Below are 42,935 nucleotides of genomic sequence, written 5' to 3'. Positions count from 1 at the left end.
GCCCCGCCCCCCTCCCCCCCCCCGGCCCGCCGCGGCCCCCCGGCGCCGCCCCCCCCGCCGCGCCCCCCCGCGGCGGGGCCCGCGGGGGCGCCGCCGCCCCCCCACGACGGGGCTACGGCGGTCCGGGAGAACGGGTTACGGACCCCGCGGCAGCCTTAAGGAAGTCGTGAGCCGGTCGTAGGCGGAGCCAGCGAGAGTATCTCCAGAACGCGGCGAACAGTTGCCGCACAGGAGAACTCGAAGAGGTATCCGCAATGTCCGCACAGCACAACCGCAAGCTCACGATCGCCCGGATCGCCGGTGGCGCGCTGATCACCGCGGGGCTGCTCACCGCCGCCGCGGGACCCGCCTCGGCCCACCCCGGCCAGTGGGCCGCGATCGCTGTGTCGAACTCGGGCCTGGTCACCGGATGGGCACAGAACTACGACTCCCGGGAGGACGCCGAGGCCGCGGCGATCCGGTCCTGCGACCGATTCGACTGCCGGCCGTACGCCAGCAAGCTGGACGGCTGCGTGGCGGTCGCGCTCACCAACAACAACCGTTGGTGGACACGTGGATTCGGTGAGGACCGGATCGAGGCCATCAACGATGCCATGGGCCAGGCGCACCTCGCGCTGGCGCACATCGTCAGCACGGCGTGCGTCAGCTGACGGCGGCGAGCCCGTCCGGGGCAGCCGCCGTCGTCAGCGGCTCCCCCCGATCCGGGGCAGCCCGACGCTGCTACCCGCGCCCGCGGCGGCTCTTCTTGCGAGGCGGGGGCAGCAGGCCCTCGGCGCGCAGGTGGGCGGCGTGCTCGGCCAGGGCCTCGACCAGCGGGCCGACCTGCGCGATCTCGGGCTGCACATCCACGCGCAGGCCGAACTCGATGGCCGTCTCGGCGGTCTTGGGGCCGATGCACGCGACGATGGTGCGCGCGTGCGGCTTGCCCGCGATGCCGACCAGGTTCCGCACCGTCGAGGACGAGGTGAACAGCACCGCGTCGAACCCGCCCGTCTTGATCATCTCGCGGGTCTCCGCCGGCGGCGGCGAGGCGCGCACCGTGCGGTACGCGGTCACGTCGTCGATCTCCCAGCCGCGATCGCGCAGGCCCTCGGCCAGGGTCTCGGTGGCGATGTCCGCACGCGGCAGCAGGACCCGGTTGACCGGGTCGAAAACGTCGTCGTAGGGCGGGAAGTCGGCCAGGAGGCCCTCGGAGGACTGCTCCCCGCTGGGCACCAGCTCCGGGTTGATGCCGAACGAGCGCACCTTCTCGGCCGTGGCCTCGCCCACGCAGGCGATCTTCACGCCGGAGAAAGCCCGTGCGTCCAAACCGAATTCGGCGAACTTCTCCCACACCGCGCGCACCGCGTTGGTGGAGGTGAACACCACCCACTGGTAACGGCCGTCGACCAGGCCCTTGACCGCGCGCTCCATCTGCGCGGGGCTGCGCGGCGGCTCGACCGCGATGGTCGGCACCTCCATCGGGATGGCCCCGTGGGTCACCAGCTTCTCGCTCATCTCGCCGGCCTGCTCCTTGGTGCGCGGCACCAGCACGGTCCAGCCGTACAGCGCGCGCGACTCCCACCAGGACATCTTGGCGCGCTTCTCGACCTCCTTGCCGACCGTGACCACCAGCGGCCCGACCATCTCGGAGGCCGCGGAGTTCAGGGTCGCCAGCGTCGCCTCGATGGTGCGCTGCTGCCGGGTGGTGCCGCGCACGGTCACCGCGACCGGGGTCTGCGGGGCCAGCCCGTGCTCGGTGAGGGCGCTGGCGGTCTCGGCCAGATGGCCCGAGGTCGCGTGCAGCACCAGCGGTCCGGGCGCCGCGGCCACCGAGGCCCAGTCGACCTCGCCGCGGACGTCGACCTCGGTGTGGCTCGAGCCCAGCGCGATGCCCGCGTACGCGGGCACGGTGGACGCGGACGGCAGCCCGGGCAGCACCTCGAAGACCATGTGCGAGCGGGTCACCGCGTTGACCTCCGCGATCACCGAATCGGTGGTCAGCGGGTCACCGGACACCACGCGCACGACATCGTGGCCATTGCGCGCCTCCGCGACAAGGGTCTTGGCCACCTCGGTCGGCTCGCCCAGCGCCGGGCGCACGTCGACAGGCCGCTCGCCGTCGGCATTCGGTTCCACCGCGATGCCGACCAGGGCGAGCACACCCTTGTCCACATCGGGATCGGTGAACGCCAGCGTCGCCCGGCTCAGCACCTCGCGTGCACGGACGGTCAACAGGGCCGGGTCACCGGGGCCGGACCCAACAAAGAGGATCCGACCTGGATGCTTCTTAGCGGCTCGGCTCACGACTGCTCCTCGCTGGCGCTCGTCACAGCCGTGCCCGAAGGCGCTGTGCCGATGGTTCGCTCGCTCCGTTCGTTCACGACTGCTCCTCGCTAGCGCTCGTCACAGTCGTGCCCGAAGGCGCTGTGCCCTCGATTCGCTCGCTCCGCTCGCTCATGTAATCGTTCTCCAATGGGCTGGGATGGGGTGAAGTCTGTGCTGACGGATCGCCCGTCTGTTTATCGGCGGTGAGCAGGTCACGAGCCCCCAGCTCCAAGAGCTCACGCGCCAGTGTGCGGCCCAGTTGCTCGGCATCCGCGACCGAACCGACCGCCGAGGCCCGGATGACATCCGAGCCATCGATCGCCGCCGCGCAGGCGCGCAGCGACAGTTCCTCGACCACACGTCCGTCGTCGTCCAGGGATTCGACGACCTCGGCCAGCGCGCCGATCGGTGCGGTGCAGCCCGCCTCGAGTTCGGCCAGCAGCGACCGCTCGGCGCAGATCGCCGCGCGGGTGCCGGAATCGTCCAGGGCGGACAGGATGGTCACGAGATCCGGGTCGTCGGCGCGGCATTCCACCGCGAGCGCGCCCTGTGCCGGTGCGGACAGCATCTGCACCGGTTCGAGCGATTCGGTGATGGCGCCGAGCCTGTCGATGCGGGCCAGCCCGGCCCGCGCGACGACCACGGCGTCGAATTCACCCTCGGCGACCTTGCGAAGTCTGGTGTCGATATTGCCGCGCAGCGGCAGGATCTCGAGGCCGAGCCCCAGCGCGCGCAGCTGCGCCGCCCGGCGCGCCGCGGACGTGCCGACCCGGGAGCCGGGCGGCAGCTCGCCCAGGACCAGGCCGTCACGCGCGACGAGGGCATCGCGCGGATCCTCGCGCGGCGGGATGGCGGCGATGATGAAGCGCGGATCCGGCGCGGTCGGCAGATCCTTGTACGAGTGCACCGCGATATCGACTGTGCCCGCGGCCAATTCGTTGCGCAGCGCGGCGGTGAAAACACCGACGCCGATCTTCTCGACCGGCTCCATGGACTTGTCGCCGGCGGTCTTAACGACGACGAGCTCGGCATGCTGCCCGGCCGCGATCAGCGCGTCGCGCACGGTGCCGGACTGGGTGAGCGCCAGCAGGCTGCCGCGGGTACCGATGCGCCACGGGGCGTCGAGGGTACCCCGGCGAATCGTGTTGTGCTCCTGCAACATTGCATCGGCCTCGAAGTAGGTGTCCGTCACGAAACAGCTCCCCGTCCATCACCGGCAGGTCTGGTCAGATCCTCGATCGGAGCGACTTCGGACGGAGTCGTCACCGCCTGTGCCGCACCGGGTTTGAGCTCGAAGAGCTCGCGCAGCGCTTCGGCATAGCTGCCGCCGCCCGGCGCGGAGGCCAGCTGCTTGACCCGCACCGTCGGCGCGTGCAGCAGCTTGTCCACGACGCGGCGCACCGTGCGCGCCACCTCGTCGCGCTCGGGATCGGCTAGGCCCGGCAACCGGGACTCGAGCCGCATCAGCTCCGCCTCCACGACGTCCGCCGCGCGCTGGCGCAGCGCCGCGACCGTCGGGGTGACCTCGGCAACCCGTTGTCCGGCAAGATATTTCGTCAGTTCGTCCGCGACGATGGCCCGGGCGGCGGAGGTGTCGTCGGCTGCGGCGCCCGCGGCCGGATCCCGCTGCAGGGTCTCTATGTCGATCACCGTGACGTCGGGCAGCCCGGCGACCGCGGGATCCACATCGCGCGGCAGGCCCAGGTCGCAGATGACCATCCGGTGCCCCTCGCGCGAGACGTTCAGCGCGCGATGCGCATCGGCCAGGCTCACCACGGAGCCCACCGCGCCGGTGCTGGTGACGACGATATCGGCGTCGGCGATCGCGCCGACCAGGTCCGAGAGCTCCCGGGCGCTCGCGCTGGCCCCGTGCATGGTCTCGGCGGTGTGCGCCAGCCGCTGCGCGCGCTCCATCGTCCGGTTCACCACGACGATGTGCCCGACGCCGGCGCGCGCCAGATGCGCCACCGAGAGCCCGCCCATCGCGCCCGCGCCGATGACCACCGCGGTGCGGCCGGTCAGCTCGCCCAGCACCTGTCGCGCCCGGTCCAGCGCCACCGACACCACCGAGGCACCCGCCCGGTCGATCCCGGTCTCCGAATGCACCCGCTTGCCCACCCGCAGCGCGTTCTGGGCCAGCTCGTGCAGGGCGCGCCCGGCGGCCTGCTGGGCATCGGAGGCGGCATAGGCGGCACGGATCTGGCTCAGCACCTGCTGCTCGCCGACGACCATCGAATCCAGGCCGCTGGCCACCGCGAACAGATGTTCCGCGGCGGCCTCGCTGTAGCGCACGTAGGCGTGTTTGGTCAGTTCCGGCAGCGGCAGGCCCGAATGCGCGGCGAGCAGATCGCCGATCTCGGCCAGGCCGCCGTGGAAGGCGTCGACCACCGCGTAGACCTCGACGCGGTTACAGGTGGAGACGATCATCGCCTCGGACACGTGCTGGGACTCGAGCATGCGGTCGATCAGCTTGGGCCGGTCGTCCTCGGTGACGGCAACCTTCTCCAGTACCGCGACCGGGGCGCTGCGATGCGAAATGCCGACTAGAAGGATGCTCATTGCGCGACCACCGATCCTGTATCCACCGAAACCACGACCCCCGACGCCTTGTGATGCGCGGGCCCCGCCTTGTGTAGCGCCGCCGAAACCGGGCGGCGCACGTCCGGGCCCTGCGCCTCGACGCTGCGGGCCCGCTCGAACGACAGCATCTGCATCTCGACCGCCAGATCCACGCGCCGGACCTCCACGGCCGGTGGCGCGTCGAGTGCGACGGGAGAGAAGCTCAGAATGCACCGCATCCCGGCGGCGACCAGCTGATCGCAGACCGCCTGGGCGGCCGCGTCCGGAACGGTGATGACCGCGATGGTCGGCACCAGCTCGGCGACCGCGGCGCGCAGCTCGGCGGCATCCCGCACCGCCAGCCCGACGACCGTGTCGCCGACCACCTGCGGATCGGAGTCGAAGATGCCGACCATGGTGAATCCGCGCCGCCGGAAGCCGCCGTATCCAGCGAGCGCCCGACCCAGATTTCCGGCGCCGACCAGGATCACCCGGTGCCCCTGTGAGAGCCCGAGCACGTCCTCGATGCGGGCGTACAGCTTGGCCACGTCGTAGCCGACGCCGCGCACACCGTTGGGGCCCAGGAACGACAGATCCTTGCGTAGCTTCGCGGAACCGACACCCGCCGCGACAGCCAGTTCCTCACTCGATACGATGAGCACACCCTCGTCGGCGAGCACGGCGAGAACGCGGAGATAGGTCGCCAGCCGGGCGACCGTCGCCTGCGGAATGTCCTTGGTTTGGATATCCCGGGACGGGGCGTTCGACCGCAGAGCCCTGCCGGAGACGCCATCGGGCGTCTCATGGTGCTCTGTCACGTCGTTCGGCTCCTCGTCCGGCCGGGGGTAGGTATCCGGTATCGCTTGTCCGCCGTCTGCGCCGGGTACCAGCGCCATGGGGCGTTCATCGGGCTTATGAGTGCTTCCGCTGCCGGAAGCAGGCGGCTTGCGTGCCACCACCGTAACCGCTTGTGAAGCCCTGCACAAAGTCGGTGAATTCAGTCACTCTCACAGGGGCCGCGGATGCCATTCAACCCGCAACCGCCTGAGAGTTTCCACACAACGCGCCGAAGAACGTTCGTCCCACGGGTTCTCGATCGCGGCCCCGTTCCCCGGGGCGGCTTTAATGGGGATCATGAGTCAAGGACATGCCGTGACGCTACTCACTCGGGCGGGGTGCGGCCTGTGCACCGTCGCGCTGGAGCAGTTGCGGGTGATCTGCGCGGATTACGGCATCGAGCCGGGCACGGTGGATGTGGACCAGGCCGCGGCCACCGATCCGGGCCTGCGCGCGGAGTACGGCGATCGCCTGCCGGTGGTGCTGCTCGACGGGCGCGAGCACAGCTATTTCGACGTCGACGAGCCCCGGCTGCGCCAGGATCTCGGCCGCTGACGGGCCGATCCGGGTCGTCGACGAAACGCACGCATCGTCATACCCCTCGGTTACTGTTGGATTGTTCGCGCGAACGGGCGGAGGTTAGCGGTGCCGGAACGATCGAAAGATGCGAGGACGGGCTTCATCGCGGGCAGATTCGGCGAATTCCCGGCACGGTGGGGTCACGGCCTGTCCGACCAGCTCACTCGCATCACCCGCAGCCCCTTCGGGCCCAGCGAGGAGGAGCTGCGCGCCAACCTCGCGGGTGAGGCCAGCGCCGATGCCGCCCTCGCGCTGCACGATGCCGAATTGGCCGAATCCGATGCCGCACAGGAGGATTCGGATACCCCGCCACATGCTCGCCCGCCCCGCGACCTGACCGCGGCCGCCTTCTTCGACGTCGACAACACGATGGTGCAGGGCGCCTCGATCGTGCATTTCGCCCGCGGCCTGGCCGCGCGCAAATACTTCAAGACCTCGGATCTGATGGATATGGCCTGGAAACAGGTGAAATTCCGGGTCACCGGCAAGGAGAGCAAGGGCGATATGGCCAGCGGCAAGGAGAAGGCGCTGTCCTTCATCGCCGGCCGCTCCACCGCCGAGCTGGCCGAACTGGGCGAGGAGATCTACGACGAGATCATCGCCGACAAGATCTGGCCGGGCACCCGGGCGCTGGCGCAGATGCACCTGGACGCGGGCCAGCAGGTGTGGCTGGTCACCGCCACCCCGGTCGAGCTGGCGCAGGTGATCGCCAAGCGTCTCGGCCTCACCGGCGCGCTGGGCACGGTGGCCGAGAGCGAGGACGGCGTGTTCACCGGCCGCCTGGTCGGCGACGTGTTGCACGGCCTCGGCAAGGCGCACGCGGTCCGCACGCTGGCCATCCGCGAGGGCCTGAACCTCAAGCGCTGCACGGCCTATTCCGACAGCCACAACGACGTGCCGATGCTGTCGCTGACCGGTACGGCCGTGGCCATCAACCCCGATTCGGACCTGCGCGAGGTCGCCAAGAACCGCGGCTGGGAGATCCGCGACTTCCGCACCGGCCGCAAGGCCGCCAAGATCGGCGTGCCGACGGCGCTGGCGCTGGGGGCGGCCGGTGGGGCGGCGGCCGCAGTCCTGACTCGCAAGCGTGACTCACACGACTGAACTGACCGTTCCGGCGTGCGTGTGCCGCGAACCCCTCGGTGCACCGGCATCCCGGCACACGCGTGCCGGGATGCCCCGGGCACGCCGCCGGTATGACATGGACAGCTAGCCCGTGAACGGGTTGCGGCGCTTGGTCAGCAGCTTGTAGAGGGTCTGCTGGATGGTCTCGCGCACCTGATCGGTGATCTCGAACATCATCATCGCGTCCTCGGCGTCCTCGGGCGCGTAGGCGCTGGTCGAGATGGGCTCGCCGAATTCGATGTACCACTTGGACGGCAGCGGGACCGCCCCGAGCGGCCCCAGATGCGGGAACAGCGGCGTGACCGGGAAATACGGCAGCCCCAGCAGCCGCGCCAGCGGTCCGAGATTCGCGAGCTTGGGGTAGATCTCCTCCGAGCCGACGATCGAGCACGGAATGATCGGCACCCCGCTCCGGACCGCCGCCGAGACGAAGCCGCCCCGGCCGAACCGCTGCAGCTTGTAGCGCTCGGAATACGGCTTGCCGACTCCCTTGTACCCCTCGGGGAACACCCCGGTCAGCTCGCCCGAGCGCAGCAGCCGTTCGGCATCGGCGGGGCAGGCCAGCGTGTGCCCGGCCTTGCGGGCCAGTCCGCCCAGCACCGGCGTCTCGAAGACCAGGTCCGCGGCCAGCAGCCGCACCACCCGCTGCTTGGCGTGCCGATCGTGCACGGCCAGCTGCAGCATCAGCCCGTCCAGCGGCACCACGCCCGCATGGTTGGCCACGATCAGGGCGCCGCCAGCCTCGGGCAGCCGCTCGATGCCGTTGACCTCCACCCGAAACCACAGGTCCGCCAGCGGCCGCAGAATCGGCAGCAGGACCGATTCCAGCAGGTGCTCGTCGAGTCCGAACTCGTCCACCTGATAGTCGCCGGTGATCCGCCGCCGCGCGAACTCGGCGGTGCCGCGGATGCCCTCGGCGAGGGTGTCGCGCACCAGGTCTCCCAGGCCACGCGGCTGCGACGGGACGGCCTCGGCAAGTCGATCGGTCAGCGAGGTGACCTGGCCGAGCGCGGCCCGGCCGGGCCACTGCCGCGGCGTGGGCCGCTGCCGAGTCTCGAAGTCGATCTCGTGTAGCTGGATTACCTTGGCCACGTCATTCATTGGTGTGCTCCCGATCCGGCCCCGACGAGGCCGAGAAGTCGTGTCTCTGCAGCGTCGATCCACCGGGGATCGATGACGGGCCGCAACGCTGCGCCCCCAACGAAGTCGTCGAACGCCTGCACCGTGGTCCAGCGCGGCGAGAATCCGAGTTCCGCACGCATCCGGGTGGTGTCCAGGCCGCAACCGAAATGGAAGTAGTCGATCTGTTCGGAAAGGAATTCTCGCATCACCGGCCCCATGAGGCTGCGGCCGAGAGTGTGGAACAGCGCGAACGGAATGGGCGCCTCGACGCGCCCGGCGCGGCGGATAGCCTGCGACAGCGCCAGCGCACCGTCACCCGCGACGTTGAACGTGCCACCGGGCGCACCGAGCGCGGCATGGACCAGCGCGGCGATCGAATCCTCCTCATGCAGCAGTTGCAAACGGGGATCGCGTCCGAGAATAGTCGGCGTCACCGGTGATCGGAAATACTGCACGCCACGCCCGGCCAGCAGGGGCCCGACGATCGGCGGAAATCGGAGAATCGCCGTGGCAATATCCGGGCGACGGCGGGCCAGCCCGCGGACATAACCCTCCATTTCGATCATGTCGCGAGCAAACCAACCGCGCGGTGGTGTGCGCGCGCTCATTTCCTCGGTGAATTTCGCGGGGTCCTTCGGACCGCAGCCGTACACCGCCGAGGACGAGCGCACCACCACGCGCCGCACGCTCGGGGATTTCTGACAGACCGCGAGCAGCTGCATCGCGCCGAGCACGTTGAAGTCCTTCATCGCCGCGCGCCCGCCGTGGCTCGGCGGCCGCGACAGCACCGCCGGATGAATGACCGTATCGACCTCGTTACCGTCGACGACCTTGCGTATCAACGGATTCCGGATATCGGCCCGGACGAATTCGGCGCGGCCCAGGCGCTGACTCAGCTCCCGGCTGGGCATCCGGGCATCGACCGCGATGATCCGCTCGACGGTGGGGTCGGCCGCCAGTGCGGCCGCCACGTTGCCGCCGAAGAACCGGCTCGCGCCGGTGACAAGCACCACCTTGGGCGCGTGATTCACGACGACCTCTCGCTGATTTCGGGCGTCGTCTTACGCCAGGGGTGCCGTGACGATGGTGCGCATGTAAATTCGTTCACAACCCGGATCCCACCTAGCCCCCCGTTTGCCTGTCCCGCGTACCAGGGTACTGGGTGCCCCGCGGAGCACCGACGTTATTTACCCAGATCTAACGATGACTTATGCCGCCCGAAACGAAAAAGCCCGCCACCTGTTGGTGACGGGCTCTCGGCTAACTCGCAGCGGCCCGGTCCGCACGCGTGGCGGCGACGGCACCTGCCGCGCCACGACGAGGACGTGCGCCGCGCCGCGCCGCGACGGCGGCTTACTTGCCGAGTTTCCTGCGCTGCACGCGCGTGCGACGAAGCAGCTTGCGGTGCTTCTTCTTGGACATCCGCTTACGGCGCTTCTTGATCACAGAACCCATAGGGTTGTTCCTCGCGTTCTCTCTCTGCTCGGCGCGCACGCCGGTTTACGTACGCCTATCGTCTTCGGGTCGCTCGGCAAGCCTGCCACCCGCTGCGCGGCCCCCGCGCTCCCCCGATGCCGCGCACACAAGGGCACCGGCAGGCGAACACGACGGTGATTCATCGTACCGGGCCAATAGCGGGCGAACGAAACGGGGACCACGCCCCGGCCGCGACCGGCACATTGGACGACATCGGGGCTTGACGCTGCTGTGCGCCGCCGCCCCGATCGGTCACCGGGGACGGCAGGCGCACGACGGGAAACTACCCCGCGTCGAAGTACGACGTTTGCAGATAGTCGTGCACGGCCTTGGCGTGCACGCGGAACGATCTGCCCACGCGTACCGCGGGCAGCTCGCCCGAATGAACCAATCGATACACCGTCATCTTGGATACCCGCATCAGATTCGCTACCTCGGCAACGGTGAGGAACTGTGTGCCTCCACCGATAGCGGGACCCGTACTCGCAGAGCTGTTTCCAGACATCATTGCGTCACCGACCTTCGGCACGTCCGCGCCGCCGGCTTCCCCACCGGCGGAACAGACACGCACGTGCTCCTTGAAGCTTAGCGGGACCAGTGGGATTGCTGCGACGGGTGTGAGAAATCGGATTTGCCGGACAGATAACCGCCCGGTCAGCAATAGGTCGCGTGGCGTTAAATTTTCAGGCGAGTTCCGCCGAACGGTCCTTGGCCGCGTGCAGACCCTCGATGAACGCGGAGCGCACGCCGCCACGCTCGAGCACGCGCACCGCGGCCGCGGTGGTACCGGCCGGCGAGGTGACCGCGGCCCGCAGCTCGGCCGCGTCCTGCCCCGAGTCCTCGAGCAGCGCCGCCGAGCCCAGCATCGTCTGGACCACCAGCTGGGTGGCCACGTCGCGGCTCAGCCCGAGCCCGACACCAGCCTCGACCATGGCCTCGACGACCAGGAAGAAATACGCCGGACCCGACCCAGAGACCGCGGTCACCGCGTCCATCTGGGACTCGGCGACCGTGACCACCTTGCCGACCGCGTCCAGCATCCGAGCCACCTGCTCGAGCTGCACGGCATTCGCGTGGCGGCCCGGCGCGATCGCGCTCATGCCCTGGCCCACCAGCATCGGCGTGTTCGGCATGACCCGCACCACCGGGAACCCGGCGGGCAGCTTGGCCTCGAGGCGGGCCAGCGTGATCCCGGCGGCCAGCGACACCAGCACCCGCTCGCGATCGTCGAGTTCGGCCTTGCTCAGCTCGGTGAGCACCGCATCGACATCGCTGGGCTTCACGGCGATGACCACGAGATCCGAGCCCGCCGCGGCCCCGGCGACGCTGTCGGTGACCCGGATGCCCAGGCGCTCGCGCAGGAATTCCGCGCGCGCGGACATCATCTCGACGGCGACCAGATCCTGGCCGGCCCGCCCGGCTTCGAGCAGCCCGGCGAGCAACGCCTCGCCGATTCGTCCGCCACCGATCACCGCAATCTTCGTCATAGGGTCCAAGGCTAACCGCGGGCGGGAAGCGCGAAACGACCGGTTCAGCGCCGCTGGGGAATCAGCGCGAGCTGACGCGACTGCGCCACGACCGCGCCGGTGGAGTCCAGCACCAGCTGGTCCTCGTCGAACATCCGCTCACCGATGGTCTGCGCGGTCGCGATGACCCGCAGCCAGCCGGGGGCGGGGCGGCGGCGCAGATAGGTCGTCAGCTGGATCGTCGGCGCCCAGCCGAAGCTGCCCAGATTCGCCGACACCGGCGGGCTTATATCCCCGGCCATCATCGCGAAGTAGGCGGCGACATCGGGGTCCCGCTCGTCCGCGGCCCGCGGGCGGAGCCACAGGCGCAGCCGCGGCTCGCCCGTCTCACCGTCCAGGAACCGGGCCCAGTCGCGGTCGATGGCCAGCGACGCGCCCTGCGAGACGTGCACCAGGCGGGCCATCGGCGAGTCCGGCGTGTAGAACATGGCGTCGGCGGGCGGTTCGGCGGGCATGTCCGGGAACCGGTCGGCGTTGTAGACCGGCGCCGCGTCGTCGAGGTGGCCGAAGGTGAGCGCGGTGTGCACCAGGGTGCGCCCGCCCTGGATCAGGCTGGAGTCGACCAGGCAGATCTGGCGGCCCGTCTTGCGGACGCGCACCTCGTACTCGACCTCCCCGGGATCGGGCGCGCCCAGGAAATCGGTGCTTGCGGCGATGGGCAGCATGTCGGTCAGCTCGGGCGCGACCTGCCGCAACCGGCGGGTGGCGGCCGCGGCGGTGGTGGCAACCATGGTGCCTCCGTGCAGCTTCTTGCCGATGGTCCAGATCGGGGCGATAACGCCCGCGTAGCGGCCGACGGCCGGATCATCGCTGGGCAGTTCGGTCGTCGCGCACACCCGGGAGAAGGGTGCGTCGCCGGAATCCACGCCGTCGTGTTCCGCGTTCGCCCGCTCCGCATCCATGGCCAGCTCCGTCACCGCGGCTCCTCTTCTGCCGACGCCCCCGATTAGCTCGTACAGCGTATAAGTGTCACCGACTCCACCCGGATTCCCGCACCCGGTGTGACGAACACACCATCGCCGAGCACGCCGGGATAACGCGGCTCGGGCCCGGATGAGCAGAATCGAGCCGAGGACGGGCCGTCAGCTCCGGCGGGCGCCGGTGGGCTCCGGGGACGACGCCGGTTCCGAATGGTTGAGGTGGGTGCGCGCGAAGGTCAGGGCGCGGTGCAGCATCGCGGCGCGATCGGGGGTGGTGCGGGCGTTCTGGGTGTTCACCTCGATGACGACGTGACCACGAAAACCGTTGCGCGCCAGGGATGCACAGATCTGCGCGCACGGCTGCGAGCCCTCGCCGGGGATCAGGTGCTCGTCGTGCGCGGCGCCCCGGCCGTCGGCCAGGTGCAGGTGTGCCAGGCCCTGGCCCATGCGGGCGGCCAGGGCGACGGGATCCATCCCGGCCGTCGCGGTGTGCGACAGATCGAGGGTGTAATGCCGGAATCCGGTATCGGTCGGATCGTAGGACGGGCTGAACGCCGTCACCGCCAGGCCCGGGCCGCCGCGCCGCTCCAAGCGTCGCGCCGCGCCCCCGCCGCGGCCGAACAGGGTGTCCGCGCGCATCGGGAACATGTTCTCCACCGCCACCACCACCGAGCTGCTCGCCTCCAGCTCGGCGACCTGCGTGGGGAAACCCTCGGCGTAGCGACGCTGCCAGCGGAACGGCGGATGCACGACCACCGTCTCGGCATCCAGGGCCTCCGCGGTGCGCACGCTGCGCTCGAGTTTGGCGGCCGGGTCCGCGCCCCACACCCGCTGCGAGATGAGCAGGCACGGCGCGTGCACGGCGAGCACCGGCATGCCGTAGCGCCGCGCATAGGTCTGCACGGTCGCGATGCTCTGACTGGCCGGCTCGGCCCAGACCATCAATTCCACACCGTCGTAACCGGTTTCGGCCGCATAGCGGAACGCCGCCTCGGTATTCTCCGGATAGACCGAGGCCGTGGACAAACCGACCCGGATCTCGCGCCCCGCCTTGCCGATCTTCCCCACGTGTCCCCTCCCGGCTCAGTTGGTGCTGAGTAGGAAGGCCAGCGGTCCGAGCGTCACAAAGATGCCGACGATGACGGCGATCACGGTGCTGTACAGATCGTCGGTCCGTCGCAGCACGCGCACCAGCGCCACCAGGCCCAGGATCACTACCACCGCCAGCGCCAGCGCGACGAACGGCAGCACGTCCCACATCTTCTCGAAGCCCTTGAACAGCAGCATCCCGGCCACCGCGGCGCCGACGACCTGGCCGCCCAGGACCAGCCACTGCCGCTTGCCCGTGGCGTCCGAACCGCCGCCGAAGCTGAGCCACTGCGGCCGATCGCCGCCGCTGAGCAGGGCCTTGCTGCGGGCGCCGAGCGCGGAGCTGCGCGCCGGGCGCGAGCGTGCGCGGCGGGACGGGCGTTCGTCCTCGTAGTCGTCCTCGTCGTCCTCGTCGTCGAATTCGAGGAGGTCGTCCTCGTCGTAGTCGAGATCGTCATCCTCGTCGGGCCGGACCGTCGGATAGATCTCGGTGGCACCGTGCACGTCGACGGCCAGCAGATCGGCCACCGGGCGGTTGTCGCGTCGATCGGCGCGATTCGAGGGGCGGCCCGGGCCGCGGCGGCTGTCGCGCTCGGCCTCGTCGCGCAGCATATCTCCGGCGAGCGTGGGCCCCGAGAGCAGTTGCTGATCGCGACTGGCCAGCGACCATGCGACCGTGGCGCCGGGCTCGGCGCCGTTGCGGTCGGGCGGGGCCCCGTTGCGATCCGGCGGCGGGAAGTCCTGTTGCGGCGGGAAGTCCGGCCCGGGTCTGCGGCGCGCCGACCAGGCGGGTAGGCCCTGCGGGGGCGGGCCGTCGGCGCCGTTGCGCCGCGGGGGCATCGCCGGTTCGCCGCGCGCGGGAGGCTCGGGGGCTCGGTCGCGGCGCGGCGGTGCCATCGGATCCGGCGCGGGTCCGTTCGGCGACCAGGCCGTCGTGGCCAGGGCGGACGGATCGGCCGGGAACGCCCCGCCGAACGGACGGACCTCGGTGCTCTCGTCCTCGGCGTCGGGCCGGCGCCGACGGCCACCGGGCGCCGGCGCGGCCGATTCCGGCGGCGCGAACGAATCGTCCGAATCGTCCCGTCCAGCAAGCGATTCCGCTAGCTCGCGACGCGCCCGGCGACCGCCGGTGGTGGGCTGCACCCCGTTCGGGCTGGCGAACGGGTCGCCGCGGCCGAGATCGGGACCGCCCGGCGGAGCCCAGCCGTTCCGCTCGGGCTCCGGTGCCTCCGCCGGATACGGCTGCCCATAGTTCTGCGCTCCGTAATCGGGCGGCTGATAGTCGAACGACGGTGCGTCCGAGATGGATTGTGAACTCGGCGCCAGCGGGTTATAGAAGGCGATCGGACCGGACAGCGGCGAATAATCGGGCTCCGCCGCATAATCGGACGGCGCCGCATACCCGAACCCACCGTCCGGATCGTGCGCGGCAGCTTCGTCGTGATCGGGCGCCGCGTGCGCGGACCCACCGCCCGCGCGAACCTGCGGCATGTCGCCGGTGAGTTCGTTGACCGCGATGCCACGCCCGCTGCGCCGCCGCCGGCCGCCGCCGGACGCGGGCGCGCCCTGACCGTTGCGGGCCAGCAGCTCGGCGACCGAGAGCTGAGTCGAATCTTCACTCATTGCGAAACCGTTTCCGTCGGGCCCGGCACACCCTCGAACCGGCCGTTCCCGGTCGAGGAGTCGCTGTCCAGGTCGGTATCAAGTTTGCGCAGGATCAGTCCCTCCCGCAGCGCCCAGGGGCAAATCTCGAGAGTGTCCAGCGATAACGCCCGCATGCTCGCCTCCGCGACCAGTGCGCCGGCCACCAGCTGCTGGGACCGGTCGGAGCTCACGCCCTCCAATTCTGCCCGGTCGGCGGCCGTCATTCGGGAGATGAACGCAATCAGCTGCCGCAGACCGGAACTGGTGAGAATACGCCGTTCCCGCGGCCCTGCCGCGGAGGGGGCGGCGCCGGTGAGACGGGCCAGCGAGCGGAAGGTCTTGGAGGTGCCCACCGCCAGATCCGGGCGGCCCGGCTCGAGCAGCTTCTTGGCCGCCTGCACCATTTCGGCATCGAGCCAGTCGCGCAGCACGGCCACCCGGCGCTTGCCCGGCGGATCCTCGCGCAGCCACTCCCGCGTCAACCGGCCTGCGCCCAGCTGCAGTGAGATCGCTACATCGGGCGCCTCGTCGGCCCCGTTGCTGAGCTCGAGCGAGCCGCCGCCGATGTCGAGATTGAGGATGCGCCCGGCGCTCCAGCCGTACCAGCGGCGCACCGCCAGGAAGGTCAGTCGCGCCTCGTCGACCCCCGACAGCACCCGCAGCTCGACGCCCGTCTCGCGGCGCACCTGCGCCAGCACCGACTCGGAATTGGTGGCCTCGCGCACCGCCGAGGTGGCAAACGGCATCAGCTGCACACAGCCGGAAGTCTTTGCGATGCTGGCGAATTCGGCGACATTGGCGATGAGCCGGGAGGCGCCGTCGGAGGTGATGCGCCCCTCGGAATCCATGTTCTCCGACAGCCGCAGCGTCGCTTTGGTCGAGCTCATCGGCATCGGGTGTCCACCGCGATGCGCGTCCACCACGAGCAGGTGGACGGTATTACTTCCCACATCGAGCACACCGAGCCGCACATGAACACGGTACTGGGTGGGACAGTGGCGCGTTGGAATAGTTCCGACTCGGGCGGCCGCGGCGGCGGCACGAGCAATAGACTTGGGGTTTGTGACGGCAGGAGCTTCCGCATCGGCCCCGACGGGGCTGCGACCAGCGGCGAAGATCAATCCCACTCCCGAGGTCGATCTCGACTTCCCTCGCGAGTGGATCGAATTCGTCGATCCGGCGAACGACGAGCACACGATCGCCGCCGACCTGACCTGGCTGCTGTCCCGCTGGACCTGCGTCTTCGGCACCCCCGCCTGTCAGGGCATCATCGAGGGCCGCCCCGACGACGGCTGCTGCTCGCACGGCGCCTTCCTCTGCGACGACGACGATCGCAAGAAGCTGCAGAAGGCTGTGAAAATGCTCACACCCCAGGACTGGCAGCTGATGGGCGAGGCCACCGACGCCGAGGGCAAGGTGCGCAAGAAGTTGTATCTCGAGGAAGACGAGCTCGACGACGAGCCCGCCCTGCGCACCCGGCGCTACGACGGCGCCTGCATCTTCCTCAACCGTCCCGGATTCGAGGGTGGCATCGGCTGCGCGCTGCATTCGATGGCGCTGCGCACGGGCCTGGAGCCGCTCACCGTGAAGCCCGAGGTGTGCTGGCAGCTGCCGATCCGCCGCACCCAGGACTGGGTGGACCGGCCCGACGGCGTGCAGATCCTGCGGACCACGATCACCGAATACGACCGTCGCGGCTGGGGGCCCGGCGGCGAGGACCTGAAGTGGTACTGCAGCGGTTCACCGGACGCGCACGTCGGCACGCGGCCGGTGTGGCAGTCTTATGCCCCCGAACTGATCGAGCTGATCGGCCAACCGGCCTACGACGAGCTGGCCCGGCACTGCAAGCGCCGCGAGGGGCTCGGGCTGATCGCGGTGCATCCGGCGACGGTCGTCGCGGAGAGCAAGGCCAGCGCGCCGGACGCCTGAGGTATGCGGGGCGCCCACACCGTCAGGTCACCCGCTCGCCATGCGCACTTCATCTAACGCTGTTATACAAAACCGCCATGATGAGGAAAACATTCATTACAACAGCCTTGATCACCGCCGCCGCCGCGCTGGCGGTGGCCCCGTCCGCCCAGGCCGACGATTACAAGGACTACAACGACGCCACCGCCGACTTCGTCCTGTACAACACCCCCGCAGCGGCCACCGCCCAGGCCAACCACAAGCAGGTGCTCGCGAGCATCTACGGCCTCGACCACCCCGTCTACTGCAAGGGCACGTTCCCCGCGGGTCCGTTCGCCGACTGCATGCAGCACGACGACTTCGGCTGGTTCCACCTCTCGCCTACCCAGCTGCCGCAGCTCGGCACCGTCTGGACGCACCTCACCTAACCGCCTCCCCGCGACTTCAGCGTGTCGTTGCTTGCCGGGAGATTTGCTCGTCGGGCCGGCGGTTGACGGCCCGCGCACGGTGGGCCCGTACCCGGTGAGTTACCCATGTGCTCACAAGATCAGTTGTCACGGTCCGCATGAAAAACCTACCCGCAGTACGCAATCACCCGCCGTTCCGAGTGGTCTCGGTACGGCGGGTGATGTGCTTCTGGGGTCCTATGCCTCGAGCTTGTAGCCCAGGCCGCGCACCGTCACAAGATGTTCCGGCTTGGCCGGATCCATCTCGATCTTCGAGCGCAGCCGCTTGACGTGCACGTCAAGGGTTTTGGTGTCGCCGACGTAGTCCGCGCCCCACACCCTGTCGATGAGCTGGCCACGGGTCAGCACCCGGCCCGAATTGCGCAGCAGGTACTCCAGCAGATCGAATTCCTTGAGCGGCAAGGTCACCGCCTTGCCGTTGACCTGCACGGTGTGGCGGTCCACGTCCATGCGCACCGGACCGGCCTCGAGAACCGCGTTCTCGCCCGAGCCGTCCATTTCCTCGCCCGCCCCGCGGCGCAGCACCGCACGGATGCGCGCGATCAGCTCCCGGGACGAATACGGCTTGGTGACATAGTCGTCGGCGCCGAGCTCGAGCCCGACCACCTTATCGATTTCGCTGTCGCGAGCGGTGACCATGATCACCGGGACGCTGCTGCGGATGCGCAGCTGCTTGCAGACGTCGGTGCCGCTCATTCCGGGCAGCATGAGGTCCAGCAGCACGATGTCCGCGCCGGAGCGGTCGAATTCGGCCAGGGCGGAGGGTCCGTCGCCCACGACGGTGACCTCGAATCCCTCCTTGCGCAGCAAAAAGGCGAGCGGATCGGCCAGCGACTCCTCGTCCTCGACGATCAGCACACTCGTCATCGGGTTGCCTCCACACCATTGGGTCTGGCCCGCCCCGTCGTGGGGCGCGGGCCGGTTTCCTTCTTGCCCACCGGAGTTCCGGGGGGTGTTTTCTTGTCCACCGCGGCGCTCGGGGCGGCGCCGGCGGCGTTCTGGTCCTCAGCCTCCACGGCGGGAATGCGCAGCGTGAACGTCGAACCCGTGCCCAGTTTGCTCCACAGGGTGATCTCTCCGTTGTGGTTTGCGGCGACATGCTTGACGATAGCCAGTCCGAGCCCGGTACCGCCGGTGGCGCGCGAACGGGCCTTGTCGGCGCGGAAAAAGCGCTCGAATACCCGTTCCTGATCCTCCTTGGCGATGCCGATGCCGCGGTCGGTCACCGCGATATTGACATAGCCGTTGCGCACCGAGCGACTCAGCGACACGTGCGAGCCGCGCGGGGAGTAGTTGATGGCGTTCTCCACCAGATTCGACAGCGCCGTCACCAGCAGGGTTTCGTCGCCCAGTATTTCCAGGCCACTGTTGGTGTCGGTGCTCACCGTGATGCCTGCGGCCTCGGCGGCGGTGCGCGAGCGCTCGATCGCCGCGTGGACCACGACGTCGACCTCGACGGCGTCGAGTTGCGGCAGCTTCTCCGCGCCCTGCAGCCGCGACAGCGCGATCAGCTCGGTCACCATCTTGCCCATGCGCCCGGACTCGGCCAGCAGCCGATTTCCGAAATGTCGCACCGAATCCGGATCGTCGGCCGATTCCAGCATCGCCTCGGCGAGCAGGCTCATCGCGCCGACGGGAGTTTTGAGCTCGTGGCTGACATTCGCGACGAAATCGCGGCGGGTGGCCTCCATGCGCGCGGTTTCCGAGTCGTCGTCGGCGAACAGCACCACGAAATTGGAATCCCCGCGCGAGAGCGGGCGCGCCACCCCGCGCACCGCGATGCGGCCGCGCCCGGGCACCGGATTCTTCAGCGTCAGATCGAAATCGACGTCCTCGCCGCGGGCGATGACCTTCTCCACCGCGGCCCAGGCCCGCTCGTCGAGCAGCCGGTTGCGCACCACGCCCAATTCCTCGGCGCGCGGATTGACCAGCACTACGTCGCGGTATTCGTCGACGACCGCGATTCCGCTCTCGGACGTGAGCACGATCAGGTCGAGCACCTGGGACATCGTCAGGCCGTTCTCGGCCTCGCGCCGCTGCGCCTGGCGGGCGTTCATGTACGGGATGAGCAGGCCGCCCACCGCCAGTCCGACCACGGCCGCGAGAACCGCCAGCAAAACGACCTGTGGAGCACTCACGCCGATACCTCGCTGGCGCTCGGCATCGACGTGCGTGCACCACGCAGCGCTGATGGCTCGTTCCGCTGCGCTCCACTCACACCGATACCTCGCTAGCGCTCGGCATCGACGTGGACGCCGCCTCGCCGATGCCCTGCAACGTCGTGCGCGTGGCGCGCGGCACCGATGGTTCGTTCCGCTGCGCTCCACTCACAGATGAATCGTACGATCGCGCAGGACCCGCGCGAGCAGCGGACGGCGAAGTTTCACGCAGGTCGCAGGACATTATGGCGGCGTTAGCCCGGCGTTTACACAAAGTTCTACCGGCCTGGCCACGGCGCCGAGCCGAGCTACTGCCGAACGATCAAGACGATCGCGCGAGGACATTTCGTTGTGGCACCGCGGATCTGGAGAATGCGCGAAACCCGCGTGAACTACTGGTCATCATGCCCGATTGTTGTGACCGTTATCGCACTTTCACCGCCGCGTGAGGTACGACTCAGTTCAGCTGGTTCACCAGCCCGGCTCGCCCGTGACCGGCAGGTTCACGAAGCTCGGGCGATTCGGGTCCAGCCGCACGTGCTCGGGCTTCAACCCCGTGTCCACCAGCATCGGCAGGATCGGCAGGCCCTTGGGGAAGTTGCCCGCGAACACATCCACGCGCAGGCGGTGGCCCGGCTGCAGTACCGCCTGCGTGCCCGACAGCGCGATGTCGAGGATGGTCGGCCGGCCCGGCACCGTCGGCTGGCGCTTGTCCAGCGAGACGTAGGCGCGCGGATCGGTGTAATCGCCGTTGGCCGAACGGGTGCTGTGCGCGTCGTCGATCTGCCGCAGCGAGGCCATCAGCTGACCGGAGGTCAGCACGGTCGACCGCCCGTCGGGCGCAACGTCGTTCACCGTCACGGTCCAGTAGCCGTCGGCGGCGTCCTGAACGGTGTTGAGGTGCACCGCGATCGGGCCGGAGATCGTGGTCGCGCCCGGCACCGGCGCGCTGGTGAAGGTCAGCGCGTTGGTCTCGGCGATCCGCGAATCGCTCCCGCAGGCATTGATGACCGCCAGCACACCCGTGGTGGCCTGGGCGGCGTCGTTGGAGCACACCGTGCTCAGGCCCGGCGCGACGGTCAGGCTCGCGGTATCACCGTTCGGTCCGCCGGTCAGCGAACCGTCGTAGACGCTGTTCGCGGTGCCACTTCGGTTGGCGGACAGGTACATCCGGCGATACTTCGAGGCCTCCTCGGCCGGGGCGGTGGCGCCGAAGCCACCCTGGGTGATCCAGCCGCCGCCCTGCTGGCGCAGCGTAACCGGGCCGTACCGGTCGATGCCGTTGTCGATTCCCTTGAGCCACTTGTCGAACCACGCGCGCTGCAACACGTCCAGGCGCGGCGGCAGGCCCGGCTTACCGGTCTCGTTGCCGGAGGTGACGTGATAGGTGTTGCCCATGAACAGCTGCTTCTGGCCGGGCGGCACCGAAACCTGGTTGTAGATCTTGGATTCGGAGTAGGTGAACAGGTCGTGCCAGCCACCGACGACGAACGTCGGAATCGTGATCCGGCCCGGATCGCCCATCCACTGCTTCCGATCCGACGACATGTCGGTCAGCATCCGCTGCAACCGGGGATCCAGATCCTGTATCCGCGGCTGGGTGTAGGCGTTGGCCAGCACGTCCATATAGGTGAGCGGGTCCGCCGCGCGATCGGTGAGCCACTTGGCGTCGAAGTTCCCGGTGGCCAGCGACTTCAGGTCCGGTACCCACTTGAGGCCGTTGACCGCGCTGAGCCACAGCGGAATGAAGTTGAAGCCGAAGCCGCCGCCGGGCGCGAGCACATCGTCGATCAGGTCGCTGCCGGGCACGACCGGGAAGATCGCCTTCAGCGCGGGCGGGTGCTTCTCCGCGGCCTGCACCTGGTTGATGCCCGAGTAGGAGAGGCCGTTCATGCCGACCTTGCCGTCGGACCACGGCTGCCGAGACGCCCAGTCGATCACCTCGACGGTGTCCTGCTGCTCACGCCCGCGCAAGATGTCCCAGTCACCCTGGGAGAAGCCGGTTCCGCGCACGTCCACGACTACCTGCGTGTAACCGCTCCGGATCAGCTGCCGGTCCACGCTGAAGTTGCGCAGCTCGCCGCCGCCGAATGCCCGGGTGAAATCGGTGAGCCCGGACAGCGGGGTGCCCGACATGTCGATCTGCTGGAACAGATGCAGCAGCGCGTCGGACAGGCCCGGAATCGATCCGGCCTGGTCGGCGATGGCCGAGACCAGCTTGGTGTACGGGGTCATGTTGACGATGGCGGGCGTGCGCACGTCGACGGGCCGCCCGATGGCATCGGCGGGGCGGTACACGTTGCCCTTCAGGACGGCGCCGTCGCTCATCCGGATCGGCACGTCCCAGTCGATGTGGATGTTCGGGTATTGCTGCGGGCCGTCCTCAGTGGCCGTCCAGGCCGCGCCGGCGGGGCCTCCGTCGGGGCCGGTGACCGCGGGCGCCGCGGCGGCCGTGCCCGGGAGAAACGGAAGGGTGATGGTGGCGGCGACAGCCGTGACTGTGGCCCGCAACGCGTACTTCATCGGACGTGATCCACCTCTCGAAATGGTCGAACGTCCGGGAGTCTATCTACCGATGAGTAAGTTTCAAACCGCCGGTTACACCAACTGCAACGAAAGTCTTGCACTTTCTCAGCCTCTCATCGGCCGGGCGGATCGATCCGAGGCCCGCAACTATTCGGTCGCAGCCCCCATCAATCGGTCACCACCAGGGATAACCCGATACCGAACGCGCGCAGGCGAAGCCGGATCGAAGCGAGCAGCAATGTGATAGCTACGGTTCCGTAGACAAGAGGAAGTTCACAGTATTTGGCGTTTTGCCGCGAGTCGCGCGGGACCCGCACCGCCGGGAATCGCCTCGGCGGGTCTCACTCGTTCGGCTGCCGCGGCGCGGTTGCGAGTATCCGGGCATAGCGCTCCGGGTCCGCCGTGACGATCTGCCGTGCCCGGAGCAATGCCGGTCGATCCTCCGGGGGGTACGCGGCGGGGTCGAGAGTGAACCCGAACGAGAGGTCCCGGCGGTCATCGGGGTCGTCGGAGGCGAGAAACGCGGCGAGACAGGCGGCGCGATATTGTCGGCGCAGGTCAGCGAGGGCGGCCTGGACGTTCTCGTCCGCGAGGTCCTCCCGGGAGGAGTGGCGCCCGTTCGGATACGCGCAGTACCAGGCCATCGTCGCGCCAACTTTTTCGGCCGGGGTCCCGGTGCGCACATACTCGACGATGGCCTCGTGGACCGGCTGCAACGATGGAATCGGCTCCCGCCCTCCTCGGTCTGCGGCATCTCCCAGCCGGGACAGAAGAGCGGCAGCAGTTCGTCCAGGAGCGGCTCGAACGCAACCTCGCGTCCGGGCCGGTCGGGGACCATCTCGAACCGAGGCTGCATTCCGCTTCCCGTGTGAGATCTACTTGCCGCCCTGGTTGGCGACGGCGGCGGCTCCGGCGGCGGCCGCCTCGGGATCCAGGTACTCCCCCGGCCCGACCGGACGCAGGTTCTCGTCCAGCTCGTAGCGCAGCGGGATTCCCGTCGGGATGTTCAGCCCGGCGATGTCGTCGTCCGAGATCCCCTCCAGGTGCTTGACCAGCGCGCGCAGCGAATTACCGTGCGCGGCAACCAGAACCGTCTTCCCGGTCAGCAGCTCCTTGGAGATCGTCGACTCCCAGTACGGCACCATGCGGGCCACGACGTCCTGCAGGCACTCGGTGGCGGGCGCGGCGATATCGGCGTAGCGCGGGTCGCCGTCCTGGCTGTACTCGGTGCCCGCCTCGATCGGCGGGGGCGGGGTGTCGTAACTGCGGCGCCACAGCATGAACTGCTCGTCGCCGTACTTGTCACGGATCTCGGCCTTGTTCTTGCCCTGCAGCGCGCCGTAGTGGCGCTCGTTGAGCCGCCAGTCGCGCACGACCGGAATCCAGTGCCGATCCGCGGCGTCCAGCGCCAGGTTGGCGGTGCCGATGGCGCGGCGCAGCAGCGAGGTGAACACGATATCGGGCAGGATCTTATGCTCGGCCAGCAGCTCGCCGGCGCGCTTGCCCTCGGCCGTGCCCTTCTCGGTGAGGTGCACGTCCACCCAGCCGGTGAACAGGTTCAGGGCATTCCATTCGCTCTCGCCGTGGCGCAGCAGCACGAGGGTGTACGTCATGAGGGCCATCATTCCACGATGCGGATAAGGCCGTGCCCGGGCCCGCACTCGATCGGGCGCGGTCAGGCCAGCTCGATCTCGTCGAAATCCACCGCGACCCGGTGGGTACGCTGCCAGCCCATCGAGAGGTCCAGCCATATCTGCGAGCTGTGCGCGTCGATCTCCCGCACTACCCCGCAGCTGCCCTGGAACGGCCCGCTCGGCACGAAGACCACATCACCCGGCACGTATTCGACAGACACGAGATCGAACGTAATCGGTTTGCCGGCCGAAATCGACGAGGGCACGCCCTCGAGCGTCGACGACCGTCCGTATGCGGCCGCGTGGCACCGACCGACACGGCGATGCTCAGTCGTACTCGTCGGCGGCGGCGTGCCCGGCCGCCAGCACGCCCGCGCCGACGAGGGTGGCGCCGTTGTGAATTCGCGAGGGCAGCACCTGGATCTCGCGCAGGAAGCCGAGGCGGGCGTGTTCGGCGATCGCGGCGCGCATCGGATTCCACAGCGGCTCACCGGATTCGGAGAATCCGCCGCCGATGATCACGCGGTCGATGTCCAGCAGCGCCGCCGCGGAGGAAATCGCCTGTCCCAGTGCGGTTCCGGCCCGTTCGAGGGCGGCCAGCGCGATCGGCTCCCCCGTGTGCGCGGCCCGTGCCAGCTCGATGCCCGACTCGCCGGTCCAGCCCTGGGCGCGCGCCCAGCGCACCGACGACATGCCGCTGGCGACCGCCTCGACGCACCCGATGCCGCCGCAGCCGCAGCGATCCCGCGATCCGGGGACCACGATGTGCCCGACGTGACCGGCATTTCCGGTGCGGCCCACCGCGACCCGGCCGTCCTCGAGGAATCCGCCGCCGATCCCCGACGAGACGGTCATCGCCAGCCCGTCGCGTACCCCGCGCAGCCCCCCGATGTGATGTTCGGCCAGCGCCAGGCAGGCCCCATCGTGCGCGAACCGGATCACCGCGTCCGGAAACAGCTCTCGCACCGAGTCCACGATCGGAAATCCGGACTTCCACTCGGGGATGTTCAGCGGCAGCGCGATCCCTCGCGGCACATCCACCGGCCCCGCGGACCCGATGCCGACCGCGCGCACCCGCTCCGGCGCGGCCACCTTCCGCAGCAGCTCACGGCACACCTCCCAGACCCCCGCGCGCGGCACCGCGGCCACCCGCACGTCCCGCACCTGCCACCCCTCGTCCACAATCCCCGCCGCAAGCTTCGTCGCCCCGATGTCCAACGCCAAAACCGTCACGCCCGCATCCTCGCACCCGGCGCCGCACCCCGTCCCGCCGTTCGGAAGTTCCCCCGTGCAAGCAGCGGGCTGCGACCCACCGCCACGCGACGAGCATGGGGCCCATCGCCTCCAACAGATCGGTCACCGCCCACGATGCGGCAGGTCGGTCGCCGCCCACGTTGCGGCATTCGTGGCCCCGGATCAGGCGGTGAATTCCGGGCCGTCAAAACGGTCGAGGGTGGTGAAGTCCTCGACCTCGGCGCGGCGCAGGCGCTTGGGCCGGCGCACAGGATGCCCCAGGATCAGCAAACCCGCGACCGCGTAGGTGTCCGGCACGCCCAGCACCTCGCGGGCCTGCGGCTCGCTGCGGGTGAGCATCGTGGTCGGCACGCCGGCGAGGCCGTGCTCGCGCGCGGCGAGCAGCACGCTCCAGACGAACGGGTAGATCGAGGCGCCGCCGACCAGGGTGTACCGGTCGAAATCCCGATCGACCGCCGCGAGCACGCGCAGGTCGGCCAGGACCGCGATCATCACCGGCACCTCGTGCAACCGCTCGGCGAAATCGCCCCGCGGCAGGGTGCCCGCCTCGCGCAACGCGACCTGCTCGGCCTCGCGATCGGTGATCGGGGCCCACGGCACCAGGCCCGCCTTGCCCAGCGCCAGATATTCGTCCCAGCCGTTCAGGTACAGATCCCGCAGGGCCAGCCGCACCTGCGGATCCTTGACCACGATCGTCCGCCAGCCCTGGCGGTTGCCGCCGCTGGGCGCGAAGCGGGCGGTCTCGAGAATGTCGTAGACCGTCTGGTCCGCGACCGGCTCGTCGGTGAATTCGCGGACCGCACCCGTCGTCCGCAGCGCATCGCTCAGCTCCATCGGGCCATTGTCGATCGGATCGCCGCGACCCGCACCGCCGGGTCGGGTGTCCCCCGCCGCGCACTCGACCGGCCGTCCGAGTGGATCAGGATCCGGGTGCCCGGAGCTGCGGTCGGTCCGGGGTCAGCGGGGAGATCGGCGGCGGCTCGTCCAGCAGCGAGCGTTTCCGGCCGCTACCGGCGCCGGAAGCTCTCCGCGGCCTCTTTCGATCGGCGACACCTCATCAACCGAAAGTCGCAGCGCTACAGGAAGATCCATAGCTCGGCAGCCTCGGCTGATACGAGTTCACCACCCGTACTTGGGCTGTCGACACGGCACTGCTCGGCGTGAGCGAGCCGGTCAGGAGTCCTCGGCCTCGACGAGATGCTCGAAGGCGCGCAGGTTCTTCAGCGATTCGCCGCGGGACACTCTCCATTTCCATTCGCGGCGAATGGATTCGGCGAAGCCGAGCTCGAGCAGGACGTTGAAGTCCGCGTCCACGGCCTCGAGGATCTGGCCGAAGACGGTGTCCAGCTCATCGGGCGTGACCGTGTGGGTCGCGATGCGGCCGACCAGGTAGATGTCGCCGACCCGGTCCAGGGTGTAGGCCGCGCCGTAGAGGCGGCGATTGCGGCGCAGCAGGAATTTGTAGACGCCCTCGAAGTTCTCGTCCGGTTTGCGGCAGACGAAGCATTCGTGGCGCACGCCGTGCTTGCCGACGGTCAGCATGACGGTGGTCTTCAGCTTGCGCTCGCCGGGCAGCACCACGACGAACGTGTTCTCGCCCTCGCGCGTGTACTCGACCTCCCGATCGCGCAGCGTCTCCTCGATCAGCTGTGCGGTCTGCTCGATCACCTGCGCACCACTCCCATCCGGCGCCGCCACAGCGCCCGCGACCTGGCCTGATTGCTCTCGCTGAGCAACGTACCCGCCAGCCGCGAGCGCATGCCGAGGCGGCCCGCGAGCGCCTCGGAGTAGCTGTCCAGCAGGCCCTCGGCGGTGTGTTCCCAGGAGAAGTTGGCCGCGTGCGCGCTCGCCGCGCGGCCCATCGCGTGCAGGCGGGCCGGGTCGTCGAGCATCGTGCGCAGCGACGCGGCCCATTCGTCGGTGCGGTGACCGGGCACCAGCAGGCCCGAAACCCCGTCGCGCACAGCGGTTCCCAGGCCGCCCACCTGTGCGGCGAGCACCGGCGTGCCGCTGGCCTGGGCCTCGATCGCGACCAGGCCGAACGATTCGTTGTAGCTGGGCACCGCGACCACATCCGCGGCGCGGTACACCTGCACCAGCCGGGAGGGTGCCTGCGGGGGCAGGAAGGTCACCCGGTCTGCGATGCCGAGGGAGGCGGCGAGTTCGATGAGCGCGTCGGGGCGGTCCAGGCCGGTGCCGGACGGGCCACCCACGATCAGCACCCGCAGCGCCCGTTCCGGCTCGGTGCGCAACACCTGCGCGGCGGCGTGCACCAGCACGTCGGGGGCCTTGAGCGGCTGGATCCGGCCGACGAACGCGACGACCTGCTCGTGCGGGGCAATGCCCAGCTCGGCGCGGGCCGCGGCGCGATCGCCGGGACGGTAGCGCGCCAGATCGGCACCGGGCAGCACGACGTCGATGCGTTCGGGATCGGCGCCGTAGAGCTCGACCAGCTGGCGGGCCTCCTCGCCGGTGTTGGCGACGAGCCGGTCGGCCTCGTCGACGAGCTGCTTCTCGCCGATCTCGCGGGCGGCGGGCTCGGGGGTGTCGCCCTCGGCAAGGTAGGCGTTCTTGACCGCGGCCAGGGTGTGCGCGGTGTGCACCTGCGGCACCCGCCAGCGGTCACGCGCGAGCCAGCCGACCTGGCCCGAGAGCCAGTAGTGGGAGTGGATGAGGTCGTAGTACCCGGGCAGCTGCCGGGCCTCCTGCCGCAGCACCTCGGCCGCGAACGGACACAGCTGAGTCGGCAGTTCGTGCTTGTCCAGTCCCTCGAACGGTCCGGCGACGACGTGCCGCACGAGCACGCCCGGCGCGGCCTCGACCACCGGCTCGTCGGCGGAGGAGGTGGCACGGGTGAAGATCTCCACCTCGACGCCGCGGCGAGCCAGCTGAATCGCGGTCTGCAGCACGTAGACGTTCATGCCGCCCGCGTCCCCGGTGCCCGGTTGCGCCAGTGGCGAGGTATGCACCGATACCACCGCGATCCGATGGGGCCGGACATCCGAACGAGAACTCACCACCCCTCCAGTGTGCACGGGCCGCGCACCCCACCGATGCGACCCGGACCACGAAGTGAGAGCCGTCACAACACCGTCCGCCCGGGTGTTGGCCCGCTCGGCGCCGCTCTGCGATAAGGCGGACGAACTCGGCGACATCGAGATCGTCAACGGGCTCATCGTGCGGATGATGGCCCAGAAGCCACTGCACAGCCGGGTGGTCCGCCGGGTGGCCGGGCTGTTCGAGGCCGCACGCCGTCCCGGCGGGCCGTGCATGATGGTCGATTCCGACGTTGCCGCACGGTTCGCCGACGCTGAATCCCCGGCCACGGATCGCCGGTTGAACGTCCGTTACCCCGATGTCTGGATCCGGGACTGCGAACCGCACGCGCTACCTCGTGCACACCGTCCACCGCCGTGTACTGCTCCTCGACGACCCCATCGAGATGACGATCCCGTTCGACACACTCGAACAGCCGTAAGCCGCTCCTACGCGTTCAGAATGCGGTGGTGTCGATGGTGAGCGCGAAAGGATCCGGGAGTGAAATCGGATCGCCGAACGGGTACGGGCCGTCGGTCTTTCCATATCCCAGATCGTGTGGGTGCGCATACAGCGTCCACGTTCGGTCCTGGCGATCCACCAGCAGGTAGAGCGGGGCGCCGTATTGCGCGTACCGCTTGCGCTTGGCGGAGCGATCATTATCCGCTGTGGAATCCGAGGTCACCTCGACCACCAGCAGTGTCTGGCCGGGCACCAACGCACCCGTACCGTCGGCGAGTTCCTCGGGGATCACCGCGAGATCCGGGACGTACCAGTTCGGGGACCCCGGCAGATCCAGATTGCCGGACCCCGTCAGACAGTTGAGCTCATCGACCCGCGCGTCCAGCTGTCGCCGAATTCGCGCGATAATCCGCTCGTGGTCCCACATCGGTGACACCAGTACGATCCGCCCCTCGATGACTTCAGCACTCCGACCCTCGACGTGCTGCACCGCGTACTTGAGAGCCGCCTCGTGATTCACGTCGTCATAGGCGGCCATCAGATGTGCCACGACCCTCCACCACCTTCCGTCCGACCCGGTCACGCCTCCCTGCGTTATCAGGTTAGCCGCTACCGCCTCCGAATCGGAGGGGGCGGCGATGGGAACCGACGGGTTCAGTCGAGGGTGTCGATGAAGGCGGCGACCTCGGTGGCGAAGCGAGCCGGGTCCTCGATGAACAGGCCGTGCTGGGAGTCCGGCCAGTAGGAGGTGCGGACGTCGGGGGCGGCCTCGGCGATGTACTCGCCGTTGGCGATCGGGACGACCGGGTCGGCGGTGCCGTGCAGGACCAGGACCGGTACATCCAGGGTGCGGAGCATCGGGGTGTTGTCGGTGGTGCGGTAGAACAGGGCCTTGCGAACCCGGGGCGGGGTGGACAGGCTGCCGCCGTACAGGCGCTGGGCGTCGGCGCCCTTGTCGCGGGCGTGGCCGGTGTTGGCATTGCCGAACGCGGCGAAGCCGCGCATGGCCTTGCCCGCCGACTCCTCGAACACGTCCGGGATGGCCTGCTGCATGGCCGGGCCGGGTTCCGAGCCGGGCACGTCGCGGCCGATGCCGGCCTGGGAGCTGCAGTAGATCGCGCCCGCGACGGCGCCGGTGCCGTAGGCGGCGAGATAGTCGCTGAGCACGATGCCGCCGTACGACCAGCCCAGCAGCACCGCGCCGGTCTCGATGCCCTCACCGGCCAGCACGGCCGCGACGTCGGCGGCCCAGTTCTTCGGGTCGTCGTATCCGGTTTCGGGCGCATCGGAGTATCCGTGCCCGCGCAGATCCACCGCGATCACCCGGAATCGCCGCGCCAGCTCGTCTGCGGCCACACCCCAGTTCCGCAGGTTCCCGGCCCAGCCGTGCAGCAGCACCAGCGGCCGCCCGCCGTCCGGCCCGCTCACCCGGTAGACGATGCCGGTTCCGTCCGCACTGATCACTTCCCGAATAGCCATACCGCGAGGCTAGCCGCTGCCCGTTGCGGCCCCGCCTCGAGCGGTTCATAAGAAGTTGCCAAGAACGGGCGGCTTCACTACCTCGCGAGGCGCGAAATCCCGTGCGAGACGAGCAGATCAGCGACGAGAAAGAGGCATCGGAAATGAGCAGCACCCCGGACACCGCACGCGAGCAGTTCATGGCGCCGGGCTGGTACGTCGACCCCGCCGACACCCAGGTCAAGCGCCGCTGGGACGGCTACGGCTGGACCGACGACGTCATCCCCGCCGGGACGATTCCCGCCCCCTGGGTCACCCCGGCCCCGGCCCGGGAGGCCGCCGCCGCGCAACTCTGGGCGCGCAACTCGCTCTCGTTCGTCGCGCTGATCGTCTGCGCCCTGTACCTGGTCGTCGACCAATACTCGAATTTCGTTGTGTTCGGGCTGGTTCCGATCTCCCTGTCGATTCAGGCGTTCCGGCGCCGCGAGCCGCTGTGGTTCGCCGCGGCCATCGCCACGGCCGCTGTCGTCGCGGCGCCGTTCGTCCTGTTCAACCGCTGACCCGCATCAGGCCGGGGCGACCTTGTAGCGGCTGGTGATGGCCACCCGATTGAACGCGTTCATCACAGTGGTCAGCCACGCGATCGCCGCGATCTGCTGCTCGGTGAGATCGGCGGCCGCGGCGGCGTAGTCCTCGTCGCTGACGTGACCGTCCGCCACCAGCGTGATCGACTCCGTCAGCCGCAGCGCCGCCCGCTCGACCGCCGAGAAGTAGCCGGTTTCGGCCCAGGCCGGCAGGACCGCGATCCGATCGGGCTGCTCGCCCTTCGCCAGCGCGTCGCGCGTGTGCATCCTGAGGCAGAACGCGCATCCGTTGATCTGCGACGTGCGCAGCTTCACCAGCTCGACCAGGAGCGGGTCGATTCCCGCGGCCGCGGCACCCTGCTCCGCGGCCTGCGAGAACGCGACCAGCGCCTGGTAGCTGGCCGGATCCTGCTTGCTGATCATCACGCGAGACTGCATCGTTCCTCCGCTCATCGGGTTCCCCCCACGGTATCTCGGACTAAATAGATCCGCAATATCCAAGATAGAATGCGGGACATGAAGCTGCCCTCGAGTACCGAATGGCTGCTGCACTGCGCCTCGACGCTGGCGCAGCTCGAACCGGGGGCGACCGCGTCCGCGGCGCAGCTCGCGCAGTACTTCGACATCCCGGCGGCCTACCTCGCCAAGCAGTTGCAGTCACTCGTACGGGCCGGCGTACTGGCCGCGACGACGGGCCCGCGCGGCGGATTCCGGCTGGCCCGGCCCGCCGCGGAGATCACGCTGCTGGACATCGTCGAGGCGGTGGACGGCGCCTCGGCGCCCTACGAATGCCGGGAGATCCGGCAGCAGGGTCGCGGCGCGCTGCCCGCCGACATGTGCCGCACCCCGTGCATTCTCGCGATCAAGATGGCCGAGGCGCACGAGGCGTGGCGCGCCAGCCTCACCACCACCACACTCGCCGACATCCTCGCCACCCTGCCCGGCTCGACCCCGCCCCGCACCCGCCGGAAGTTGACGGGACAGCCGTAGCCGAATCCACGAGATCCCCGCGACCGAGCGCCGGGAACGCTCGATATCGATTGCACGACAAGATCATCAGCACTCGATATCGACCGGCGGAAATATGAACATCGAATGATGTCCGGCTCAAATAATTCTCAACTTCGGACGCACAGGTCCGCGATCGCTCCAATCCCGGCGCCCGTCCCGTGATCACCACCGGGACTTGCCGACCCAGCTGTTTACCCAATGTTCGGAAGAACCGGCAGATGTTGCTAACGCACGCCCGGGACGATCCGATTGTCATTATGTCGAGGACGGCAGGTGCCCACCGGAACGCACCTTCCCAACGGTGCAGGCAGTCCCCCCCGAGACTCTGGTGGACGATAGGTACGCGAGCCAATCTCGAACAGATAACACAAGAAAAGGCACTGATGATGATCGCTCAGCAAACCGATGGCCGGGCGCGGCTGATGCCGGGCGCGCCACACGGCGAAGACGGCCACCCGCTGATGGCGAATTGGTACGAATTCTCCCCGCCCCTCCCAGACGTCGATCACACGGTCCGATTCGCGGTTCTGGACGCACGCGGTTTCTATCCCTGCGACGGCCTCGGATTCGTCCTCGAAGGCAGCCACTGCCTGTGCAAGCGCCGTGGACTGACGAACGACGACGCGCTCGCGGCGCTCGGCGCCGGTTACCACCTCACGTAGCCCCGTGGGCTCGCGCACCGCGAGCCCACTAACCCGCCGCCGCTGATCAGGTCGCCGAGTCGATTCGGCCGGTGAGACGCCCGATCGCGGCGGCATCGTTGTGTCCGGCGAACGCCCGCGCAACCGGACCGAGCGGCCGCAGCGCGCCGCGGAACCCGCCCAGCACCGCGACCCGCGTGCCGGCGGCCTCGGGAACCACGGCCATGCCGCCCAGCAGGAACCGGCTCTGCATCAGGCACCATCCGGGTTCCAGCACCACCGTGAAGCGCGCCCGCAGCCCCGAACGACCGCGAACCAGCAGCCGCCGGGCCGAGCCCGCGCGATCGGGAAGGTAACGCGCCGAGGCGATATCGGCGAACAGCCACCGCGGGAGCTCACCCTCCAGATCGGACATCACCGCCCACACCCGATCCGGCGCGGCGTCGAGCACCGCCTCGTGCAGATGCCCGCCGGGCGCCGCCGCGGCGATCACGCGCAGCCTCCGGACGGGATCGAAGTCGGCCGCCGGCCACCGCATCGACTCGCTCATGCCCGCCACTCCCTCCGAAAGCTGGCGCGCGCCCGCGCCAGTCGCGACTTCACCGTTCCCACCGGAACCTCGAGCAGCCGCGCGGCGTGCTGCTCGTCCAGCCCCTCCAGGTCGCGCAGCACCAGAATCGCGCGATGCTGCGGGCTGAGCCGGCGCAGCACGTCCGCCACATCGACGGCCAGCTCGACATCGCCCGGGGCGGGCAGCTCCGGCAGCTCGGCGGCAACCGGCCGGCTCCGCGCCACCTTCACCGCCTCCCGCACCGCGATGACGCGCACCCAGCCGAACAGCGCCCGCGGATCGCGCAGCCGGCGCAGGTGGCCGAAGACCGCAATCAGCGTCTCCTGCACCGCATCCGGGCCCAGATCGAGCGCGATCGGGCCGCACAGCGCACGCACGTAGGGCGTGATCGCCGTCAGCAGCTCGTCGACGGCCAGCATGTCGCCCCGCTGCGCGGCCCGGACCAGATCCGCCAGCCGATCCGGATCGATCCGGCGCGGATCCCGGTCCTCGGGTGGTCCGGACATCAGCGCCCCTTCGTTCAATGGGTATCGCACACATCGAAGGATCGGCCGACGGTCCGGAAGGTTCCCGAGATCCATGTCACTTCTCGCCGTGGAACGCCGCCGCCGGCCCGCCCCTCCTTCCGGGCATGAAGCGTTCCACATCCACGCTGTTCCTGCTCACGCTCATCGGTCAGGCGGCGTGGTCGCTCGCCAATGCCGTGTGGTGGCATCGCTCGCCCGGTACCGACGCGCTCGGACTGGTGCTCCTGACTCTGTTCACGGTGGTGGCGGCGTCCGGATACCGGCGGTGGCCGATCGTCGCCGTGCGAGTCGTGGTCGGTCTCGAGTTCCTGGCCGTGCTCGCCGACCGTTTCGGCCTGCTCGGCGGGCCCGGCAGTCCGGGCGTGGCATGGGGCGACTTCGCGCACTTCGTCTCGTACACGCGTCAGGTGACCGCATTCCTGCCCGGCGGATTCGCCCTGCCTCTCGCGGTCGCCGCGACGATCGCCGAATCCGGTCTCGCCATCGCCCTGCTCACCGGCATACGCTCGCGCCCCACCGCGGCCGCGACGGCCGCACTCCTGGCGAGCTATGCCGTCTCCATGACCCTGTCCATGCCCCTGACCCAACCGCTGCACTACCTCGTCTACCCCCAGGCCGCCGGAATGCTCGCCATCGCAACCCGTCCCGGGGCGGTCGCGGGCCGAGCGCGGCGGCCCCGCGACACGGGCCGAGCGCCGTCCGGGCGGACCGGGGCACCTAAGCTACGCCCATGAGCGAGCGCAGCGAGCGGTCAAACAACACAGCCACAAGAGTGCTCGTGCCGGAGCCGAGCGCCAGCGAGGTGGAGGCATGAGTACTCGTACCGCCGTCGTGACCGGGGCCAGTTCGGGGATAGGCGAGGCCACCGCCCGCGAACTGGCCGAACAGGGGTATCACGTCGTCGTGGGGGCGCGGCGGGTCGATCGGCTCGAGAAGCTGGCGCAGGAGATCGGCGGCACCGCGCTGGCGCTGGACGTGACCGACGAGGAGTCGGTACGCGCGTTCTGCGATGCGATCGAATCCGCCGAGGTGCTGATCAACAACGCCGGCGGGGCCAAGGGGCTGGCGCCGGTGGCCGAGGCCGACCTGGACGACTGGCGCTGGATGTGGGAAACCAATGTGCTGGGCACGCTGCGGGTGACCAGGGGGCTGCTGCCGAAGCTGATCGCGTCGGGCGACGGGCTGATCGTCACCGTCACCTCGGTGGCCGCGATGGAGACCTACGACAACGGCGCGGGCTACACCTCGGCCAAGCACGCGCAGGGCGTGCTGCACCGGACGCTGCGCGGCGAGCTGCTCGGACAGCCGGTCCGCCTCACCGAAATCGCGCCCGGCGCGGTCGAAACCGAATTCTCGCTGGTCCGCTTCGGCGGCGACGCCGAGCGCGCCGCGAAAGTCTACGAGGGTATCGATCCGCTTGTCGCGCAGGACATCGCCGAGATCATCGGGTTCGTCGCGAGCCGCCCGCCGCACGTCGACCTGGACACCATCGTGGTCAAGCCGCGCGACCAGGCCGGGCCCGGCCGCTTCGCCCGCCGGAGCTGATCGCGTACCACGCCGGGCATTCCGCTCGACGAGCATCCGATCACGCAGCGGACAGGCGCGAAATCTCGCGCACGGGAATACCTCGCAAACGCAGTGCCGTTCATCCCGTTGGGTGTGCGAGTTCGTGAGGAGTTCTCGATCATGGTTGCTGTTGTCTTCGGCGCGCGCGGAAACGTGGGCCGCCACGTCGTCACGGGTCTGCTGGCGGCCGGTGAGCAGGTCCGGGCCGTCAGCAGGGATCCGAAGGCGGACTTCGGTTCCGGGGTGCAGGTCGCCGTGGCGGACCTCGAGCGGCCCGAGACGCTGCCCGAGGCGCTGGCCGGCGCCGACACCGTGTTCCTGTACGCGACGCTCGACGGCGGCGCGGACTTCGTGAAGGCGGCCGAATCCGCCGGGGTCCGGCACGTGGCCCTGCTGTCGTCGGTGTCGGTGGTGGGCCCCGATGCCGAGCACAACCCGATCGGCCGCCTGCACCGGACGGTCGAGCTGGCCCTGGAACGCTCGAGCCTGGACTGGACCTTTGTCAGGCCGGGCATCTTCGCCACCAACATCCCGTGGTGGTGGGGCGCGCAGATTCGCACCGAAGGCGTTGTTCGCCTGCCCTATCCGAACGCTCACACCGCCCCCGTCCCCGAGCGGGACATCGCCGCGCTCGCGGTCACCGCACTCACCGAACCGGGCATCTCGCACCAGGCCTTCACCCTCTACGGATCCGAATCCCTGCCCCTGCAACGGCAATTCGAGCTCATCGGCGAGGCCACCGGGCGCCCGATCCGGATCGAGACGGTCACGCCCGAGCAGGCGCGCGCAGATCTCGCCGCGCGGCTGCCGGAATTCCTGGCCGACAACCTGATTCGGATGTGGGCCGCAAACGACGGTGTCCCGGCGCCGATTTCGACCATCGTCGCGAAGGTGACCGGACATCCGGCGCAATCGTTCGCCGAGTGGGCCGTCGACCACGCGGACGACTTCCGCCCGTAGCTTCCCGCTGCGCCGAGGTGGTGCGGGCGCGAATGCCGAACCACCTCGATTCCGGGCCGATTCGCCGGCGACGCCACCCTGCCGGTCACGGACGGAACAACCCGCCAATGGATGATCCGAGCGGCCGGATGTCGGCTCTAGCGGCTGACGGTTCCCCTCGACAGGGATGACCGAAGTATGACGTCAGGGTAGGCGGGGACTTTCCCGGTCAAAAGGGGTGTTCACTGGATGTGGAAGACCGTCGACGAAGGAGAGGTATGTCCGAGACGAAGACCGCGATCCTGGCCGGTGGATGCTTCTGGGGAATGCAGGATCTGATCCGCAAACAACCGGGAGTGGTATCGACACGGGTCGGCTACACCGGTGGGCTCAACGACCGTCCCACCTACCGCAATCACCCCGGTCACGCCGAGGCCGTGGAGATCGTCTACGACCCCGCCGTGACGAGCTACCGGGTTCTGCTGGAGTTCTTCTTCCAGATCCACGACCCGACGACCAAGGATCGCCAGGGCAACGACATCGGGACCAGCTACCGATCGGCCATCTTCTACCTCGATGCCGACCAGCAGCGCGTCGCGAACGAGACCATCCTCGACGTCGAGGACTCGCGCCTGTGGCCGGGAAAGGTCGTCACCGAGGTGACTCCGGCGAGCGAATTCTGGCAGGCCGAACCCGAGCACCAGGACTACCTCGAGCGCTATCCGGACGGATACACCTGCCACTTCCCCCGCCCGGGCTGGAAGCTGCCGAAGCGGCAGACCACCGCCTGAGGCGGCACCGCCGGGACCCGGCTCAGTTCCCGCTGGGCGGGCCCGGCGGTACGGGCGTCGCCGAGACGACGGGCGCCGGCTCGCCGTGCAACGCCGACATCGTTGTCCAGGTGTCCCAGTCGATGGTCCAGTCGTAGATGTCGCCGTCGGCGGCCGACAGCGCGATCCGGGTGCCGGTCACCTCGACCGGATCCCCGTACAAGGCGGTGGGAAAGTATGCCTCCGCGTTCTCGGTGCTGAGGTTGATGCAGCCGTTGGTGACGTTCGAATTGCCTTGTGCGCCAGCCGACATCGGGTTGGCGTGAATGAATTCGCCGTTGTTGGAGATGCGTACGGCCCAGCGCTCGCGAGCGTTGGTGTAGAAGGGCGGATTCGACATCGTGAAGTCCTCGTACTTCTCGGTGACCACGTGGATGCCCGAGCGCGTCACGTTGCGCGTCTCGTTACCCTCGCCGTAACTGCACGGGAAGTCGAACAGCACGGTGCCCTCGCGATACACCTGCACGCGATGGGTGGCCGCGGCGCCCTTGACGATCTGGCTGCGGCCGATCTTGAACGACGAGGTCATATCCGAATCGCCGTACTCGCCCGCGCCCAGGTCGAGCCCGTACAGCCCGGCCGCGAAATCGACCGTGGTGCCGGGGGCCCAGTACTCCTTCGGGCGCCAGTGCGCGCGCGAGCCGTTGTCGTCCGGCAGCCAGGCCCAGCCGCCCTCGGTGGGCGGATTCGTGGTGACGGTGAACGCCTTCTCCGCGGCGGCCTTGTTCGCCACATGGCTCTTGAACTGCACGATGATCGGCGCGGCGATGCCGACCTCCTGGCCGTCGCCGATGTTGATCGTGGCGGGCACGGTCTTCTTCGGGGAGATCGTGGTGAAGGTGCCCTCGATCGGGACGGGCTTGTTGTCGGTGCCGGTCGCGGTGCCTGCCCAGGTGTAGCTGGCGCCGTACCCGAGCGGCTCGGTGACCCGGAAACTCGTCCGGTCCGCCGAGAGCGTGCCGGTGATCTGCTTGCCCGCGGCATTGGTCAGCGTGACCTGGCCGATGGTGCCGTCCGCGACCCGCACCGAGACCGGGGTGATCGGGTTGACGTCCGCGCTACCTGCATCGGGCTCGAAGGTGACCTTCACGACCGGCCCCTCCGCCGCGGGCGCGCCGCCACCGCCGCTGCCGTTCGAACATCCGGCCACGAACGCCGCGGCCGCCAGCTGAGCCATACCGACCAGTGCGGCCCGGCGGCTGGTGACTCTTCGAATGCTCACCAGCTCGAATGTACCGCGCAACCGCGACGCCCCGGCCGCCGAAGACCGTGGTTGCCGCCACTCGCAGAGTGCGGTGTCAGATCGTCACGCCCACCGTCACCGGTTCGGGTTCCAGGCTGATTCCGAATCGCTCCTCGACGCCGTCGCGCACGGTGCGGGCCAGCGCCACCAGGTCCGCGGCCCCGGCCGAGCCCCGATTCGTCAGCGCCAGCGTGTGCTTTGTCGAGAGCCGCGCGGGCGCGTCCGGGTCCGGGAAACCCTTGCCGAATCCCGCCCTTTCGATCAGCCAGCCCGCGGAGAACTTGACCCCCTCGGCGGCCGGGTAGGTGGGGATTGTGACATCACCCACTTGTGCGGCGATGGCCGACCGCACGTCGTCCACCCGTGCGGCGGGCACGACCGGGTTCGTGAAGAAGGACCCCGCGCTCCAGGTGTCGTGATCCTCGGGATCCAGCACCATGCCCTTGCCGGCGCGCAGCCGCAGCACCGCCTCGCGCACCCGCGCGGCCGGACGGGTCTGCCCCTCGACCGCATCGAGGGTGGCGGCGAGTTCGCGATAGTTCAGGGGCGCGCTCGACCCGTCCGGATGCAGGGCGAATTCCACGGCCAGCACGACGGCCCGGTCGGTGTGCTTGAGCGCGGAGGTGCGATACCCGAATCCGAGTTCGTCCGGTGTGGCCCAGTGGATTTCACCGGACGCCCGGTCCAGCAGCCGCACCCGCCGCAGCAGCTGCGCCACCTCCACGCCGTAGGCTCCAACGTTCTGCACCGGCGTCGCGCCCGCCGAACCCGGTATGCCCGACAGGCATTCCAGCCCGCCCAGCCCGGCGGCGACGGTCGCGGCCACCACCGCGTCCCAGTCCGCACCCGCCTCGGCCAGCACCCGATCCGCACCGAGCTCGACCGCACCGGTAGTGATCCTCACCACGACCCCGTCGAATCCGGAGTCGGCGATCAGCAGGTTCGATCCGCCCGCCAGCAGCAGCACCGGCACCCCGGCGGCATCCAGCGCGCGCACGGTCGCCACCAGAGACTCGGTGCTCGTGCACTCGGCGACGGTCGCCGGGCCACCCACCCGCAACGTCGTCAGCCCGGCCAGCGGGACCGAGTTCCGCACCCGCGCACCGGTTGCGGCCAGCAGTTCGGCCGCGGCGAGCGTGCGCTCGCCGCCCTCGCCCGGCACCACCTCAGAAGTACGCACAGCCACAAACGGTAGCCTGTTCGACCATGGCTACACCCCTCGCGTTCACTGCGAACTACGCATATTCGACCGACGCCGTCCGTGCGGCGCTGGCGGATGAGCAGTATTGGAAGGACCGCATCGCCGAGGTCGGCGGTCCGGGTGCGCGCCTGGAGTCGTTCGAGAAGATCGGCGAGGACCAGCTGCGGATCTCGACCGTGCACACCATTCCGGCCGAGGAGCTGCCCGCCGCGATCACCTCGGTGCGCCCCGGCGGCCTGATCATCCCGCGCACCGAGACCTACAACGGCCTGTCCGGCGTCTTCGAGGCCCACGTGCAGGACGCTCCCGCCACCGCGCAGGGCACGGTCACCCTGACAGGTGACCAAACACACTCCCGGGTGGTGATGGACGGCAGCGTCGAGGTCACCATCCCGCTCTTCGGCAAGAAGATCGAGAAGGCGGTTGCCGAGAGATTGCAGGAACTCCTCACAAATGAGGCGGAATTCACCGGCACCTGGATCGCAAACCGCTGAGCGGCCAGTAACCTACGCCCATGGCCCGCCGACTCCACTACTCCGCCCGCTACCCGCTGCACACCACCAAGGAGGTGTACTCGGCGCTGTCGGACCGCGCCTACTGGGACGCGCGGATGGCGAAGATGCGCGAGTACTCCCCCAATGAGGTGGTCGCGCTGGAGGCCGGCGACACCGGCGTCGCGGTGGAGCTCGAGCACGTGGTGCCGCGTCACCTGCTGCCGGACCTGGCCCAGACGGTGATGCGCAGGGACATGGTCATCACCCGCACCGAGAAGTACGGCCCATACGGCCCCGAGGTCGTCGGCGAGATGTCGGCCACCATCCCGACCGGGCCCACCGGCACGATGAGCGGCAAGCTGCACCTGTTCCCCACCGAGACCGGCTGCACGCTGCGCTCCTCCCCGACGGCCAAGGTGTCCATGCCGCTGCTGGGCCCGCGGCTGGAACAACTGATCCTCATCAACTTCATCGATCTGCTGCGCGCCGAGGCCGAATTCACCAAGCAATGGCTGGACGAGCAGAACCCGACCGACTGAACGGCACCGGTAGACCGGTCGGCGCGATCACCCGAGGGACCACCGGGATCAACCGGTTGCGGCGCAGTGACCGCTGGCTGATGCACGACGAGCTGGTCCGCACGCGGCTGCGGGAAAGCCCGGATCCGCTGGTCGTCGACCTGGGTTACGGCGCCAGTCCGGTAACGACGCTGGAACTGGCGACGCGGCTGCGGCGGGTGCGCCCCGACGTGCGGGTGGTCGGGCTGGAGATCGATCCCGGCCGTGTCGTACCCGGCCGGGACGGGGTGCGGTTCGCACGCGGCGGCTTCGAACTCGCGGGACTGCGCCCGGTGCTGGTGCGCGCGTTCAACGTGCTGCGGCAGTACCCGGAAGACGCTGTGGGACAGTCGTGGTCGACGATCCTGGGCGGCCTCGCGCCCGACGGACTGCTGATCGAGGGCACCTGCGACGAGCTGGGCCGCCGCTGCGCCTGGGTGCTGCTGGATCGTTCAGGTCCGCGCTCGCTCACGCTGGCCTGGGATCCGTTCACCGTCGACCGCCCCTCCGACGTCGCCGAACGCCTGCCGAAGGTGTTGATACACCGCAACATTCCCGGCGAACCCATCCACGCACTGCTCACCGCCGCCGACCGCGCCTGGGCGCACGCCGCCCCGCTGGCACCGTACGGCCCGCGCGTGCGCTGGCGAGAGGCGGCGAAATTGTTGCGCGAGAACGGTTTCCCGGTCCATCGTTATCGACGCCGGATGCGCGACTGCGTCCTGTCGGTCCCCTGGGATGTGGTGTCCCCCAACGGATCCTGAGAGCCCATCGCTCCAGCATGTGGTCCCTCGCGTCCAGCTGCGATAACCCGGCTCTGGAACAGCGCCGAGAGCGCGGCGGGATCAGGCGCGGGCAAGCGACCGGCGCACCCGGGCCGCGACATGGGACGGCATCGAATCCGCCGCGACGCGGATCGCCTCGCCCGCACAGCGCCGGATGGCGACCGCGTCGGCGACCACCTCGTCCAGCGCGATCTGCCCGATACCCGATTCGGCCAGGTCCAGCACGGTCCGCACCGGCGTCGTGACCAGGAAGGCCCCAGCCGATTCGACCTCCTCGCGGCGCAGCGCCCGCCGCACCACCACCAGTCCCGGCGCGCTGGGCAACCGCCCGATACTCGCGGACATGTGCACGAATCGCGGCCGCAGCCGGCCCAGCCCGTGCAGCTCTGCCGCGCTGTGATGCGAGACCGCGGCCGCGCCGTCGAACCACGCCGACCACATCGCGTACTCGTCCAGCGGGCCCACCGGCCAGTCGGCCAGGCGCATGAGCCCCACCCCGGCCCGGGTCACCGTGCCATCGGCGAGCGCGCCGCGAATCAGATCCTCGCATTCCGCGCGGACCACCGCGCGGGTGGTGAAATACCCGGCGTGCCGCGCCGCGATCCCGCGCAGCACCGACCACAATTGCTCTGGATCCCGTTCCCGGCCGCCGAGATCCGATCGGCGCCGCGCCCGCGGCCCGCCACGGTTACGCATGCCGCCGCCACCGTCGCCGGCGGCACGCGCTTCCCTGGACATGCGATTCAGGCTACGCCGGGAAAATGTGCGGTATGCCACAATCGAGCATTGGGGGCGATATATCCCAGACACGTCATTCCGGCGCGCTTTCGGCCGGGATCTTCATCCATCCCACAGAGCGAGCTCAGAAAGTTCGGGAAGGATCGGTGCCATGACCATGCCAGACACCAGGATCGGAGCGGCGCCGCGGCGCGGGCGGGCGCGCCGGATCGTGCTGATCGTCGGACTCGTCATCGTCCTGGCCATCGCGGGTACCGCGGCCGGGCTGGAATCCTGGGCGCGCAAACACTATTCGGACTGCATTGCCACCCAGCTCCACAAGAGCCTGGGCTCCAAGGTTTCCGTGCACTTCGGCTGGAAGCCGTTGCTGATCACCAGCCTCGATCACAAGGTCGGATCGCTCACCGTCGACAGCGACGACGCGCAGTTCGGTCCCGCCGTCGGCATGAAGGTGCACGCCACACTCAACAACATCACCCAGCAGGGCGCCAACGCCACCGTCGGCAGTTCCAGCGCCGATGTGGTCTGGAGCGACGACGGCATCGCGCAGACCCTCAACGGGCCGGTCTCGGGCGTGCAGTCGAATCCGGGCGCGGGCACGCTGGATGTGAAGGTGCTCGGCGGCCTGGCCGATCTGCAGCTGCGGCCGCACATCGTGGGCAACCAGATCCAGATCGACGCCGCCAACGCGGCCGTGCTCGGTTTCGGGGTTCCCACCGATCTGGTCTCCGGCATCGTCAAGACGATGTCCCAGGGCCTGCAGAGCTACCCCCTGAACATGCGCCCGACGCAGCTGAGCATCACCAACACCGGCATCGACGTGAAGCTCTCCGGCGGCGCGTTCACCCTGCAGGGCGACCCCAACGCCCCGGTCCCGACCACCTGCTGAGCCGGCGACTACTCCGGAAAGCCTTGCAGCACAGCGCGAGAGCCCGAGAGGCCGAGCCGGGTCGCGCCCGCGCCGATCAGCTCCGCCGCGGCCTCGGCGGTCCGGATGCCGCCGCTGGCCTTGATGCCCAGGCGCCCGCCGACGGTCTGCGCCATGAGCCGCACGGCGTGCACGCTCGCGCCGCCGGCGGGGTGAAATCCCGTGGAGGTCTTGACGAAATCAGCCCCGGCGCGCTCGGCGGCGCGGCAGGCCTCGACGATCGCCTCGTCGG

At 69.4% G+C, this 42,935-nt stretch carries 47 protein-coding genes and 1 pseudogene (1 of these 48 cut by a window edge); 16 read left to right on the top strand and 32 right to left on the bottom strand.

Annotation, left to right across the window (positions count from 1 at the left end):
• Window positions 1-254: 254 nt before the first annotated feature.
• On the top strand, window positions 255-650 hold the full coding sequence (locus ABH933_RS37400; RefSeq protein WP_429424783.1) for a DUF4189 domain-containing protein: 396 nt from the start codon (window positions 255-257) through the stop codon (window positions 648-650).
• A gap of 70 nt (window positions 651-720) precedes the next feature.
• On the opposite strand, the gene ABH933_RS37395 is transcribed toward ABH933_RS37400, so the two are convergent.
• From ABH933_RS37395 to ABH933_RS37380, 4 genes are all read right to left on the bottom strand, one after another.
• Window positions 721-2,286 carry a uroporphyrinogen-III synthase gene (locus ABH933_RS37395; RefSeq protein ID WP_429424781.1) on the bottom strand — a complete coding sequence of 522 codons (1,566 nt, stop codon included), beginning with the start codon at window positions 2,284-2,286 and terminating at the stop codon, window positions 721-723.
• A gap of 73 nt (window positions 2,287-2,359) precedes the next feature.
• Window positions 2,360-3,469, bottom strand: coding sequence for a hydroxymethylbilane synthase (gene hemC / locus ABH933_RS37390; protein ID WP_429424831.1), 1,110 nt, complete (start codon window positions 3,467-3,469; stop codon window positions 2,360-2,362).
• A 26-nt stretch (window positions 3,470-3,495) separates the two neighbouring features.
• Window positions 3,496-4,866: a glutamyl-tRNA reductase gene (locus ABH933_RS37385; protein WP_429424779.1), complete on the bottom strand. Its 1,371-nt coding sequence runs from the start codon at window positions 4,864-4,866 to the stop codon at window positions 3,496-3,498.
• A complete protein-coding gene (locus ABH933_RS37380) occupies window positions 4,863-5,684 on the bottom strand; it encodes a redox-sensing transcriptional repressor Rex (protein ID WP_429424777.1) in 822 nt (273 codons plus the stop codon). Before ABH933_RS37380 ends, ABH933_RS37385 begins: the two co-directional genes overlap by 4 nt.
• A 307-nt stretch (window positions 5,685-5,991) precedes the next feature.
• On the opposite strand from ABH933_RS37380, the gene ABH933_RS37375 reads away from it, so the two are divergent.
• Together ABH933_RS37375 and ABH933_RS37370 are read left to right on the top strand one after the other, a co-directional pair.
• Window positions 5,992-6,258: a glutaredoxin family protein gene (locus ABH933_RS37375; RefSeq protein WP_429424775.1), complete on the top strand. Its 267-nt coding sequence runs from the start codon at window positions 5,992-5,994 to the stop codon at window positions 6,256-6,258.
• A gap of 90 nt (window positions 6,259-6,348) precedes the next feature.
• A complete protein-coding gene (locus ABH933_RS37370; protein WP_429424773.1) occupies window positions 6,349-7,386 on the top strand; it encodes an HAD family hydrolase in 1,038 nt (345 codons plus the stop codon).
• 105 nt (window positions 7,387-7,491) lie between these two features.
• Here ABH933_RS37370 and ABH933_RS37365 read toward each other — a convergent pair whose 3' ends face one another.
• The 9 genes and pseudogenes from ABH933_RS37365 to ABH933_RS37325 all read right to left on the bottom strand — a co-directional run bounded on the left by ABH933_RS37365 (window position 7,492) and on the right by ABH933_RS37325 (window position 16,155).
• Entirely contained in the window at window positions 7,492-8,508 is a 1,017-nt protein-coding gene (locus ABH933_RS37365; RefSeq protein ID WP_429424771.1) for a lysophospholipid acyltransferase family protein, read from the bottom strand.
• The gene (locus ABH933_RS37360; RefSeq protein ID WP_429424769.1) at window positions 8,505-9,560 is read right to left on the bottom strand and encodes an NAD-dependent epimerase/dehydratase family protein; all 1,056 of its coding nucleotides are present in this window, start codon (window positions 9,558-9,560) and stop codon (window positions 8,505-8,507) included. Before ABH933_RS37360 ends, ABH933_RS37365 begins: the two co-directional genes overlap by 4 nt.
• Window positions 9,561-9,882: 322 nt before the next feature.
• Window positions 9,883-9,984: a 30S ribosomal protein bS22 gene (locus ABH933_RS37355; RefSeq protein WP_003402602.1), complete on the bottom strand. Its 102-nt coding sequence runs from the start codon at window positions 9,982-9,984 to the stop codon at window positions 9,883-9,885.
• 304 nt (window positions 9,985-10,288) lie between these two features.
• Window positions 10,289-10,513: a helix-turn-helix domain-containing protein gene (locus ABH933_RS37350; protein ID WP_024801963.1), complete on the bottom strand. Its 225-nt coding sequence runs from the start codon at window positions 10,511-10,513 to the stop codon at window positions 10,289-10,291.
• A gap of 175 nt (window positions 10,514-10,688) precedes the next feature.
• Complete coding sequence (gene proC, locus ABH933_RS37345; RefSeq protein WP_429424762.1) at window positions 10,689-11,492, bottom strand: pyrroline-5-carboxylate reductase; 804 nt, start codon at window positions 11,490-11,492, stop codon at window positions 10,689-10,691.
• A gap of 44 nt (window positions 11,493-11,536) precedes the next feature.
• A complete protein-coding gene (locus ABH933_RS37340; protein WP_429424829.1) occupies window positions 11,537-12,433 on the bottom strand; it encodes a thioesterase family protein in 897 nt (298 codons plus the stop codon).
• A 180-nt stretch (window positions 12,434-12,613) separates the two neighbouring features.
• Complete coding sequence (locus ABH933_RS37335; RefSeq protein WP_372451903.1) at window positions 12,614-13,519, bottom strand: sugar phosphate isomerase/epimerase family protein; 906 nt, start codon at window positions 13,517-13,519, stop codon at window positions 12,614-12,616.
• Window positions 13,520-13,534: 15 nt separating this feature from the next.
• Window positions 13,535-13,789 (bottom strand): annotated as a pseudogene (locus tag ABH933_RS37330) (hypothetical protein); the annotation flags it as partial.
• A gap of 1,370 nt (window positions 13,790-15,159) precedes the next feature.
• Window positions 15,160-16,155, bottom strand: a complete 996-nt coding sequence (locus ABH933_RS37325; protein ID WP_429424760.1) for a hypothetical protein — start codon at window positions 16,153-16,155, stop codon at window positions 15,160-15,162.
• 91 nt (window positions 16,156-16,246) lie between these two features.
• Between ABH933_RS37325 and ABH933_RS37320 the strand changes: the two genes are divergently transcribed.
• Both ABH933_RS37320 and ABH933_RS37315 read left to right on the top strand, forming a co-directional pair.
• Window positions 16,247-17,113 carry a hypothetical protein gene (locus tag ABH933_RS37320; protein ID WP_429424759.1) on the top strand — a complete coding sequence of 289 codons (867 nt, stop codon included), beginning with the start codon at window positions 16,247-16,249 and terminating at the stop codon, window positions 17,111-17,113.
• 77 nt (window positions 17,114-17,190) lie between these two features.
• Window positions 17,191-17,520 (top strand): hypothetical protein, encoded by a 330-nt coding sequence (locus ABH933_RS37315; RefSeq protein WP_429424757.1) that lies wholly within the window; start codon window positions 17,191-17,193, stop codon window positions 17,518-17,520.
• Window positions 17,521-17,736: 216 nt separating this feature from the next.
• Here ABH933_RS37315 and ABH933_RS37310 read toward each other — a convergent pair whose 3' ends face one another.
• The 12 genes from ABH933_RS37310 to ABH933_RS37255 all read right to left on the bottom strand — a co-directional run bounded on the left by ABH933_RS37310 (window position 17,737) and on the right by ABH933_RS37255 (window position 30,109).
• The gene (locus ABH933_RS37310; RefSeq protein WP_215915597.1) at window positions 17,737-18,426 is read right to left on the bottom strand and encodes a response regulator transcription factor; all 690 of its coding nucleotides are present in this window, start codon (window positions 18,424-18,426) and stop codon (window positions 17,737-17,739) included.
• Window positions 18,423-19,697, bottom strand: coding sequence for a sensor histidine kinase (locus ABH933_RS37305; protein ID WP_429424755.1), 1,275 nt, complete (start codon window positions 19,695-19,697; stop codon window positions 18,423-18,425). Before ABH933_RS37305 ends, ABH933_RS37310 begins: the two co-directional genes overlap by 4 nt.
• 492 nt (window positions 19,698-20,189) lie before the next feature.
• Window positions 20,190-22,241: a CocE/NonD family hydrolase gene (locus ABH933_RS37300; RefSeq protein WP_429424753.1), complete on the bottom strand. Its 2,052-nt coding sequence runs from the start codon at window positions 22,239-22,241 to the stop codon at window positions 20,190-20,192.
• A gap of 344 nt (window positions 22,242-22,585) precedes the next feature.
• A complete protein-coding gene (locus tag ABH933_RS37295; RefSeq protein WP_429455230.1) occupies window positions 22,586-22,960 on the bottom strand; it encodes a hypothetical protein in 375 nt (124 codons plus the stop codon).
• 159 nt (window positions 22,961-23,119) lie between these two features.
• Window positions 23,120-23,857 carry a phosphoglyceromutase gene (locus ABH933_RS37290; RefSeq protein ID WP_429424750.1) on the bottom strand — a complete coding sequence of 246 codons (738 nt, stop codon included), beginning with the start codon at window positions 23,855-23,857 and terminating at the stop codon, window positions 23,120-23,122.
• Window positions 23,858-23,919: 62 nt separating this feature from the next.
• Window positions 23,920-24,099 carry a hypothetical protein gene (locus ABH933_RS37285; protein ID WP_245400263.1) on the bottom strand — a complete coding sequence of 60 codons (180 nt, stop codon included), beginning with the start codon at window positions 24,097-24,099 and terminating at the stop codon, window positions 23,920-23,922.
• 106 nt (window positions 24,100-24,205) lie between these two features.
• Window positions 24,206-25,111, bottom strand: coding sequence for an ROK family protein (locus ABH933_RS37280; protein ID WP_429424747.1), 906 nt, complete (start codon window positions 25,109-25,111; stop codon window positions 24,206-24,208).
• 183 nt (window positions 25,112-25,294) lie between these two features.
• A complete protein-coding gene (locus ABH933_RS37275; protein WP_429424745.1) occupies window positions 25,295-25,966 on the bottom strand; it encodes a nitroreductase family protein in 672 nt (223 codons plus the stop codon).
• Between the two features lie 339 nt (window positions 25,967-26,305).
• Entirely contained in the window at window positions 26,306-26,797 is a 492-nt protein-coding gene (locus ABH933_RS37270) for a YbjN domain-containing protein (protein WP_429424827.1), read from the bottom strand.
• Entirely contained in the window at window positions 26,797-28,149 is a 1,353-nt protein-coding gene (gene mshA, locus ABH933_RS37265) for a D-inositol-3-phosphate glycosyltransferase (RefSeq protein WP_429424743.1), read from the bottom strand. Before mshA ends, ABH933_RS37270 begins: the two co-directional genes overlap by 1 nt.
• Window positions 28,150-28,625: 476 nt before the next feature.
• Entirely contained in the window at window positions 28,626-29,180 is a 555-nt protein-coding gene (locus ABH933_RS37260) for a Uma2 family endonuclease (protein ID WP_429424741.1), read from the bottom strand.
• A 104-nt stretch (window positions 29,181-29,284) separates the two neighbouring features.
• Window positions 29,285-30,109, bottom strand: a complete 825-nt coding sequence (locus tag ABH933_RS37255) for an alpha/beta fold hydrolase (protein ID WP_429424739.1) — start codon at window positions 30,107-30,109, stop codon at window positions 29,285-29,287.
• Between the two features lie 101 nt (window positions 30,110-30,210).
• On the opposite strand from ABH933_RS37255, the gene ABH933_RS37250 reads away from it, so the two are divergent.
• The gene (locus ABH933_RS37250) at window positions 30,211-30,648 is read left to right on the top strand and encodes a DUF2510 domain-containing protein (RefSeq protein ID WP_429424737.1); all 438 of its coding nucleotides are present in this window, start codon (window positions 30,211-30,213) and stop codon (window positions 30,646-30,648) included.
• A 6-nt stretch (window positions 30,649-30,654) separates the two neighbouring features.
• Here the strand turns inward: ABH933_RS37250 and ABH933_RS37245 are convergent, their stop codons facing one another.
• Window positions 30,655-31,110, bottom strand: coding sequence for a carboxymuconolactone decarboxylase family protein (locus tag ABH933_RS37245; protein WP_429424736.1), 456 nt, complete (start codon window positions 31,108-31,110; stop codon window positions 30,655-30,657).
• A gap of 78 nt (window positions 31,111-31,188) precedes the next feature.
• On the opposite strand from ABH933_RS37245, the gene ABH933_RS37240 reads away from it, so the two are divergent.
• Both ABH933_RS37240 and ABH933_RS37235 read left to right on the top strand, forming a co-directional pair.
• The gene (locus ABH933_RS37240) at window positions 31,189-31,662 is read left to right on the top strand and encodes an RrF2 family transcriptional regulator (protein ID WP_429424734.1); all 474 of its coding nucleotides are present in this window, start codon (window positions 31,189-31,191) and stop codon (window positions 31,660-31,662) included.
• A gap of 407 nt (window positions 31,663-32,069) precedes the next feature.
• Window positions 32,070-32,345 carry a hypothetical protein gene (locus ABH933_RS37235; RefSeq protein ID WP_429424732.1) on the top strand — a complete coding sequence of 92 codons (276 nt, stop codon included), beginning with the start codon at window positions 32,070-32,072 and terminating at the stop codon, window positions 32,343-32,345.
• A gap of 46 nt (window positions 32,346-32,391) precedes the next feature.
• Here ABH933_RS37235 and ABH933_RS37230 read toward each other — a convergent pair whose 3' ends face one another.
• Together ABH933_RS37230 and ABH933_RS37225 are read right to left on the bottom strand one after the other, a co-directional pair.
• Window positions 32,392-32,874, bottom strand: coding sequence for an SRPBCC family protein (locus tag ABH933_RS37230; protein ID WP_429424730.1), 483 nt, complete (start codon window positions 32,872-32,874; stop codon window positions 32,392-32,394).
• Complete coding sequence (locus tag ABH933_RS37225; protein ID WP_429424728.1) at window positions 32,871-33,401, bottom strand: RNA polymerase sigma factor; 531 nt, start codon at window positions 33,399-33,401, stop codon at window positions 32,871-32,873. Before ABH933_RS37225 ends, ABH933_RS37230 begins: the two co-directional genes overlap by 4 nt.
• 125 nt (window positions 33,402-33,526) lie before the next feature.
• Here ABH933_RS37225 and ABH933_RS37220 point away from each other — a divergent pair, with 125 nt between their 5' ends.
• From ABH933_RS37220 to msrA, 4 genes are all read left to right on the top strand, one after another.
• Window positions 33,527-34,156, top strand: coding sequence for a hypothetical protein (locus ABH933_RS37220; protein WP_429424726.1), 630 nt, complete (start codon window positions 33,527-33,529; stop codon window positions 34,154-34,156).
• Between the two features lie 76 nt (window positions 34,157-34,232).
• Complete coding sequence (locus ABH933_RS37215) at window positions 34,233-34,967, top strand: SDR family NAD(P)-dependent oxidoreductase (RefSeq protein ID WP_215915580.1); 735 nt, start codon at window positions 34,233-34,235, stop codon at window positions 34,965-34,967.
• Window positions 34,968-35,108: 141 nt separating this feature from the next.
• Window positions 35,109-35,948 (top strand): NAD(P)H-binding protein, encoded by an 840-nt coding sequence (locus ABH933_RS37210; RefSeq protein ID WP_429424724.1) that lies wholly within the window; start codon window positions 35,109-35,111, stop codon window positions 35,946-35,948.
• A gap of 257 nt (window positions 35,949-36,205) precedes the next feature.
• The gene (gene msrA, locus ABH933_RS37205; RefSeq protein ID WP_429424722.1) at window positions 36,206-36,718 is read left to right on the top strand and encodes a peptide-methionine (S)-S-oxide reductase MsrA; all 513 of its coding nucleotides are present in this window, start codon (window positions 36,206-36,208) and stop codon (window positions 36,716-36,718) included.
• A 22-nt stretch (window positions 36,719-36,740) separates the two neighbouring features.
• On the opposite strand, the gene ABH933_RS37200 is transcribed toward msrA, so the two are convergent.
• The gene (locus tag ABH933_RS37200; RefSeq protein WP_429424825.1) at window positions 36,741-37,934 is read right to left on the bottom strand and encodes a L,D-transpeptidase; all 1,194 of its coding nucleotides are present in this window, start codon (window positions 37,932-37,934) and stop codon (window positions 36,741-36,743) included.
• Between the two features lie 121 nt (window positions 37,935-38,055).
• Window positions 38,056-39,120, bottom strand: a complete 1,065-nt coding sequence (locus ABH933_RS37195; RefSeq protein ID WP_429424823.1) for a UDP-N-acetylmuramate dehydrogenase — start codon at window positions 39,118-39,120, stop codon at window positions 38,056-38,058.
• A gap of 86 nt (window positions 39,121-39,206) precedes the next feature.
• Between ABH933_RS37195 and ABH933_RS37190 the strand changes: the two genes are divergently transcribed.
• From ABH933_RS37190 to ABH933_RS37180, 3 genes are read left to right on the top strand one after another with little or no spacing between them, the layout of a single operon-like run.
• Complete coding sequence (locus ABH933_RS37190; RefSeq protein WP_429424720.1) at window positions 39,207-39,695, top strand: DUF2505 domain-containing protein; 489 nt, start codon at window positions 39,207-39,209, stop codon at window positions 39,693-39,695.
• A gap of 20 nt (window positions 39,696-39,715) precedes the next feature.
• On the top strand, window positions 39,716-40,234 hold the full coding sequence (locus ABH933_RS37185; protein ID WP_429424718.1) for a DUF2505 domain-containing protein: 519 nt from the start codon (window positions 39,716-39,718) through the stop codon (window positions 40,232-40,234).
• Window positions 40,204-41,016, top strand: a complete 813-nt coding sequence (locus tag ABH933_RS37180; RefSeq protein ID WP_429424716.1) for a class I SAM-dependent methyltransferase — start codon at window positions 40,204-40,206, stop codon at window positions 41,014-41,016. The genes ABH933_RS37185 and ABH933_RS37180 overlap by 31 nt, the downstream gene beginning before the upstream one ends.
• 81 nt (window positions 41,017-41,097) lie before the next feature.
• Here ABH933_RS37180 and ABH933_RS37175 read toward each other — a convergent pair whose 3' ends face one another.
• Entirely contained in the window at window positions 41,098-41,775 is a 678-nt protein-coding gene (locus ABH933_RS37175) for a hypothetical protein (RefSeq protein ID WP_429424714.1), read from the bottom strand.
• A gap of 151 nt (window positions 41,776-41,926) precedes the next feature.
• On the opposite strand from ABH933_RS37175, the gene ABH933_RS37170 reads away from it, so the two are divergent.
• Complete coding sequence (locus ABH933_RS37170; protein WP_429424713.1) at window positions 41,927-42,664, top strand: LmeA family phospholipid-binding protein; 738 nt, start codon at window positions 41,927-41,929, stop codon at window positions 42,662-42,664.
• An 8-nt stretch (window positions 42,665-42,672) separates the two neighbouring features.
• Here ABH933_RS37170 and deoC read toward each other — a convergent pair whose 3' ends face one another.
• Window positions 42,673-42,935 carry the 3' end of a deoxyribose-phosphate aldolase gene (gene deoC, locus ABH933_RS37165; protein WP_429424711.1) on the bottom strand. 400 nt of this gene lie beyond the right edge of the window, so 263 of the gene's 663 nt are visible here — the last part of the coding sequence; its start codon lies beyond the right edge, outside the window; it ends in the stop codon at window positions 42,673-42,675.

Origin of the sequence: Nocardia sp. GP40, from assembly GCF_050434125.1 — a bacterium.
In the GTDB taxonomy this organism is placed as follows: domain Bacteria; phylum Actinomycetota; class Actinomycetes; order Mycobacteriales; family Mycobacteriaceae; genus Nocardia; species Nocardia albiluteola.
Note: the sequence above shows the minus strand (reverse complement) of the source record. Positions and strands in the feature narration are given on the sequence as shown.

Coding starts and splice junctions, on each gene's coding strand:
- ABH933_RS37190 (WP_429424720.1), top strand. CDS start 39,207: ATGGCTACACCCCTCGCGTTCACTGCGAACTACGCATATTCGACCGAC.
- ABH933_RS37355 (WP_003402602.1), bottom strand. CDS start 9,984: ATGGGTTCTGTGATCAAGAAGCGCCGTAAGCGGATGTCCAAGAAGAAG.
- ABH933_RS37290 (WP_429424750.1), bottom strand. CDS start 23,857: ATGACGTACACCCTCGTGCTGCTGCGCCACGGCGAGAGCGAATGGAAT.
- ABH933_RS37245 (WP_429424736.1), bottom strand. CDS start 31,110: ATGCAGTCTCGCGTGATGATCAGCAAGCAGGATCCGGCCAGCTACCAG.
- ABH933_RS37225 (WP_429424728.1), bottom strand. CDS start 33,401: ATGTCCGGACCACCCGAGGACCGGGATCCGCGCCGGATCGATCCGGAT.
- ABH933_RS37255 (WP_429424739.1), bottom strand. CDS start 30,109: ATGGCTATTCGGGAAGTGATCAGTGCGGACGGAACCGGCATCGTCTAC.
- ABH933_RS37215 (WP_215915580.1), top strand. CDS start 34,233: ATGAGTACTCGTACCGCCGTCGTGACCGGGGCCAGTTCGGGGATAGGC.
- ABH933_RS37315 (WP_429424757.1), top strand. CDS start 17,191: ATGATGAGGAAAACATTCATTACAACAGCCTTGATCACCGCCGCCGCC.
- ABH933_RS37375 (WP_429424775.1), top strand. CDS start 5,992: ATGGGGATCATGAGTCAAGGACATGCCGTGACGCTACTCACTCGGGCG.
- hemC (WP_429424831.1), bottom strand. CDS start 3,469: ATGTTGCAGGAGCACAACACGATTCGCCGGGGTACCCTCGACGCCCCG.
- ABH933_RS37180 (WP_429424716.1), top strand. CDS start 40,204: ATGGCTGGACGAGCAGAACCCGACCGACTGAACGGCACCGGTAGACCG.
- ABH933_RS37365 (WP_429424771.1), bottom strand. CDS start 8,508: ATGAATGACGTGGCCAAGGTAATCCAGCTACACGAGATCGACTTCGAG.
- ABH933_RS37400 (WP_429424783.1), top strand. CDS start 255: ATGTCCGCACAGCACAACCGCAAGCTCACGATCGCCCGGATCGCCGGT.
- ABH933_RS37235 (WP_429424732.1), top strand. CDS start 32,070: ATGATCGCTCAGCAAACCGATGGCCGGGCGCGGCTGATGCCGGGCGCG.
- ABH933_RS37170 (WP_429424713.1), top strand. CDS start 41,927: ATGACCATGCCAGACACCAGGATCGGAGCGGCGCCGCGGCGCGGGCGG.
- ABH933_RS37240 (WP_429424734.1), top strand. CDS start 31,189: ATGAAGCTGCCCTCGAGTACCGAATGGCTGCTGCACTGCGCCTCGACG.
- ABH933_RS37210 (WP_429424724.1), top strand. CDS start 35,109: ATGGTTGCTGTTGTCTTCGGCGCGCGCGGAAACGTGGGCCGCCACGTC.
- ABH933_RS37300 (WP_429424753.1), bottom strand. CDS start 22,241: ATGAAGTACGCGTTGCGGGCCACAGTCACGGCTGTCGCCGCCACCATC.
- ABH933_RS37220 (WP_429424726.1), top strand. CDS start 33,527: ATGAAGCGTTCCACATCCACGCTGTTCCTGCTCACGCTCATCGGTCAG.
- ABH933_RS37385 (WP_429424779.1), bottom strand. CDS start 4,866: ATGAGCATCCTTCTAGTCGGCATTTCGCATCGCAGCGCCCCGGTCGCG.
- ABH933_RS37200 (WP_429424825.1), bottom strand. CDS start 37,934: ATGGCTCAGCTGGCGGCCGCGGCGTTCGTGGCCGGATGTTCGAACGGC.
- msrA (WP_429424722.1), top strand. CDS start 36,206: ATGTCCGAGACGAAGACCGCGATCCTGGCCGGTGGATGCTTCTGGGGA.
- ABH933_RS37275 (WP_429424745.1), bottom strand. CDS start 25,966: ATGGAGCTGAGCGATGCGCTGCGGACGACGGGTGCGGTCCGCGAATTC.
- ABH933_RS37340 (WP_429424829.1), bottom strand. CDS start 12,433: ATGGATGCGGAGCGGGCGAACGCGGAACACGACGGCGTGGATTCCGGC.
- proC (WP_429424762.1), bottom strand. CDS start 11,492: ATGACGAAGATTGCGGTGATCGGTGGCGGACGAATCGGCGAGGCGTTG.
- ABH933_RS37310 (WP_215915597.1), bottom strand. CDS start 18,426: ATGACGAGTGTGCTGATCGTCGAGGACGAGGAGTCGCTGGCCGATCCG.
- ABH933_RS37230 (WP_429424730.1), bottom strand. CDS start 32,874: ATGAGCGAGTCGATGCGGTGGCCGGCGGCCGACTTCGATCCCGTCCGG.
- ABH933_RS37175 (WP_429424714.1), bottom strand. CDS start 41,775: ATGTCCAGGGAAGCGCGTGCCGCCGGCGACGGTGGCGGCGGCATGCGT.
- ABH933_RS37185 (WP_429424718.1), top strand. CDS start 39,716: ATGGCCCGCCGACTCCACTACTCCGCCCGCTACCCGCTGCACACCACC.
- ABH933_RS37350 (WP_024801963.1), bottom strand. CDS start 10,513: ATGATGTCTGGAAACAGCTCTGCGAGTACGGGTCCCGCTATCGGTGGA.